The sequence below is a fragment of the Paenibacillus sp. MER TA 81-3 genome, assembly GCF_023713585.1.
Taxonomy (GTDB): Bacteria; Bacillota; Bacilli; order Paenibacillales; family Paenibacillaceae; genus Paenibacillus_B; species Paenibacillus_B profundus.
The window spans coordinates 57,672-115,342 of record NZ_JAMAWB010000021.1 but is presented as its reverse complement, the minus strand read 5'-3'; the positions used below and the strand labels follow the sequence as shown (position 1 = coordinate 115,342).

General features: G+C 44.1%; 51 protein-coding genes, 1 tRNA gene and 2 pseudogenes (1 of these 54 only partly in view). 14 read left to right on the top strand and 40 right to left on the bottom strand.

The features are described 5' to 3' along the window. Positions 1 to 734, bottom strand: partial view of a GNAT family N-acetyltransferase gene (locus M3650_RS24710; RefSeq protein WP_251578694.1) — the 5' portion only. Its footprint begins 295 nt before the window's first position; 734 of the gene's 1,029 nt are visible here — the first part of the coding sequence; its start codon is at positions 732 to 734; the stop codon falls past the left edge of the window. Positions 735 to 1,464: 730 nt separating this feature from the next. Here M3650_RS24710 and M3650_RS24705 point away from each other — a divergent pair. Beyond that, the gene (locus M3650_RS24705; RefSeq protein WP_251578692.1) at positions 1,465 to 1,998 is read left to right on the top strand and encodes an RNA polymerase sigma factor; all 534 of its coding nucleotides are present in this window, start codon (positions 1,465 to 1,467) and stop codon (positions 1,996 to 1,998) included. Beyond that, positions 1,998 to 3,398: a DUF4179 domain-containing protein gene (locus M3650_RS24700; protein ID WP_251578690.1), complete on the top strand. Its 1,401-nt coding sequence runs from the start codon at positions 1,998 to 2,000 to the stop codon at positions 3,396 to 3,398. Before M3650_RS24705 ends, M3650_RS24700 begins: the two co-directional genes overlap by 1 nt. A 103-nt stretch (positions 3,399 to 3,501) precedes the next feature. On the opposite strand, the gene M3650_RS24695 is transcribed toward M3650_RS24700, so the two are convergent. Then, entirely contained in the window at positions 3,502 to 4,365 is an 864-nt protein-coding gene (locus M3650_RS24695; protein WP_251578688.1) for a GNAT family N-acetyltransferase, read from the bottom strand. Positions 4,366 to 4,554: 189 nt separating this feature from the next. Further along, positions 4,555 to 5,322: a DUF1836 domain-containing protein gene (locus tag M3650_RS24690; RefSeq protein WP_233696218.1), complete on the bottom strand. Its 768-nt coding sequence runs from the start codon at positions 5,320 to 5,322 to the stop codon at positions 4,555 to 4,557. Between the two features lie 226 nt (positions 5,323 to 5,548). Here M3650_RS24690 and M3650_RS24685 point away from each other — a divergent pair, with 226 nt between their 5' ends. Beyond that, on the top strand, positions 5,549 to 6,910 hold the full coding sequence (locus tag M3650_RS24685) for a hemolysin family protein (protein WP_251578686.1): 1,362 nt from the start codon (positions 5,549 to 5,551) through the stop codon (positions 6,908 to 6,910). A gap of 91 nt (positions 6,911 to 7,001) precedes the next feature. Here M3650_RS24685 and M3650_RS24680 read toward each other — a convergent pair whose 3' ends face one another. After that, the gene (locus M3650_RS24680; RefSeq protein WP_251578683.1) at positions 7,002 to 7,439 is read right to left on the bottom strand and encodes an erythromycin esterase family protein; all 438 of its coding nucleotides are present in this window, start codon (positions 7,437 to 7,439) and stop codon (positions 7,002 to 7,004) included. Positions 7,440 to 7,686: 247 nt separating this feature from the next. Further along, positions 7,687 to 8,277 carry a TetR/AcrR family transcriptional regulator gene (locus M3650_RS24675; protein ID WP_251578681.1) on the bottom strand — a complete coding sequence of 197 codons (591 nt, stop codon included), beginning with the start codon at positions 8,275 to 8,277 and terminating at the stop codon, positions 7,687 to 7,689. Positions 8,278 to 8,360: 83 nt separating this feature from the next. On the opposite strand from M3650_RS24675, the gene M3650_RS24670 reads away from it, so the two are divergent. Next, a complete protein-coding gene (locus tag M3650_RS24670; protein WP_251578679.1) occupies positions 8,361 to 8,894 on the top strand; it encodes a hypothetical protein in 534 nt (177 codons plus the stop codon). A gap of 62 nt (positions 8,895 to 8,956) precedes the next feature. Then, a complete protein-coding gene (locus M3650_RS24665) occupies positions 8,957 to 10,108 on the top strand; it encodes a DUF418 domain-containing protein (RefSeq protein ID WP_251578677.1) in 1,152 nt (383 codons plus the stop codon). 58 nt (positions 10,109 to 10,166) lie between these two features. Here M3650_RS24665 and M3650_RS24660 read toward each other — a convergent pair whose 3' ends face one another. The 4 genes from M3650_RS24660 to M3650_RS24645 all read right to left on the bottom strand — a co-directional run bounded on the left by M3650_RS24660 (position 10,167) and on the right by M3650_RS24645 (position 13,284). Further along, on the bottom strand, positions 10,167 to 11,177 hold the full coding sequence (locus M3650_RS24660) for a phosphotransferase family protein (protein ID WP_251578675.1): 1,011 nt from the start codon (positions 11,175 to 11,177) through the stop codon (positions 10,167 to 10,169). Between the two features lie 69 nt (positions 11,178 to 11,246). Next, complete coding sequence (locus tag M3650_RS24655; RefSeq protein WP_285848648.1) at positions 11,247 to 11,972, bottom strand: thioesterase II family protein; 726 nt, start codon at positions 11,970 to 11,972, stop codon at positions 11,247 to 11,249. 152 nt (positions 11,973 to 12,124) lie between these two features. Next, positions 12,125 to 12,865, bottom strand: a complete 741-nt coding sequence (locus M3650_RS24650; protein WP_251578671.1) for an SDR family NAD(P)-dependent oxidoreductase — start codon at positions 12,863 to 12,865, stop codon at positions 12,125 to 12,127. Between the two features lie 5 nt (positions 12,866 to 12,870). Beyond that, complete coding sequence (locus M3650_RS24645; RefSeq protein WP_251578668.1) at positions 12,871 to 13,284, bottom strand: tautomerase family protein; 414 nt, start codon at positions 13,282 to 13,284, stop codon at positions 12,871 to 12,873. 115 nt (positions 13,285 to 13,399) lie between these two features. On the opposite strand from M3650_RS24645, the gene M3650_RS24640 reads away from it, so the two are divergent. Then, the gene (locus M3650_RS24640; protein ID WP_251578665.1) at positions 13,400 to 14,314 is read left to right on the top strand and encodes a LysR family transcriptional regulator; all 915 of its coding nucleotides are present in this window, start codon (positions 13,400 to 13,402) and stop codon (positions 14,312 to 14,314) included. Positions 14,315 to 14,416: 102 nt separating this feature from the next. On the opposite strand, the gene M3650_RS24635 is transcribed toward M3650_RS24640, so the two are convergent. Further along, complete coding sequence (locus M3650_RS24635) at positions 14,417 to 15,454, bottom strand: LacI family DNA-binding transcriptional regulator (RefSeq protein WP_019423417.1); 1,038 nt, start codon at positions 15,452 to 15,454, stop codon at positions 14,417 to 14,419. Between the two features lie 235 nt (positions 15,455 to 15,689). Between M3650_RS24635 and M3650_RS24630 the strand changes: the two genes are divergently transcribed. Beyond that, a complete protein-coding gene (locus M3650_RS24630) occupies positions 15,690 to 16,739 on the top strand; it encodes a 2,3-butanediol dehydrogenase (protein WP_251578663.1) in 1,050 nt (349 codons plus the stop codon). Positions 16,740 to 16,943: 204 nt separating this feature from the next. Here M3650_RS24630 and M3650_RS24625 read toward each other — a convergent pair whose 3' ends face one another. The 10 genes from M3650_RS24625 to M3650_RS24580 all read right to left on the bottom strand — a co-directional run bounded on the left by M3650_RS24625 (position 16,944) and on the right by M3650_RS24580 (position 29,257). After that, complete coding sequence (locus tag M3650_RS24625; protein ID WP_251578661.1) at positions 16,944 to 17,780, bottom strand: carbohydrate ABC transporter permease; 837 nt, start codon at positions 17,778 to 17,780, stop codon at positions 16,944 to 16,946. After that, positions 17,780 to 18,655: a carbohydrate ABC transporter permease gene (locus M3650_RS24620; RefSeq protein ID WP_251578659.1), complete on the bottom strand. Its 876-nt coding sequence runs from the start codon at positions 18,653 to 18,655 to the stop codon at positions 17,780 to 17,782. Before M3650_RS24620 ends, M3650_RS24625 begins: the two co-directional genes overlap by 1 nt. 158 nt (positions 18,656 to 18,813) lie before the next feature. Then, entirely contained in the window at positions 18,814 to 20,037 is a 1,224-nt protein-coding gene (locus tag M3650_RS24615; RefSeq protein ID WP_483311786.1) for an ABC transporter substrate-binding protein, read from the bottom strand. Between the two features lie 184 nt (positions 20,038 to 20,221). Further along, positions 20,222 to 21,220 (bottom strand): LacI family DNA-binding transcriptional regulator, encoded by a 999-nt coding sequence (locus tag M3650_RS24610; protein WP_251578655.1) that lies wholly within the window; start codon positions 21,218 to 21,220, stop codon positions 20,222 to 20,224. Between the two features lie 286 nt (positions 21,221 to 21,506). Further along, positions 21,507 to 22,463 carry a metal ABC transporter substrate-binding protein gene (locus tag M3650_RS24605; RefSeq protein ID WP_251578653.1) on the bottom strand — a complete coding sequence of 319 codons (957 nt, stop codon included), beginning with the start codon at positions 22,461 to 22,463 and terminating at the stop codon, positions 21,507 to 21,509. A gap of 66 nt (positions 22,464 to 22,529) precedes the next feature. Further along, positions 22,530 to 23,390: a metal ABC transporter permease gene (locus M3650_RS24600; protein WP_251578651.1), complete on the bottom strand. Its 861-nt coding sequence runs from the start codon at positions 23,388 to 23,390 to the stop codon at positions 22,530 to 22,532. After that, positions 23,387 to 24,133: a metal ABC transporter ATP-binding protein gene (locus tag M3650_RS24595; RefSeq protein WP_019423409.1), complete on the bottom strand. Its 747-nt coding sequence runs from the start codon at positions 24,131 to 24,133 to the stop codon at positions 23,387 to 23,389. Before M3650_RS24595 ends, M3650_RS24600 begins: the two co-directional genes overlap by 4 nt. A gap of 198 nt (positions 24,134 to 24,331) precedes the next feature. After that, positions 24,332 to 25,915 carry a response regulator gene (locus M3650_RS32350; protein ID WP_251578649.1) on the bottom strand — a complete coding sequence of 528 codons (1,584 nt, stop codon included), beginning with the start codon at positions 25,913 to 25,915 and terminating at the stop codon, positions 24,332 to 24,334. A gap of 16 nt (positions 25,916 to 25,931) precedes the next feature. Continuing rightward, positions 25,932 to 27,716 carry a sensor histidine kinase gene (locus tag M3650_RS24585; protein ID WP_251578647.1) on the bottom strand — a complete coding sequence of 595 codons (1,785 nt, stop codon included), beginning with the start codon at positions 27,714 to 27,716 and terminating at the stop codon, positions 25,932 to 25,934. Next, positions 27,713 to 29,257, bottom strand: a complete 1,545-nt coding sequence (locus M3650_RS24580) for an extracellular solute-binding protein (RefSeq protein WP_251578645.1) — start codon at positions 29,255 to 29,257, stop codon at positions 27,713 to 27,715. Before M3650_RS24580 ends, M3650_RS24585 begins: the two co-directional genes overlap by 4 nt. Positions 29,258 to 29,580: 323 nt before the next feature. On the opposite strand from M3650_RS24580, the gene M3650_RS32755 reads away from it, so the two are divergent. Continuing rightward, positions 29,581 to 29,748 (top strand): transposase, encoded by a 168-nt coding sequence (locus M3650_RS32755; protein WP_369011145.1) that lies wholly within the window; start codon positions 29,581 to 29,583, stop codon positions 29,746 to 29,748. A 137-nt stretch (positions 29,749 to 29,885) separates the two neighbouring features. On the opposite strand, the gene M3650_RS24575 is transcribed toward M3650_RS32755, so the two are convergent. The 9 genes from M3650_RS24575 to M3650_RS24535 all read right to left on the bottom strand — a co-directional run bounded on the left by M3650_RS24575 (position 29,886) and on the right by M3650_RS24535 (position 43,217). Next, positions 29,886 to 31,274 (bottom strand): HAMP domain-containing sensor histidine kinase, encoded by a 1,389-nt coding sequence (locus M3650_RS24575; protein WP_251578643.1) that lies wholly within the window; start codon positions 31,272 to 31,274, stop codon positions 29,886 to 29,888. Beyond that, a complete protein-coding gene (locus tag M3650_RS24570) occupies positions 31,258 to 31,953 on the bottom strand; it encodes a response regulator transcription factor (protein WP_233696185.1) in 696 nt (231 codons plus the stop codon). The genes M3650_RS24575 and M3650_RS24570 overlap by 17 nt, the downstream gene beginning before the upstream one ends. Before the next feature lie 80 nt (positions 31,954 to 32,033). Then, on the bottom strand, positions 32,034 to 34,040 hold the full coding sequence (locus M3650_RS24565; protein ID WP_251578641.1) for a serine hydrolase domain-containing protein: 2,007 nt from the start codon (positions 34,038 to 34,040) through the stop codon (positions 32,034 to 32,036). Between the two features lie 238 nt (positions 34,041 to 34,278). Continuing rightward, positions 34,279 to 34,354: transfer RNA gene (locus tag M3650_RS24560), tRNA-Lys, on the bottom strand. A 368-nt stretch (positions 34,355 to 34,722) separates the two neighbouring features. Further along, on the bottom strand, positions 34,723 to 37,212 hold the full coding sequence (locus tag M3650_RS24555; protein WP_251578639.1) for an S-layer homology domain-containing protein: 2,490 nt from the start codon (positions 37,210 to 37,212) through the stop codon (positions 34,723 to 34,725). A 997-nt stretch (positions 37,213 to 38,209) separates the two neighbouring features. Next, on the bottom strand, positions 38,210 to 38,968 hold the full coding sequence (locus M3650_RS24550; RefSeq protein ID WP_251578637.1) for an ABC transporter ATP-binding protein: 759 nt from the start codon (positions 38,966 to 38,968) through the stop codon (positions 38,210 to 38,212). Between the two features lie 4 nt (positions 38,969 to 38,972). Beyond that, positions 38,973 to 41,291: an ABC transporter permease gene (locus tag M3650_RS24545; RefSeq protein ID WP_251578635.1), complete on the bottom strand. Its 2,319-nt coding sequence runs from the start codon at positions 41,289 to 41,291 to the stop codon at positions 38,973 to 38,975. Then, the gene (locus tag M3650_RS24540) at positions 41,276 to 42,574 is read right to left on the bottom strand and encodes an MFS transporter (protein ID WP_251578633.1); all 1,299 of its coding nucleotides are present in this window, start codon (positions 42,572 to 42,574) and stop codon (positions 41,276 to 41,278) included. Before M3650_RS24540 ends, M3650_RS24545 begins: the two co-directional genes overlap by 16 nt. Then, positions 42,567 to 43,217 carry a TetR/AcrR family transcriptional regulator gene (locus M3650_RS24535; protein ID WP_251578631.1) on the bottom strand — a complete coding sequence of 217 codons (651 nt, stop codon included), beginning with the start codon at positions 43,215 to 43,217 and terminating at the stop codon, positions 42,567 to 42,569. The genes M3650_RS24540 and M3650_RS24535 overlap by 8 nt, the downstream gene beginning before the upstream one ends. A 182-nt stretch (positions 43,218 to 43,399) precedes the next feature. Between M3650_RS24535 and M3650_RS24530 the strand changes: the two are divergent. The 3 genes and pseudogenes from M3650_RS24530 to M3650_RS24520 all read left to right on the top strand — a co-directional run bounded on the left by M3650_RS24530 (position 43,400) and on the right by M3650_RS24520 (position 45,286). Continuing rightward, positions 43,400 to 43,689: pseudogene (locus M3650_RS24530) on the top strand (Rrf2 family transcriptional regulator). A 59-nt stretch (positions 43,690 to 43,748) separates the two neighbouring features. Beyond that, entirely contained in the window at positions 43,749 to 44,270 is a 522-nt protein-coding gene (locus M3650_RS24525) for a DsbA family protein (RefSeq protein ID WP_251578629.1), read from the top strand. Between the two features lie 77 nt (positions 44,271 to 44,347). Then, a complete protein-coding gene (locus M3650_RS24520; RefSeq protein WP_311295128.1) occupies positions 44,348 to 45,286 on the top strand; it encodes an MBL fold metallo-hydrolase in 939 nt (312 codons plus the stop codon). Between the two features lie 245 nt (positions 45,287 to 45,531). Here the strand turns inward: M3650_RS24520 and M3650_RS24515 are convergent, their stop codons facing one another. The 3 genes from M3650_RS24515 to M3650_RS24505 form a co-directional block, all read right to left on the bottom strand. Then, positions 45,532 to 46,359, bottom strand: a complete 828-nt coding sequence (locus M3650_RS24515; RefSeq protein WP_251578625.1) for a CPBP family intramembrane glutamic endopeptidase — start codon at positions 46,357 to 46,359, stop codon at positions 45,532 to 45,534. Between the two features lie 109 nt (positions 46,360 to 46,468). Further along, positions 46,469 to 47,263, bottom strand: a complete 795-nt coding sequence (locus M3650_RS24510) for a MerR family transcriptional regulator (RefSeq protein ID WP_251578623.1) — start codon at positions 47,261 to 47,263, stop codon at positions 46,469 to 46,471. Positions 47,264 to 47,404: 141 nt separating this feature from the next. Further along, a complete protein-coding gene (locus tag M3650_RS24505) occupies positions 47,405 to 47,776 on the bottom strand; it encodes an iron chaperone (protein WP_251578621.1) in 372 nt (123 codons plus the stop codon). Between the two features lie 297 nt (positions 47,777 to 48,073). On the opposite strand from M3650_RS24505, the gene M3650_RS24500 reads away from it, so the two are divergent. Continuing rightward, complete coding sequence (locus M3650_RS24500) at positions 48,074 to 48,571, top strand: DinB family protein (protein WP_251578619.1); 498 nt, start codon at positions 48,074 to 48,076, stop codon at positions 48,569 to 48,571. A gap of 336 nt (positions 48,572 to 48,907) precedes the next feature. Here M3650_RS24500 and M3650_RS24495 read toward each other — a convergent pair whose 3' ends face one another. Beyond that, entirely contained in the window at positions 48,908 to 49,465 is a 558-nt protein-coding gene (locus M3650_RS24495) for a DinB family protein (RefSeq protein ID WP_251578617.1), read from the bottom strand. A 290-nt stretch (positions 49,466 to 49,755) separates the two neighbouring features. On the opposite strand from M3650_RS24495, the gene M3650_RS24490 reads away from it, so the two are divergent. Next, positions 49,756 to 49,911, top strand: a complete 156-nt coding sequence (locus M3650_RS24490) for a hypothetical protein (RefSeq protein ID WP_251578615.1) — start codon at positions 49,756 to 49,758, stop codon at positions 49,909 to 49,911. Further along, the gene (locus M3650_RS24485) at positions 49,908 to 50,546 is read left to right on the top strand and encodes a copper amine oxidase N-terminal domain-containing protein (RefSeq protein ID WP_251578613.1); all 639 of its coding nucleotides are present in this window, start codon (positions 49,908 to 49,910) and stop codon (positions 50,544 to 50,546) included. Before M3650_RS24490 ends, M3650_RS24485 begins: the two co-directional genes overlap by 4 nt. Before the next feature lie 51 nt (positions 50,547 to 50,597). Here the strand turns inward: M3650_RS24485 and M3650_RS24480 are convergent, their stop codons facing one another. The 7 genes and pseudogenes from M3650_RS24480 to M3650_RS24450 form a co-directional block, all read right to left on the bottom strand. Continuing rightward, a complete protein-coding gene (locus M3650_RS24480; protein WP_251578611.1) occupies positions 50,598 to 50,783 on the bottom strand; it encodes a hypothetical protein in 186 nt (61 codons plus the stop codon). 416 nt (positions 50,784 to 51,199) lie between these two features. After that, positions 51,200 to 52,465, bottom strand: coding sequence for an L-lactate MFS transporter (locus M3650_RS24475; RefSeq protein ID WP_251578609.1), 1,266 nt, complete (start codon positions 52,463 to 52,465; stop codon positions 51,200 to 51,202). A gap of 161 nt (positions 52,466 to 52,626) precedes the next feature. Beyond that, the gene (locus tag M3650_RS24470; protein ID WP_251578607.1) at positions 52,627 to 53,373 is read right to left on the bottom strand and encodes a LytR/AlgR family response regulator transcription factor; all 747 of its coding nucleotides are present in this window, start codon (positions 53,371 to 53,373) and stop codon (positions 52,627 to 52,629) included. After that, a complete protein-coding gene (locus M3650_RS24465) occupies positions 53,370 to 55,013 on the bottom strand; it encodes a LytS/YhcK type 5TM receptor domain-containing protein (protein ID WP_285848647.1) in 1,644 nt (547 codons plus the stop codon). The genes M3650_RS24470 and M3650_RS24465 overlap by 4 nt, the downstream gene beginning before the upstream one ends. A gap of 326 nt (positions 55,014 to 55,339) precedes the next feature. After that, positions 55,340 to 55,501 (bottom strand): annotated as a pseudogene (locus M3650_RS24460) (ATP-binding protein); the annotation flags it as partial. 626 nt (positions 55,502 to 56,127) lie between these two features. Further along, a complete protein-coding gene (locus M3650_RS24455; protein ID WP_251578605.1) occupies positions 56,128 to 56,973 on the bottom strand; it encodes a DUF2785 domain-containing protein in 846 nt (281 codons plus the stop codon). A gap of 16 nt (positions 56,974 to 56,989) precedes the next feature. Continuing rightward, a complete protein-coding gene (locus tag M3650_RS24450) occupies positions 56,990 to 57,616 on the bottom strand; it encodes a DNA methyltransferase (RefSeq protein WP_251578604.1) in 627 nt (208 codons plus the stop codon). Positions 57,617 to 57,671: the final 55 nt, after the last annotated feature.

Below are 57,671 nucleotides of genomic sequence, written 5' to 3'. Positions count from 1 at the left end.
ATGACAACAATTCCTGCCGCCGCCCCCGCTTCATCCTGATAACCATAGAACTTGGCGCCCCGGCGAAAATGCGTGCTAATCCGTCTCCGCAGCCACTGCTCGTGCTCTAGATTGCTTCGGTTCAAGTTCACATGCTCCACCTCGGCGAGAATGTCCAAGTAGGGCTCAATATCTTCTTCCCGTATGTCTCTAATCATATGAGTATCGCCCCTCTGAAGGATGAAATAGTTATAGTCGGAATTATCAGATAGCCTTATAAGCTTTTGATGTTCGAAGCCTGACTTTTCAAGCACCCTTCTTGAGGCCGCATTGAACGGCTTGACGATGGCCACGATTTCTGGAAGGGTCGAGTGATGAAACACATATGAAATCATTCCTTGAACCGCTTCTGTCGTATACCCCTTGCTTCGATAATCCTTCGATATCGCATAAGCGACTTCCCGCTCCGCTTGAGGCAGCATGTCGTTCGGAAATACCCCGCACCAGCCGATTAATTTCCGGTCTTGCCTGTGCTCGATGGCCAACAGAACTCTGACATTATCCGGATTATAGGTGTCATAAGAGGAGATGACGAAATCCAGGAATCCTCTTATCTCCTCTTCGGACATGTTCCAGTCCGGGAGTATGTCCGTAATTTCCGTTTGACGGGTCAGTGAATATAAAGCGGGAATATCAGCCCTTGTGAACTCTCTCAATCGTAACGATTCCGTGGCAAAACCAAGCTGTTGTCTCATTTATAAAACACCTCTCAAAGTGAATGAAATTTCTGTATCCGCATTTGTCCAACAAAAAACGGAGTGCCCCAAATAGGCACTCCGCAAGTATATGCAATACTTTCGCTGAGTCCTTGCAATGGGTCAAAAGGGCACACTTCTCCCGTTGTTCAAACACGAGATTTTTGTGCTATTTGGCAACCATTACAAAGAAACTGGCATGAAGTATAAATTCCCCTTTCTAATATCCAACTCCAAATCTATCATAAATATAAAATAGCTGTAAACAAAATTTTCATATTGCGTGAACCTCCCCGCCCACAACCGACTCTAATGTATTAGATGCAATTTAACGAGGAGGAACTAAATATGAAACCTTATAAAATATTAATTGCCGCAACGATTGCTGCCGGTCTATTTATGACGAGCCTATCCGCTCTGCCGGTGCACAACATTGCTTACGGAGCGTAACAACAGAAGCAGGGGAGAAGATCAATAAAATAACTTTAGCCGATCTTGACCCGAAAGTGCTGGACGACGCCAAGCAAGCGTTAACAATACTTCAATTTGGACTTGAAAGGTTATGAGGTATCCGTAGAATATGATGAATATACGTTTGCCAAAAAAGGAAAGCCGACCGTCAAAGGTACGATCAATAATAAAGGTTAATTCTGGAAGATTATCGTTTCCCCGGCCGCATCCTGAACAGCGAACGGCAATTTTGCAGTAAGTCACAAAGGAGATTATAACATTGCAGCAGCTAGAGCATGAAGTAGAGCGGGTCCGCCAAGGCGACAAGGATGCGTTCGGAACGCTCATTCGGGCTCATGAAGCCTCCCTTTACAGAATAGCCAAATCCATTGTATCTTCGGACGAGGATTGTGCGGATGCAATTCAAGAAGCGGTGCTGAAAGCGTATCGCTCTATTCATACATTGCGGGAACCGCGGTATTTCAAAACTTGGCTCGTTCGGATATTGGTGAACGAATGCCGATCGATTTTGCGTAAGCGGAAACAGACCGTTCCGTTCATCGAGCTTCAGCATGCGCGTGCGCATGAAGACGATTACGTGCATATTGAGACCCAAGAGATTGTCGATTCGCTGGACGAAGACTTGCGCATTGTCGTCACTTTATTTTACATTGAAGATTTGCCTCTGAAAGAAGTGGCCGACATGCTGGATCAGCCTATCGGCACGGTCAAATCGCGCCTCTACCGAGCGCGTCAAAAACTGGCTGAACTATTGAATGTCACTAACGGCAGCGGAAAGGAGCTGACAACCTGATGGAGTCCAAAGTGGATGAAGAAATTCGTCAGCGGTTAACGGCAGGATGTGCCTCGGAGCTTCCCGAGCTGGTGAAGACGCGGCTGGAAGAGACGCTTCAATCCCTCGACGCTGTGCCTGTGCGAAGAAAAACGTCTAACCGCAAGCCATGGTTGGTTGCTGCCGCCGTCATCCTTATCATTGGCGGCACGCTGGCGTCCGGCTTCGTGTCCCCCGTAATGGCGGAGACGCTGAAAAAAATGCCGTTTATCGGCCAAATTTTTGAAACGCTCGGTGATGAAGGCCTCCAAAATGCGAACCGGAAAGGATTGTCCGTACCGGCTCATTTAAGTGCCGCCGATCAGGGCATTACCCTTACCATTACAGAGGTATTGTACGACGGCGTCCAGGTCGTGCTCGGAATTCAGGAGGAATCGGATAATGCATTACCTGCGCTTGACAACAGCTGGGACAGATATGAGATTGAATTACGTGACTATTATGCTGATGTGAGCGACATATGGACGCATAAAGCGACATGGATGATTTCAAAAACGCCAGCGCAAAATATTGGAATTTTGAAGTTCGAATCTGTCTATGGCTTGGAAGCGGAGCGTGACACCAAGCTGCCCGACGAGTTCACCGTTCCATTTTCAATCAAGCAGGTGGGAGAGGTAAGCGGGAACTGGGAGTTCAACGTCCCTGTCAAATTCAATGATTCACAAACCCTAAAAATAGTTCCGATGGAAACGAAGCAAATAAAGAATGGAAAGGGCTCTATCACCCTTCAATCCGTAATCTCGACGCCACTCGGAACAGAAGTGAGATTCAAGATTGCAGAGGATACCTCGCCGGATAAACATAAGAAAAACTGGAGTGGATGGAATAGTTCCTATATCTTAACGGATGAGAGCGGATTTATTATTCCATCGATGGGCGGTAAAGGAGGAGCGAGTGTTCAAACCGATAATAACACGGTGACCATGGAATTTGTATTTGATTACGCCCCATTGCCCGAGCATGCCAAAAAGCTCATATTCAAGCCCTATTATTCCGGAAAACGCTATGGAGACAACGCCGTTGTACTGGATCCGAATGCTTTGCCGGTAACCGTACAGCAAGGAGAAATCGGTTCGATTACGATACGAAGCATTGCGTTCAACCCGGATAAGACGGTGCTGCACTATGATGTTGAGGGCAACTCTCCGGAAGATCAAACAAACGCCATATTGCTTTTACAAGACGGTGAGCGCGTCTGGTATAGAAGCAAGTTATTGAAAGTAGAAAATGGGATATATTCGTACGTTATGGAATTTGATGATCAGCCACTGCAAAAAGACAAAGAAATCAAATTCTATACAAGCAAAATGCGGAAGGCCACCTTCTTCAAGGAACTCGAATTTGAAATCCCATTACGGTAACAGCATCGCGTCATGGAAGATGTCTGGGCCACAGATGAAAGACCCCCCCTAGAATGGACATTGAGCATATCTCAGTGTCTCTAGGGGGTGTGTCGTGTTATGGCTATAATAGCGCTTCCTTGTAGTAATCAATGACATTCGTCCGGCGAAAGCCGCACGACTCATACAATCCAAGCGCGCGCTCGTTGCTGACGGCTACCTCCAGCTCGAAGCACGCGATGTTCAACTCGCGCCGCAGCCGCTCGATCGTCCCGGCAAGAGCGGCCCGTCCTAATCCATGGCCCCGCTCCTCCGGGCGCATACAGAAGCCATAGATGAACGCCGTATCTCCCTCAAGCAGCACGCCAAGCTTGCCGACGGCTCTGCCGCCGCTCTCGATGATGTACGTCAGCTCCCGCGTCGATAGCGCCGCCGTCGCCAAGTCATCCGCTTCCTGCTCCGGCAGGCCGAAGCCGACCCGGTTCAGCTCAGCCAACATGGTCACATCATCAGACCCAGCTTCGCGCAAATGAATCTCCCGCTGCTGCCCGCTTGGCAGCGGCGCATTATCAGCATCTTTCCGCTCCATCACGTATTCGGAGAACGCATATGGCAACCCGCGCCGCTGCAGAAATGCAACGCCGGAAGCGGAATCCCGCGGGCAGATGTAAATGACTTCCTTCGGCCCCCGTCGAGATAACTGCTCAAGCGCTTCTTCCACCATTCGCATAAACATCCCTTGCCGGCGATAATCGGGATGCACCATTCCGCTCAGCTCTGCTTCCGCCGGAATAATGATATAGATGCCAAGGAACGCCACCAGCTTGCCATCCTTGTAATAAAGCACATCATTCATTTGATCCGCGGGCCGTGCCTGCAGCATATCCCAATTCAGCTTCAATCGGATGCCGTCATGCTCTTCACACGCTTCAGCCAGTTCACGAATCTCCGCCTGTTCTTGTTCGTCCAGTCCTTGCTTCCATATCAATCCTTGCCGCAACCTACCACACCTTTCATCATAAGTAAAAACAATCTATTGGCTCATACTTGATTAATATATTAGACAAGTTTCCATATTAATCCTCCAAAATGTTCTTCACATATCCGAAGGACTTGATAATTTCTTTATGAAAGCGAGCTCGTCTCCCATCGGTTCAAAAAAGATGACCAAAGGTCATCAATCGAAATCAAGAAATACCGTCGCATTGTAATAACGTTTCGCTACCGCTTGCAAATAGGAGGTTTGAACGGAAAGGGCCGAGATGACAAGAATATTGCTTACCCCTTTTTGCTGGGCCTTGGATATGCCCGTCATCGACTGGGCGACTCGATCGGCGTATGCCTTCACCATATTATCTAATAGCGTATCCTGGGAATTCGCGGTCGAAGTATGCCCGACAATATCGAACATCTGGTCATTATTCGCATCCAATTCTTCGAACATGGTAGAATATGCATAATAGAACTGAACAGGCTCAATAAATTCAGTAATGTCCTTTTCCCTGCCAAAAAACAAAGTATGGAACAGTCTGCGGATAGAAAGAAAATCCAAATTACTTTTCAAATCATCAATAATAAACAATAAAGCGGCTTGATTAATGGAATATTTTCTTCCTTCCTTAATGACAAATAACTCTTTAAAGTCACGTTTGACCCAATTCTGTATGGATGTAATCGAAACATTCGAATACTCGATCAGACTCCCAAGATCTGCAATCTCTTGCAAAGAAAAACCGTTGAATTGGATACCCTGGATGACCTTCTCAATGACAGGACGCATCTCCGTCGTCAAAAAAGCAGGGAGCGAAGCGCCTTTCTGACAGGCTTGCTGGTGATTTTTAGACCACGCCGTTTGTAGAATAGTTAGTGGCGACTGTTCGTGGTTTCCTTGCAGCGAAAGCAATAAGGATGACATCTCTTTTCTCGTAAGCGTCATTGACTCCATCATGCTTCCCTCCTCACAGCATATTACAAGTTCATGTGAACCAATCATAGCACCATTAGAAATCGCTTGTAAAGAACAGTAAAACTAAGAAAATGAATGCGTTGACTCTATTTAACGGAATTAACGTGCTGGTTTAGCCTTCAATGTTTGAAGCGGTAATTTGTATATCTATTTATAAGTTCGTATAATTAGTTCAAATGAACTCCAAAATCTAATATAAAAAGGGATGAGACAAAGTAATATGGGCATAGGATTTAATCTATTCATAGTTGCCATACTCATTGTGTTGACCGCCTTTTTCGTCGCTACGGAGTTTGCTATTGTAAAGCTCCGTTCCAGTCGTGTGGATCAACTCGTGCTGGAAGGACGCAAAAATGCATTGGCCGTTCAACGCGTAACTAGCAACTTGGATGGATATTTGTCGGCATGTCAGCTGGGTATCACCATTACAGCCTTGGGACTAGGTTGGTTAGGAGAGCCTACAGTAGAAGCCATGCTGCGCCCCTTCTTTGACAAATGGCACATTCAAAGCGATATCAGCCATGTCATGTCATTCTTAATTGCGTTTATTTCGGTTACATTCCTGCATGTCGTTATCGGCGAGCTTGCTCCCAAGACAGTGGCGATTCAGAAGGCTGAAGCTATCAGCTTACTAACAGCTAAACCGATTATATATTTCTATAAAATAATGTATCCTTTCATTTGGATCCTCAACGGTTCCGCCAACCTGCTAGTCCGTCTGTTCGGATTGAAGCCGGTCAAGGAGCATGAAGAAGCACATTCTCAAGAGGAAATTCAAATCATCTTGTCCGAAAGCTATCAAAGCGGAAAAATCAACAACACCGAATTTGGTTATGTGAACCGAATTTTCGCTTTTGATGAGTTGCTGGCCAAAGAAATTATGGTGCCACGCACAGACATGATCTGTTTATATACAAATCGTTCCCTGCAAGAGAATATGACCATTATTCGCAAAGAACAGTATACCCGTTTTCCGGTCGCAATCAACAGTAAAGACCATATTGTAGGTATGATCAACACGAAGCAGCTCTTCTTAGAATACGACAACAATCCGGACTTTGACTTCAAGAAGCTGGTGCATCCGATTCTCACTGTGCCCGAAGTTATTCCAATCAAATCGTTGCTAAAGCAAATGCAGCAAAAACGGGTTCATATTGCGTTGCTTGTAGATGAGTTCGGAGGAACATCTGGCTTGATTACGATCGAAGATATCCTCGAGGAGATTGTCGGAGAAATACGAGACGAATTTGACACTAATGAACGAAGAGATATCGAGAAGTTGGATGAGAACTGCTACTTGATCGATGGCAAGGTGAATCTGCACGAATTCAGCAATCTTACCGGAATTATTATCGAAAATAAAGAGGTAGACACTATCGGAGGCTGGGTATTCAGCGAGTTCCCCGATATTCAGCCGGGCACCGAAATCCAATATGAACATGTCAAAATGATTATTCGGGACATAAGCAAAAACCGGATCCGCAAAATTGAAGCGATCATTGAAGAAAATAAACCTGCGCCAGATAGCGAAGATGCTCCAGTGGAACAAAACTGCTCTATTCATTAATGCACAACCTTCGAAACCAAGTATGTGCTTGTTGTCAAGAACTTATTGCAATGAAAGGGTATCCGAACACCGGATGCCCTCATTTTGTGCTCTAGCTGTTAAGCTGAGAGGCGGTCACTTTTTGAATATGAATGAGGATGTCAAACGCCTGACTTAACGAAGTGTCCACATAGCTAGGTTTACTAGGATCGGCACTTGCAAATCCAATTGCAAAAGGACGATGTTCGTTCAACCATTCTTTCGTTACCCCGCTTGCCTTGCGCACATCGACAAAGTATTGGTCCGCATTGACTTCTCCAAGAGTATAATTAAAGCTGCTTAGATCGTCCGCTTGTATTTGATTGGCAACAACCTCATTATTCGAGTTTAAAGCATTAAACTGGCCTTCATACAAGGAGGTTCCGATAGATACATAGTGTTCACCGTAATACTCTGCCAAATGCTGCCCAGCAAATTTAGGGTATATTTGCGGCAGCATATTTGTTTTTGCAATGTGTCCATTGTGAGCCCATATAATCCTTTTTCCCATGTGTTCCTGGGTCCACAATTCCTTGCGACACAAGTGCAGTGAAACCTTTGCTTCGTCAAGAGGCTAGCGCGTTACTTGATAAAGCTTTTGGTTACCATGTATTACCGATAAAATCGAAGTGAATGACCCCGTTTGTCACTTAAAGGAGAAGTCAGCCCAATGCTGATATACGCATTAGGGCTGACTTCTGTCTTGTGCTTCCCCACTTTGTTATCGCCTAAACGACTCCCCGAACAAAGCGATCGGATCATTGGCAAAGAGCCTCTAAATGATGCAAGACAACAGATTTAAGCACGTCAGGAGTAGCGCAGCCAGGCTGCATGACAGCGTGCATGGCCAAGCCGTCAACAAGCGCATACAAACGCTCCGATTCGATCTCCCGGTTAAGATCGGGACGCGCCAATCCAGAATCAATAAGGAAGTCTATGCAGTGCGCAATGGTCGCTCTCAGCTCATCGTACACTTCATTGCTTAAAGATTGAAGAGCCGGATCTACGAGTGCCTTTGCCGTAAAGCTGAGCCACACCTCCATTTCTGCACTTTGCTCTTCATTTACGGGCAATATCTCATATATGATCCGCTGGATATCTTCAAGGGGGTTCCCCGAAAATTCGCTGCTTCTGATGCGGGATTTCACCCGATCGGATACCAGTTTCATTGAAAAGGCCAACAGTTCAGATTGGGTGGAAAAATAATGGCGCATCGAGCCCGCCGAAATTCCGGCTTCCATCGCAATGGTGCGTACAGATGCGCGCTCCATTCCTTCCCGGCGGATAACCCGCCAGGTGGCCTCCGCAAGTTTCTCTTTTCGTTCTTCATGATCCACAATTTTAGGCATGAGCTCAGTATAACAGATATTGCCTTTTTAATACAACCGTGCTAAATTAAATAACACAGTTGTATTAAATAAGGAGTGGGAGCATGATCGGATGGTTGATTTTAGCTTGTGAAATTGGTTTTTGGCTGTTTATCCTATTGGGGTTGTTCGCAAGATACCGGCTGCGTCAGCGAACATTGGGATCTGTGCTGCTGTTTTGCACTCCGCTGATCGATATATTGCTCATCGTATTTACCATTATCGATCTGAAGAACGGAGCAGCCGCCACTACCTTTCACGGCTTGGCGGCCGTATATGTCGGCGTGTCCATCGCATTCGGGAAGCGAATGATCCAATGGGCTGACGATCGATTCGCGCATTTGTTCGCAGGCGCCCCCCGCCCCCTGTCTTCTTCCGTCAAGCATGGCGCACAACACGCCAAACAGGAACGCGCCGGCTGGTATCGGCATGTTCTCGCATGGGCGATCGGCCTCTTACTATTGTTTGGCATCATATATAACGTGGGAAATGCAAACCAAACAAAAAGCTTGTTGAAAACGGCGCAGTTGTGGACGGCCATTTTAATCATCGACTTTATTTGGAGCTTCAGCTATACGCTGTGGCCGCGCCGAAGCTAGAAATGGCAAGCTCAGGACTGTCGCTCCGGCAGGTTCAATGCAAATAAGAAAGGATGCGCACAATGAACCGAATTCAATTGCTCGACATATTGAGAGGGTTCGCCATTATCGGCACGCTCGGCACGAACATATGGCTGTTCGCCCATCTCGGTAATTTGGAAGCCATCTTCCCCGATCCATCCCTGCATTGGTGGTCGTCACTGGACAGCATCATTTCAACTATCGTCATGTTTCTCGTTAACGGCAAATTTCTCGGCATGCTGACAATTATGTTCGGTGTAGGTTTGGAAATGAAGCGGAGGAAGGCAGAACGGCTCGGAACAGCTTGGCCTGGCATATATTTATGGACATCATTCTTGCTGCTTGTGGACGGCTTGCTGCATTATTTCCTTGTCATGCAGTTCGATATTTTGATGAGCTACGCTGTTACAGCCATCATCGTGTCATTCGTTGTGAATCGAACCCGGAAGACGATTATTCGTGTCATGCTGTTCACCGGAATCGTGCATTCGTTCATGGTAATCTCCGCTTTTTCGTTAATTACCTTGGCAAATGCCTCTGTGTCCACGGGGGACGCGTTCAAGAGTGTCATAGCGCTATTCCAAACAGGCACATGGTTCGAACAAATCGGTTATCGGTTTGAAACATTTTGGATGTACCGGTTCGAGTCGATCGCGATACTGCCTATGAATGTATTTCTCTTCTTGTGTGGCGTCCTATTGTTCCGTTCCGGCGCGTTCGCTGCGGACACGAACGGGCAAGCCATCCGCCGCAAGATGCTGGGTTGGGGGTTAGGGTTGGGAATTCCGCTGAACATGCTCATATTTGTTCCGGGGCTCTCGTTTGATATTCCGGTTCGCTATTTATTTGCGCCTGTGCTGTCACTCGGTTATATAGCGATTATTGCGAAAGTGATGGAGCTGAGTCGATGTGGCTGGTTGTTATCCAGCTTGGAGGAAGTCGGGAAGACGGCGCTATCCTGCTATATGCTGCAAAACATTCTCGCTTCCGTTATTTTCTATGGCTGGGGATTCGGTGTCGGAGCAACCTCTGGTTCGTCGTTATTTACCTTTTTCATATGGGGACTTATATCGGCTCTAATGATGGTATCCGCTCATCTATGGCTTCGTAAATTCACCGTCGGTCCGATGGAATGGGCTTGGCGGCGGCTGTCCGATCTGCCTGCTGACCGGAAACGCTCTCTTACCGGTTAGATGGCCGCGCTGCAGCCCCTTTCTTAAAAAGATGACTCCTGAGAATTCAGGAGTCATCTTATAACAGGAGGCGCGCAGCTGATTCCATGAATCCTTCGGCCCAACGTGAAAAAGAGAGGTCTTTATCCCAAGTCACCTGATTCGTCGCTTTGGCACATCCCCAGACTAATATCCGGCGATGAAGCATATGGACTTTGAATCGTTCCATGAAGGCCTCTTTGGTATCAGAGCCATCAAAATAAACGGTGAGGAACTGCCTTGCCAGCTCTTCTTCTCCGTTCTCTACATACATTTCGGTCATTCGGGGCAAGTCCGCCACTCCATCACCAAAATAGGAGGTGGTAAAGTCAAACACGCCGCTTACCTTCCATCCATCCGTATTTTGCTGCAACAGGAAGTTCTCTGGTTTAAAATCGCCCATAACGAAACATGGAGAGTGCAATTCATCAAATGCAGCAGCCGAGCTTGCCAATACATTTTCAACCCATTCCATGTCTTCACCAGTAATTACTGAATACTTCTTAGCATCATCGAGCCAATATCGAACGGTGTTGTACAACCATGTTTTGTAGGAGCCTTCAAAGGGGCGCACCAGGTGATTATCGGGATTGAACTCCCCGTATTGTTCCACTTTCCAGCTATGTAACTCGACTAAGGTTGCGGCCAGCAATTGCGCTATTTCTTTTTTGTCTTCTGCGTGAAGGCTTGCTTGCAATTGCGGCGCGTTCAGATGCGTCCCGGGCAGACGAGACATCAAGGAATAGCTCCAGCCGAAAATATCATCCGATTCATCGATCAAATAGGGAGCAGGAACAGCCACATTCGTCCGTTTGTCCAAGTGCTCTACGAAGAATTTTTCCTCTTTGAATTGCCCCTGAAAAATGGGATTCCCTTTAAAAACAAACTCACCCGCAGAGGATGTGACAAACATGGTTTGGCCCATCACGCCGTGTGCTGTTTTTTCCGAAGAAATAAGCTTCCCGAGATGAAATCGGTCAAGCATGAGCTGTAATTGATGGTCCTCGATATCTCCCAATTTATTAGAGGAAAAATATATTTTCGTAGTCAATTTATTGTCTCCCCGTCTGTATATGATGCCTTATGATGCCTACGAATGCCCATGAGTCCACCCATATGCTCACTTCTTTATGGCGTGCGCAATTTCATAAGGCACCAAGGTGTTGTTGACTTCATTTGCAATTGCTTGAACATGATCAAAGAGAAAAAAGTGTCCTCCTTGAAACTCATGGAGTCTGCACGATTTGGAAGTATGGGTTCCCCATCCCTGCACTTCATTGACAAAGGATTCGCCGCTCCCATACCAAATGCTCATATCCGTGTGCAACTTGTCCGCCTTCTCTTCATATTCGTACTGCTCAATAATCATGAAGTCGTGCCGCAAAATAGGCAAAAACAAATTAATTAGTTCTTTGTTCTGGAAAAACTCTTGCGGCGTTCCTTCCAGCTCTTCAATTTCTTTCAGAAATTGTTCTTCCGGCAGGTCGTGAATCGGCTTATCCTTCTTCCTCAGGTGGGGAGCGGTGCTGCCTGAGCAGAATAAATGAACAGGCAGCGGATGTCCCTGCTGCCGCATATAATGGCACAGCTCATACACAATAACTGCCCCCATGCTGTGCCCCCACAGAGCATATGAACCGTTATCGACATGTGGAATAATCTGTTCTGCAATATCTTCGACGGCATCACGAATCGACTTATAGAAGGGGCCGCCAAAACGTTTGCCCCTGCCCGCCAATTCCAACGGTATAAGCTCTATGGCATCACCCATGACATTTTTCCATGGGTTGTATATCATTGCGGAGCCTCCTGCATATGGAACGCAAAATAGTTTTACTTTACTCATGACACACTCCTATCGATACCGATATGATATTTGCCGTAGCTGCACGGCTTCTTGTTCCGGTTCGCCTGTATCCTAAATCATACTAAATATAGGATGTCGAAGTAAGGTGGAATTTGTAGATTTACAAACATTTATGCGCCCCGCGATTTTGATTACAGGGTTTGCCCGCTGTCCACTGTAATGATTTGACCTGTCATCGATTCTTGTTCCAGCACCGAACAGATGAGATGGGCGATATCCTCTGGTGTCGAAATGCGCTGCAGCAGCAGATTGCTGCTCAATCGGTTCATCTTCTCTTCCCGTCCTGCCCACCATCTTGTCGCGACGGCTCCCGGCGCCACGCTGCACACTGTGATTTCCGGCGCCAAAGCGCGTGCCAGCGATTTTGTCAGCCCATGCACCGCCGCCTTGGATACGGCATATGGAAGCGAGGAGCCTGCCCCGGCCAATCCCGCAATGCTGCCCACGTTGACAATGGCACCGCGTTTATTTTCCTTCATGAAGGGAGCAACGGCCCTTGCGCAGTAAAACATGCCTTTAACATTAACCGCGTACAACTCATCCCATACTTCTTCTGTCGCCGCTTCCAGATCGTCCAGCGGAATGTGCCGGGTAATACTGGCATTGTTGACGAGTAAATCGACAGTTCCGAATTGATGGACAATTAGCTCGATCATGCTCCGCACTTCCCCGTCACGGGACACATCGGCTTGTATGGCTATAGCGCGTCCACCTTCGTTTTCAATCATTTGCGCCGTCTCCTCCGCCTCTGCTTTTGATCGCGAATAATTCACGGCTACAATTGCTCCCCGCCGAGCCAATTCGATGCACGCAGCCTTGCCGATCCCTGTTCCGCCGCCGGTAACGAGAACCACTTTGTTTTTTAAATCCATCTCATTCACTCCTTTTCCATTGTTGCGCCAATTTCCCCATGTGGCGCGAGTTGGGCAATACCGTTCCCGAACGACCAATTCTCTACGTCAGTCTCCGTTACAATAATCATGACATCCTGCATCCGAATTCCTGCGGCTGCATGCAGCCGTTCGGCGATGCGCGCATATAAAGCCCGCTTCTTCGCAAGCGTTCGGCCTTTCATCGTTATTTGAATATAGATCATGTCTGCCGTGCGGTTCATATTCAAGTAGTTCGGGTCATAAAAAAATTCATTTTCTCCATGCTGGGTAATCACTTGAAAGTAATCATCTTCAGGCACGTCGATGGTCTCGATCATGGCGCGATGTATGTTCCGGCTTATATTGCGGAGTTCTGCCTCCGATCTTCCCGTGCGCAGGTCAATTCGAACAAACGGCATATGCGTTTCCCCCTCTGCAGTATTCTTGTAACGATATTGTATATCTCTCTAATCGTTTTGTATAATTGAATTAATTGAATCGATAATTCAATATTATTGAACAACGGAGGTTGAAATGGATCTGAAAGCATTAAAGACCTTTCATAGGATCGTGTCACTCGGGGGCTTTAACCGAGCGGCCGAGGAACTGAATTATGCCCAGTCCACCGTGACGATGCAAATTAAAAAGCTCGAAGCGGAGTTGGGTATTCTATTGATCGAACGGGGTAAGCAATTTCAGCTCACCGAAGCTGGCCGATTGTTCCATCAACAAAGTACGCATATTGTAAAGGATATAGAACATCTGGAAGCCACAATGTCCGATATGTTAGTGGGAGAGGCAGGAAATATTCGTGTAGGGGCGGTAGAACCTATCGCCAGCTGCCAGTTGCCCGGCATATTAGACAGATTCTTATCCAAATATCCGAAGATTCGCATCTCGGTGGACATTGCTAATACAGCCGCCTTAAGCGAGCGGCTTCTAAAAGGAGAGCTTGACTTGGCTCTCTGTTCGAGACAGGACATCGGAACCGCTCTTTACTTCGAACCGTTATTTTCAGAGGATCTTGTATTTCTAGTTCCAGAGCGGCACCCGCTCGCAAGCAACCCGGCGCTCTCTTTCGAGGATATTAAACATCATCGCATGCTTCTTACATCCAAAAATTGTTTATATCGCAAAAAAATCGAAATCGCGCTGCAAGAACGATGCGAAAATCAAGTGGAAACGATGGAAATCAGCAGTATGGCTGCCATGAAACACTATGTAGAGGGCGGGCTCGGCATCGCGCTAGTTCCCAAAAGTATCGCATCCCCGCAGCTATCGGGTACTGTCGCTCGCAAAATAAATGGTACCCAGATCAGCATCACTTTTGGCATGCTCTGCAAAGCTGCCGATTATCCATTGAAGCTGGCTTGTGCAAAGCTTTATCAATATCTCAAGCAAGAACTGGCCGGTCCCGGAGATACGTTGGATGATGACTCCTCTCGTTGACATCCCCGTGGTGTGCCGTGATCTCATCCACTAGAGCCATGACAGCATCTTGTTCAACATTCCAAGAAGAATCCGCCGGGCAACGCAGCATCCAATCCTGAATCAATCCAGCTGCTGAGAAGTGCGAGTCATCGATACACTTGACTCTCTCACGATGAGGCGAGGTTCGAATTGAACCCGCTCGTAAACTCCCTTTTTTTGCTCTATAATCCGATTCAACAACAGTTCCGTTGCCACTCTTGCCACTTCAGCCCCCATAATCGAGACGGAGCTGAGTTTCGGAGTCGTAATCGTACCCCACAGTATATTATCGATGCCAACGACAGCGATATCTTCAGGCACGCGGATACCTAATTCTTTGAACCGATTAACCAAACCGATTGCGATCATATCGTTTCCCGCATAGATAGCGTCAGGCATATTCGTAAGCCCAGTAAAGTAATCGGCTGCCTTCATTCCTGTCTGCAACGAGAAATCATCACCGAAATAGACCAATGATATATCGACATGATGCAAGGCATCTTCATAAGCGAAAAATCTCTCCTCGATAATATCTTTTGGGGCGCCTGCATAAGCGATTCTAGTTCTGCCAATGTTAAGCAAATGCTCCATGACTAGTCTGCCTTCCTGAGCGGACATACTTACGATATCCGCCTTGACATCTGAGTCTAATTTTTTTCCGTAATTGATGATGGATATAGGAATACTGGATTTATTAATCCAGTCTTTTAGTGTTTTCGGATAGGCAAGCGGCAATAAAAGGAGTCCATCAACATGAAGCTTCTTTACTTCCTTTAAAATTTCTAGCTCTGCTCTTGCATTTCCTAACGTATTGATTTGAACGACGCGATAGCCATAGTGTTTGGCAGCTTGTTCGACAGCATATGCAATTTCCGGAACAAATGCGTTGCGAATATCAGGAACGGCTAGCGCAATTTGCTTGGTTTGACGCACTTTTAAGCTCTGGGCAAAGGCGTTAGGTATAAATCCAAGCTCTTCTATGGCTTCCATGACTTTAGCTTTTGTTTTTGGACTAATCCCATCCGCATTATTAATAGCTCTGGATACAGTCGCGATGCCGACACCCGCTTTTTCAGCTACATCTTCAATCGTAACCTTTTTATTAACCACTTCGAACATCCCTCCTGCCAATGATGGAATTGCTTCCAATTTACGTTTAGAACAAATGAAACACATCATTCCTTAGTATATACATTATTCATTATAATTTCCCGCGGATGTTTATCATATTTGACACCATGGCGATAGTGTGACATATTTAATATCGGAAACGTTTCCGATATGCTCTATCTATTTCCATGATTTTATGATATCCTTACAACATTTTTTCTACACTTCTGGGGGGATGATAGTAATGAAAGCATTGAGATGGCATGGTGTAAAGGATTTACGCTTGGAAAACATTGAAGAACCGGCAGCTCTAAAAGGAAAAGTGAAAATTAAAGTCGAATGGTGCGGGATTTGCGGCAGCGACTTACATGAATATACAGCAGGACCTATCTTTATTCCAGAAGGCAGCCCTCACCCCATAACGGGAGAGATGGCTCCCATTGTCATGGGACATGAATTTTCCGGGCAAGTCATAGAAGTTGGTGAAGGTGTAACGAAGGTTCGACCAGGCGATCGGGTTGTGGTGGAGCCGATCTACGCTTGCGGTGAATGTGAAGCCTGCAACCAAGGAAAATATAATCTTTGCAGCACAATGGGCTTCCTGGGCCTTGCTGGCGGCGGCGGTGGATTTTCTGAGTTCGTGGCTGCAGAAGAATATATGGTGCACAAAATCCCTGAGCGTGTGTCTTATGAGCAAGGCGCTCTAGTGGAGCCCTCTGCGGTTGCCCTTCATGCAGTCCGTCAGAGCAAGCTGAAAGTCGGGGATCGAGCAGTCGTGTTCGGTACCGGCCCTATCGGCCTGCTAGTGATTGAGGCATTAAAAGCATCTGGCGCAGCGGAAATCTATGCCGTCGAGCTATCCGAACAACGCAAACAAAAAGCAGAAGAGCTGGGCGCCATTGTACTAGATCCTTCCAAGCTTGATGTTGTGAAAGAACTTCATGAACGGACAAATGGCGGAGTAGACGTCGCTTATGAAGTCACTGGTGTTCCCCGTGTATTAACGGACGCCATTGATTCCACAAGAATTGGCGGCGAAGTTATGATTGTAAGTATTTTCGAAAGAGAGGCTGCTATTAAGCCCAACACAATTGTAACAAAGGAACGCACAATTAAAGGAATTATCGGTTACCGTGATGTATTCCCTGCAGTTATCAGCTTGATGGAAAAGGGGTATTTCCCCGCCGATAAGCTCGTTACGAAACGAATCAAGCTTGATGAGGTTGTGGAAGAAGGCTTTGAAACCCTCTTAAAAGAAAAAAATCAAGTCAAAATTCTTGTCAAAGCAGAATAAGAAGGTAAAGTCGGATTTCTGTAAGAGCGGAAATCCGACTTTCCTTATCTCGCAAGTTCCATATTGATCGAGACAACTAGCCGCAGGCTTTCCTTATTAAAAGTACATTCGTGCGTTAGATAGAACGGCGTCTCCACATACCGGATCGTGAGCACAAGCGAGCGTATTCGTTTCACGCCATGCTCTGATCCCTCTCTTTCGTTCTTATTTGACTGCGCCTGACGCAATGCCTTTGATAATGTATTTTTGTGCTAACATGTAAAAAATAACAACTGGAATGATTGTTAACGTTAATCCCGCCATCGCCTGATTCCATACAATGGTGAACTCTCCAAAGAAATAGAAGGTCGACAATGGAATCGTGCGCAGACCTTTGTCTGCTAATGTTAATGACGGAAGGAGGTAGTCATTCCAGAGCGAGATCACATTCAATATGGCAACCGTAATCGTAATGTTTGTCAGCATTGGAAATACGATTCGCCAAAAGACGCCGAATTTGCTGCAGCCGTCGATCGTCGCCGCCTCCTCCAAATCAATCGGAATCGATTTGATAAAGCCGTGATACAGGAAAACGGCCATACCCGAAGCAAATCCCACGTTCATATAGATCAAGCCTTCATGCGTATTCAGCATCGGAAGATGCAGATTGGTGCGAATCCAGTCCATCACCTGCATCAAAGGCATCATCAAGGTTTGGAAAGGAATCAGCATCGTCGCAACCAACGTCATAAAGATGATTTTACTTAGTTTATTGTCGGTTCTTACGAGCATCCATGCCGTCATCGAAGCCAATACGATAACGATCAGGACAGAAACAATCGTTACATATAAAGAGTTGCCAATAGCAGTGAAGAAGTTCATCTTTTGCATAGCTTCTTTATAGAATTGAAAGCTGAAGGAAGTAGGGAATGCCAGTGCATTCTCATATAATTCCGCACGGTTTTTGAAAGAGTTGACCACCATCATATATATCGGCGACAAGAATATAACGGCAAGGACGAGAAGCAATATTTCGAGTAATAGCATGCTTGTTTTCCTCATTAATATTGCACCTCTCTCTTCTTCGTCATAACAACTTGAGTCAAGGTGAATACAGCTACCACGAGAAAGAATATAACGGCCTTAGCTTGACCCAGCCCGTAATTGCCATAGGCGAATATTTCATTGTAAATATTCATTGCAAACATTTCTGTAGCGTTATTAGGTCCCCCTCTAGTCATAGACAAGTTGACGTCGTAAATTTTGAATGCACCAGACAGCGTCAAAAAGAGACAAATGGTGAAAGCAGGCATAAGCAGCGGTAAGGTAATCTTGGTCAATCTATGCCACACATTCGCTCCATCCACCTTGGCCGCTTCAACAAGCTCGTCTGGAATCCCTTGGAGGCCAGCAATATATATAATCATCGTGTATCCAGCCACCTGCCAGGTAAAGACGATTACGATTGCATATAAGGCATACTGAGGATCAAGCAGCCAGTTGAAGAATATGCCGTCAAACCCTGTTGATTGCCCTAAATAACCAAACACATCGGTAAAAATAAATTGCCATATATATCCAAGTATTAAGCCGCCGATAAGGTTAGGCATAAAGAACAACGTTCTCGCCACATTTCTTACACGCAGCTTGGTGGTCACGAACAGCGAAAATGCAAGTCCCAGCACATTGACGGATATCACGGCCAGCACGGTAAATTTTACGGTGTGCCATGCGGATGAGAGAAATCGTTCGTCTTTAAACAACTGAATAAAGTTGTCAAGACCAACAAACACTTTCGGATTAGCAGGAATGCCATCCCATTTCACGAAGGAATATACAATACCGAATATAAACGGTATGATGACAACCGTTGTGAAAATAAAGAGCAAGGGGAACGTAAATAATACGAACCAAAGCTTATCCTTTCTCTTCTTCATACCCATCCCCTTCTTTCCAGTAAGGTTCATGTAACCACAATGAACCTTTGATTTCACCTGAAAACGATTACGTTCAAGAGAAAAACAAAAAGCCTAGCGCTCTAATGCATGCAACCTCAAAGGTTAGGCTTTTGTTTTTTTACTTAGAAAGATATATTTTATTTTGACGCTTTTGCCCACACTTCGTCGAGCTTCTGCAGGAACTGTTCACCCGTCATGTCCTTGCTCAGGAAGTACTCTTGTGCAGCAGGAGCCAAATCGTTCATAATGATGCCAGCTGGGAAATAGTTGTTAGCTGTTGGAAGTGTTTTGCCGCTCTTTGTTGCTTCATACACCGCTTTAGACAATGGGTCGAGATCACCTGCTTCGATATTTGTCATCGCCGGAATGAATTGGAAGTCGTTAACAATTGTGCTTTTACCTGTTTCACTGTTGAACAGCCAGTCTAGGAAGGCATTAGCCGCTTTGATTTCATCTGCATCCGCTGTTCCATTAATCACCCAGTTGCTTGCTACACCGACTGTGAGCTTATCGTTGCCTGCCAACGGGAACGGCATCAGGCCGATTCTCGAACCAAAATCCCCGTAATCCTTCAGCATGGAGTAGCTCCAGTTTCCTTGATGAACCATCGCTGTTTTACCTGTAGCAAAATCCCCCATCTGGGTATCATATTTGATTTCCAGCGGATTTTTCACATACGATTTGATGGCATCCATAAATTTCGCGAACTCCTGGAACTCTTTTGTCTCCGACATCTTCACTTCGCCGTTGTTCAATTTCTCAATATAGTCTTGATAATCTGGCTGTAATGCAAAAGGAGTATTGATAATATGTCCAATTAAGAAGTACCCCTCTTGTGATAGAGCAAGACCATTTATACCTTCAGCTTTGAACTTCTCAAGTGTCTTGCTGAAAGAGTCAAGGTCTTTCACTTCTGATGGATCAACCATCTCCTTGCTATAGACCAAACCATATCCCTCTACACCGTAAGGAACGCCTACAATTTTTCCGTTGATCTCCAGCGCCATATTAGGAGCAATGTTCTTCACATATTCCTCATTGCTCATATCATAAAAGTAGGATTTAAACTTTTCTGCTTCCGTACCCGTTCCGATGCTGAAAATAGATGGTCCTTGATTGCTGGTAAGCTTCATTTGCAATTGAGTCCCGTAGTTGTCTCCAGCAGCTCCCCATACTTCAGCTTCATTACCGGTTTCCTCCGTATATTTCTTCACTACATTTTCCAACTTCTCCGTGATTTCAACCTTCGATTGGAAGATAGTAATTTTCTTTAATTTTTCTTGACCTGCTGAATCGGTAGAAGAACTGGAACTGCTGCTTTCAGAACTGCCACAGCCGATCAAGGTTGCGATCAGAGCCATCACAGTCAATAGACTTAACACATGTTTACCTTTTTTACCTTTTCTCAATTTTCACGCCTCCCCAATAAGAATATTCATTTATATAGTAAAGCGCTTTCAAAGCTATCTTATTGGGTTTTTATTCACATGTCAACAAAAATTGAATGCGTTTTCATAAATTATTGATAAAAAACATCATAAAATTTCACTTGTTTTTTAATAAAAATTCGTATTTTTTTACTTGCTTCACGGATTTTCTCCACTGAATAGTTGCGCTTAGCTTAACTGGTTCCCTGCTCGTTGCACCCTTTATCATGGCCAACAGCTCTTTGGCCGCCAGATACCCGCTTTCATAGCGAGGGATCGAAATGGTGGTTAATCCCGCCATTACCGCTGCATCCGAATTGTCGAACCCTGTAACCGAAATATCTTCCGGCACTCTGATTTTGTTTTCCTCAAATGCTTTAATCGCCCCAATGGCCATATTATCATTCGCACACACCAGCACCTCAGGCATCACATTGCTTAAGATTATAATCTTGGCTGCCTGATAGCCGCTGTTCTCACTATAATCACCGTGGAAATAGTTCCTTCTGTCAAATGTTATGTCATTCTTTGCCAAGGTATCCACAAAGCCGGCAAAGCGTTCTTTATGATCCAAGGTAAATTCCACACCACCAATGAATCCAAACTGTTTATATCCATTGTCAACCAAAGCCTGTACCATCTCACACATTACGGGATAGTTATCAACGATTACGCTTTTGGTATTGGCGTATTCTTCTTCAATCATTCTGTCCATCAGGACAATAGGAAACTGAGGCGTTGCAAAAGAAATTAAATCATCATCGGTCATATTGCGATCTAAGCTGATGATTCCGCTCGCAATATTGCTTCGTATCAAATTAGCGCTGGACTTATTCGTGCATATTACTAAATCATATCCATTCTCTGAAAGACAATGGTTAATCCCTTTTATGATTTGCAAATAGTAGTCACGGTCAAAGTCACTGAATATAAACATGATCGTATTGCTTTTACTTGCTTTGTTCGATGAATTTGGATAGTACCCCTTTTCACTGCAAATCTTCAAGACTCGTTCCCTTGTCGCTTGTCCTACATTTTTGCGACCGTTTAGTACATTGGACACGGTTGAAACCGAGACATCTGCGAGCTTAGCTATTTCCTTTAACCCACTGATCATGTCGATCCTCCTTCAGTGATGGATATAATCTTAATATAGCATGAAAAATAAAAAGTCTATATTATATCCGTATGTGATTGTTGGAAATGGGGTCAGGACAATGTTAATTAACTAGATTGAACGACGTGGCTCATATGGTCAAAGGTATCGTTGCAATCAGTGGTGGTGCTCACGTTGAAGTTGTCCCAAGACACGCGTTCAATCAATTTCTGAATGACCAGCAAATCCCGCAAAAAAACCGGAGGAACAGTCTGTTCCATCCGGTCTATTCTGAAAGACGATCGATCTATTTACTTTTTAGTCCGTTGTAGATAACATCAGCATTCCATTCAACCATCTTAATGTATGTGTCCCCATCTTCGCCTGGTTTGCCAAGCGAGTCCGTGAATATCGTGCCGGCAATCGAAACGCCCGTTTCTGCAGAAACGGTCTCCATACTTCTCGAGTCGACGCTCGTCTCGACGAACAATGCTTTGACATCATGACTGCGAATGATTTCAATGATCGACTTTAATTGTTCCGGAGTTCCTTCATCGTGGGAATTGATCTCCCAAATATAATAAGCATCGAAGCCGTAAGCGTTGGAAAAATATTTAAAGGCCCCTTCGCTGCTTACCAGAATTCGCTTTTCTTTAGGCAGTTCATTCATTTTTTGCTGCACAGAATCATGTAATTTTTTTAATTGTTCGATATAAGCATTTGCATTTTTTTCATAGGTTTCCTTATGTTCGGGATCGACTTGAATCAACGCTTTCTTTACATTTTCGGTATAGATGATGCCATTCTCTACATCCAGCCACGCGTGAGGATCTTCCTCGCCTTCGTGTCCACCCGATTTCAAGTACATCGGTTTGACTCCTTCGCTTACTTTGAAGACCGGGGCGTTTTCTCCCGTTTTGCCGGCCGTCTCAATCATTTTCTCAAACCAGCCGTCCCCCGTTTCTAGGTTCAGCCCATTATAGAATACAATATCGGCATCCGTCGTCTTCTTCACATCATCAGGCAGCGGATCGTATTGGTGGGGGTCAGATCCGATAGGTGCCAGACTATGAACGTCCAATCGGTCTCCACCTACATTTTTGACGATGTCATATATAACAGAATAAGTCGTAATAACTTGCAGCTTCTCTTTATCCTTCGATTGCGAAGCCTCGCCAGCTGCAGGCTCTTTTCCACCGCATGCGGCAAGCGCAAGCATCGAAATTGCCATAATCACAGTAATAAGTAAATTTCTTTTTTTCATCATCTTTACGCGCAGATCGCTCTCTCAATTTGCTGATCTGCGCTCCCTCCTTCTCCTAATACATGATTAATAGTTGACTGCGGACTTTTGTTTCCGGCTTTTTAACGAGCGCCATACCACGCCTTGTTTCGGTGAAAACATGAATGCCGTAATAAACAGAACCGTTGCGACCAGGACGATCGTTGCTCCAGAAGCCAAGTTGTACCGGAAGCTGATATACAATCCAAGTACTGCGGATAGCGCGCCACAGCCTGCAGCGATAAACAACATTTTCCACAGCCGGTCCGATAATAAATAAGCGGTGGACGCCGGTGTTATCAGCATGGCCACAACGAGCACAATCCCGACCGTTTGCAATGAAGCTACCGTCACCATGGTCAGCAGCGTCATTAAGAAATAATGAATCAGCTTGTTGGGCAGGCCATATGATTGGGACATTGTCGGGTCAAAGGAACTGACGAGCAGTTCTTTATAAAAAATATATACAGCTGCCAACACAAGAATTCCGATGCCAAAAGTCATCCACATATCCGAAGGCCTTACGGCCAGCACATTACCGAACAAAATGTCGTATAAGTCAGTGCTGCTCTTGAGAATTGTTATCAATATAATACCTAAAGCAAACGCCGACGTGAACATAATGCCAATGGAAGAGTCATTCTTGATTTTACTGTTCTGACTAATATAGCCGATACCAATCGCTGTCAAGATGCCGGTCAGCACCGCGCCGAAAAAAAAGTTGACGCCAAAAAGGTATGATAAAGCGACGCCCGGAAGAACGGCATGAGAAATGGCATCCCCCATGAGCGCCATGCCTCGCAAAATAATAAAGCAACCGATGACGCCACAGATGACGCCGACCATAATCGATGTAACTAACGCCTTTTGTAAGAAGCCATACTGCATAACTGCCTCGACGAAATTCATGCGCCCGTCACCACCATATCTTTTAAAAATGAAAGCTGTCCTCCGTAAGCCTGAGCGATCATCTTCGGATTCATTACTTCTTCTACCGTACCGTAACGAACAAGCTCTTTATTCAACAGCACCAATTCATCAAAATACTCGTCCGACTTGCTCAAATCATGATGCACCACGAGTACGGTTTTACCGCTATCACGCAGTTCTTTCAGAATCTGAATAATGGTTTCTTCGCTGGATATATCAATCCCGACGAATGGCTCATCGAGAAAAAAGATTTCCGTTTCCTGAGCAAGCGCTCGAGCCAAGAAAACACGCTGCTGCTGTCCGCCGGAGAGCTCACCAATTTGCCGCTCTGCAAAAGGTTCCATCCCGACTTTCTCTAAGCACTCATGAGCCCACATTCTTTCCCTTTTTTTCGGCCGATGGAAGACTCCAAGCTTAGGATAAGTGCCCAGCAGCACCGTTTCCAATACCGAAATGGGGAAGTCCCAATCAATATTGCTTCGCTGCGGCACATAAGCAATCTGCTTGCGAACCTGTTCCACTTCTTTGCCTAAAATTGTTACTTCTCCTTTGTCGCGCGGAATCAATTTCAATAATGATTTTAAAAGAGTAGATTTTCCCGCTCCATTCGGCCCGATAATGCCGACAAGGCTCTGCTTCTCAATAGAAAAGCTAATATCTCTTAACGCTTCATTGCCATAGTAAGACACATAAAGATCATTCACTGTTAAAGCACAAGTCATGTCTGTTTCTCCTTCCTCCTAATCCGTTACCTACATTTTACCTAAGGAAAATATTTTTATCAAGATAAATTTTGTTGCATTAGGGAAAAACAAAATGAAGAGCTGAACTTTTTTAGCACAAAACAAGCTGACTCCTGTTGAGTACAGGAAATCAGCTTGCTAATTTTTGTTAGCTATAAAGAAAGTGGATGGTTGAATTTATTTCTTGATGCTGCCCGGTGTTACCCCCCAATATCTGCGGAACATTTTAGTGAAATAGCTGATATCCCGGTACCCTATCATAGAGGCCGCATCATACACTCTAGCCCCGTTCATCAAAGCGGCCTTCGCCCGCTCCATCTTCCGTTCCAGCACATACGAGGTAAAGGACATGCCTGTTTCTTGCTTGAATAAACGGCTTAAATAAGAAGCGTTCACGTAAAAGCGATCGGCAAGTGTATGCAAGGTGAATTCTTGTTCCACTTCCGTCTCCAACAGCTCTAAAATGGCTTCTACGGTTTTGTGAGTCACTTTTCTGTCGTGACAATGAGAGTAGGACACAATGCTTTTTACGGCGCTACGCAAAACATCATACATGCGGTCTGGGATTGTGAGCGATTGCAAATTATAAAGATAAGCAAAATCCGTACCGGTGACTTCTTGAATGGACCATCCGCGTTTACGTATAAAAAGCGCCAGCACACCCGTAATATATAACATTTGCTCCATGATTGACTCGTAGGAAGCAGAGTTGTTCTTCGAAGCCTCCCACATATTTGTAATCATAAGCATGGCAAGCTCTTCGTCTGCTGTTTCCAAAGCCATCTCGAGCTGCTTGTCATCATGTGCATGATGAGTATGAACCATGCCATCGATCTGATCCGGCTCGTGATAAGGGATTGCGATTCCTCCGCCGTAGACTGCGCGATTTTGCAGCGCTTTTTTCGCTTGAACATATAACGGATGCAATTCATGGAGCCTGCCAGCATCCCCGCTGATTCCTGCACTTACAGATATATCGAGGCATTGTTTGATATTTCTAAGCAGCTTTTCCAGCGTGGTGTGAATGGCAAACAACTCTTGGCGGACCTCTTCCTTACCCGGGATCCTTCCTATGACAATGGTCGAGCCATTCTCGTCCTTACATAGATAATAATCGGAGTCAGACAGTAATTCACGAATCAATTGGATTAGCTTGTTCGAATCCAACCTGCCTTCAGCAATGCGGCTAGCATGTTCGTCTACATCTATAATGATTAAGGCATAGCTGGAATGCAAGTCAATATCTAGCTTTAACGACTTCATGTAATGTTCAATCTCTTCAAGCCGGTAATGTCCATGCACTACATTCTTATAAAAATGTTGATGAAGGATAGGCAGGTAATGTGTCCATTGTTCCTGAAGCATGACACGGTTGCTCCGCTCGATGAACTCCGCATGTATGCATTGTGCCGCGTCACGCACGGACTGAAGGATGAGGCTTTCGCCGGCTGGCTTGAGCAAATATTTATATACTCCCAGTTCAATCGCCGCCTGAGCATATTTAAAATTATCATGACCGCTCAAAATAATGATCTTGATATGCGGATGTTCACGGGTAACTTCTCGCGCCAAGGTGAGTCCATCCATTTCAGGCATTTGGATATCCATCAGCAAGATGTCTGGTTGCTTTTGCTTAATTTGTATTAAAGCCTCCGTTCCATTACACGCCGTTCCCACCATTTCAATAGCATGCTTGTCCCAGGGCATATGTGATAAATTTTCCAGCAATCTGGTTTCGTCTTCCGCAATAAGAAGATTCACATCGCTCTCCCCTTATTCAATTGTTTTGGTTCGTGCAATTCTCAATAGGCAATAGAAGCGTCACCGTTGTTCCGACGCCCAATTCACTTTTGAATATAACCTCCGCAAGATTGCCATAGAACATCTTGACCCGGGAGAAGACGTTGCTTAAGCCATATAATCCTTTATCTGTCGTTTCCAAAAAAGACAGGGGTGCTGTTTTGTTGGCGATTTCGCTCAGGACTTGATAAATAGATTGAACTCGTTCTTCGCTTATGCCTGCTCCGTTATCTTGTACAGAAAGAATTAACTTCCCTGACTCAATAAAACTCGAAATGGTTAACACTCCCCCGCGTCGTTTTTGTTCCAGCCCATGAATAACTGCATTTTCCACTAACGGTTGCAAGAGCAGCTTGAGCACGGGAATTGATTTGGATTCTTCTTGTACCTCATATATAACTTGGAAGCTGTTCAAGAACCGAATCTGCTGGATACGAATGTAGTAATCCAGATGTGTCATCGTTTCATCTACCGTGAATGTATCCTGACCTTTATGAAGACTTAGCCGGAAGAAGTGGGATAGATTCAATACCATCTCGCTTATCTCCTCAGCCTCGTAGTTCTGGGCCGTCCAATATATTGAATCCAATGTATTGTACAGGAAATGCGGGTTAATTTGAGATTGAAGAAAGGTAAGCTCCGTTCGCGCAATACGAAGCTGTTGTTCATAGTGATTTTGAATCAGATGCTTTTGATGTTTGACCATTTGATTGTAAGCGTTCATGAGATATCCGAATTCGTCTTTTCTTCCGGTGTCCAACTGAATGTTGTAATTTCCTCCGATAAGTCCTTTCATTGCATCTTTTAATTGCCCTAAAGGCGATGCGATCCGATTGTAAATTCCCCACGAGATAAATAAGGCAAGCATAAAGCTGCTCGCTATAATTAAATAAGTATATTGACGCATCGTCTTCGTTTCCGCATAAATCTCATCAATTGGCAGAAAGAAATCTAGCGTCCATGGATACCGGGCAGATTCTACACTCACTCCCAGCCTGTCAGCCTCCTTAATAGATACACTTTGAATACGGTCTGAGGGTGATAGAATTGTCTGACCATCCCTGCCCCGCAACACAACGCTAGTGTGATTAGAAGCTAATAAAGGTTTCAGAATAGCTGTGAGTTTGTTTTTATTTAAAGTCACAATCAATAAATTTGGTTTCCTCTCGCTGTTGTACAGATCCATGGTCCGTGTGAACGAGATCGTATCGCTATCAATCAGCTGCCCAAATGAATGGTTTTCCCCTGTTTTTTGCTCGGGCATCATTAGCTCAGTACCGTTATCTAAATGAGCTGCCAAACTTGCAAGCCATTTCCGTTCCTCTGCTCCCCCGATGCGACGACCCCCGAACTTCGTGGATAGCATCGTATGGGTCCCTGCATGGTAAATGGATATTTGGGAGACCATCTGGCTGACCGCTGTAACGTTCCATAGCTCCTCAAGCAATTCACTATACTGTACGATGGTTTGCGGAGACAATTCATTTTCGTTTACTTCCAATCTTTCGATTATCTTTTTATTCGTTGCGATCAGGTTGGTTAGCACTTCACTATTATGCAAGGTCAATTCAAGATTATTCATTACGGACTCCAGCTTTTGCCGGGTCTGCTCTGTTGCTTGTTTCACAATAATTTGATTCGCCCGGTTGTTCACGTATAAAGTAACGATAACTAGAGGAAGAAGCACGATGAAGAAATAGGTGGTTAGGCGAATATGCGAGCTTTGCAGGAACTTATTGTATAAGCGTATGAACAATTTCATTGTTCGCCCTCATGCGGATGGGCTTTGTACCATTCATTCACTTCTTTTGTAACCTGGCTCCCTCCATTTTGTTTCCATTGCTGCGCATAGGCATCAAATGATTCTATAGGAGCTACACCGAGTACGATTTTTACAAACAATTCTCGTGACCCGGCAAGTTCACCCCATTTTTTCAGCATCGTAGGCGTAGGCGAACCCAAAAATGCGTCGTGTATAGCATGCCTTTCAACCCTTTGGATGTTGTCATACAAACGATACTGCTTTCCATAGGAGTCGACGCGGGCTCGAAGCATCTTCCGATCGTCCACATTCACTAACGCAGAATAGATCCCTCTATATAAATGCTTATCATGCTCGGCAAAATCACTAATGATTTCTCCGCCTTTTCGCTTCCAGACCTGCTGCTCGAATCCAAAGACTAAGGATGTCAGTCCCTTGCCTGCGATAAAATTCAAAAAGCGAATCACATCACCGGCATGAAGGCTTTCCTTGGGAACCACCTGATATCCGTAAATAGTCCTTCCGTTCACTCCCTGCTCACCATTTTTTCCAATTGGATTTTCCAGAGGAATCCATTTGGCTTTCGGGTCTTTTTTCATATTTTGGGCTATCGCGCCGCGCGTATCATACCAAGCGGCGGAGAACAGGCCGACTTTCCCCTCCACGATTTTCTCTAACATGGTCTGTCTAGTTGTGTGGAGCGGGAAATCTGGATCGATCCATTTCTGTTTATATAATTCCGCCAAAAAGGACAACGCTTCTTTCGTTTCCGGCAAAATGTCTGCATAGACGAGCTCTCCCCGACGCTCGGTCCATTGATTCAATTGAACTCCATGTGCGCCAAAGAAAGGAGAAGAATGCTCAAGATTTGCCATCATCGTAAAGCCAAAGGTGTCGTTCTTGCCGTTGCCATCCGGATCGCGCTCTGTAAACGCTTGAATCACCTTCTTGTAATCTTCAAGCGTTACTGGCTGCGGCAGCTTCAAATTGTCCAACCAATCTTTTCGGATGTACATAAGTTCGTTTCCATGAACTAAATTAACACTCGGGATCGCATAAATATGTCCGCCGATTGTTACTTGATCCCATACCTCTTTAGGTATGACGCGCTTTAAGCCAGATCCATATTTTTCAATCCAACCCTCAAGCGGCATTAACTTATTCTGATCGACATAGCGAAAGAACTGAATTTTAGAATAAATACTGAGCATATCTGGGAGGTTCGTATCAGAAGAGAGGATATTGTGCACCGTATTTTCATAACTTGTTACGGGTGGTATGTACACGTCTACATTTAAACCGTTCTGTTTTTCTATGTAGGTTAAGTAAGGATTATGATTTTCGTCCAAGCCGTCCGGAAAAGGAAAACTCAAATCATTGATAACGATGGAAATCGTATTCTTCTCTTGTGAACTCGCTTCTTTGGAATTTCCGGTAATGTTGGAGGCAGTCTCAGGAACCAACAAGAAACTCAAGAACATAAAAGCAAGAATGTAAATAACAAAGAATAGTGTATTTAAGATTTTACTGATCCATAACATAGTAAGGATCGCCCTTTCAATTTTTATGTTCCCTCCGACACCCATTCGACATGTGTAATACAGATATAAATGAGCGTGTTAGACGTGAAAATGACACATATTGGCGAGAGGCTCCCCGACTTGTTTCGATACCAGATGACATCTCAAAGTATAATATACGTTCTCAATCGCTTACAATACTATTTAATCAATTTGTTGAAATATAGGGTATTATAGTCTTTTTTTCAATTCTATATATTCCTAGATTAATCCGTCCCCTAGGCTAGGATAGTCGTCATAGTCCTCTAGTAAAAGTATAGTTAGTTAAGAGGCAGTAGAGAGGAATGGTACTATGGCAATACAGCGAAGAATTTAAATACTCAATCGTAAGAAGAATGATGCCACCCCAGAATGAGTCCGTAAATACAATAGCTAGAGAAACAGGATTATCAGAGGCAACCTTATATCAATGGAAAATTACAGAGGGAATAATACAGCGGGTATACAACTAGAAATGCAAATGTTCTTGTGCGTCGTATAGGATAGGAACTAGGGAGAACGGATGGTATGAAAACAAAAAAACGGCATTTCTGCCGTTTCCCGTTTCTTGTGAATCCTATTTTCAAAACAAGATTCTCTCTTGTTTCCTTTATTTATTTTTATCCGAATTAGGCAAGCTGATTCGAAACAAGGTGGAATACCGCTGATCCTTTTCCAGTTCAATTGTGCCTTCATGCAGCGTAATAATTTTTTTGCAAATGGCGAGACCTAAGCCCGTACTGTCTTTAATTGGATCATCACCACGTATGAATTCTTCAAAAATATGTTCCCTGATTGGTTCCTGAACGCCAATTCCGTCGTCTCCAATCAACAGAATAACGTTTCCTTCTTTTCGTTCACATGACACATAGAGAACAGTTTCCGCTGGATTATATCGCAGTGTATTGCTAATCAAGTTGGTGATGACGCGGCTCATATGTACTTTGTCCATCTTGACAAGGAGTGGTTCTTCCGGGATATGAGCTTCAAGCCCGAACCCCTTCTCTTCAATTTCTGGATAAAATTCCACCACAAGCTGCTGAAACCACTTCGTTATGTTCACTTTCTCTTTATTCAATTCCGTATGCTTGTCATCCAGCTTCGCTAGTTCGAATAAGTCTTTAATCAAGTTAGCCATATAAGATGATTTATCGTAAATGTATTGAATATATTTGCGGGTATCCTTATCTTCTAATGCCTGATTGTCCAACAGAAGCTGCGAATATCCATAAATCGAGGTAATGGGTGTTTTCAAGTCATGCGACAGATGCAGCAGCATGTTTCTTTTGTTGTTCTCAGCTGCCTCTTTCTCTGCAGATGTGCGTTGCAAGCGTTCTGCCATGCCGTTAAAGGCGTCCTGTATTTCCGCGAATTCCTGTTCGGCAGAATAATGAAGCCGCTTCGTATAATTGAAGTGTTCCATCTCTTTGATGCCTTCAACGATTTGCCTTAGTGGCTTTTTAACTTGTCTGACAGAATAACGGGCATAAAAGTAAAGCAAGATGAACAAAAAAACAGCAAACAATGCAGCGAAGATAGATGTCGCAGTAGATAATTTCAACAATCGTTCAGGAATTTTCCACAGTAATACATAGGATTCGCCGTGCGGCCCCTCTGCATGATAGGCATGATAGGAAATCGAATCATCGTTTCTTTCTACATCCATTTTGGCATACATTTGACCATCTTGGTAACGGACGATATCATCTTCTTTATTTCCTTTGACATAAATGATCTCGCCCAACTCATTCACAATTTCAAACCAACCGCCGTACTTGTCTAGCAAATGCCCGCTGATGTTATCAAAAGGGTATTGGTAAATATCCGCGCCATTAATTTGAGTGACATCCAGCTCATCTATATACCTCTTCATAAACAGGTTTGTGCTAAGGAGCGATACGACTATAACCGCTATCATCAGGGCGCTGATCACTGCATAATTTCGAAAAAACAGCCTTTTCAATGGGCGTCTGCCGGAGGGGCTATTTGCTTTTTTCAAACCGGTAGCCTAACCCCCTAATCGTAATGAGATGAACAGGCTTTCTTGGGTTATCCTCAATTTTCTCACGGATTTTGCTTATGTACACCATAATCAAGTTTTCATCTCCGATGTATTCCTCGCCCCACACCTGCTCGTAAATATGTGCTTTTGTCAACACCCTGCCTGCCTGACCCATCAGCAATTCCAGAATCCTAAATTCGTACGATGTCATTTCTTTTTCTATTCCCGACTTGTAAAGTTGGCAGCTCTTCAAATCCAGCTTAACATCTCCGATTTCAATACACTCCTGCTCCTGCTTATCTGGCTTCGCAAAGGCATCAATTCGTCTGAACAGTGCTTGAACTCGGCTGATGACTTCAAGCGGGTTGAAGGGCTTGCCTACGTAATCATCTGCCCCAAGCTGCAAGCCATAAATTTTGTCCATATCGTCAGACTTCGCGGAAATAAAGAGGAAAGGAATCTGTGAGCTCTGTCGCATTTTCTTGAGTAATTCCAATCCATCCATCTGGGGCATCATAATATCGGCAATAATCAGATCGATGGACTCCTCTTGCAATATTGCTAGAGCTTCAACTCCGTTTCCGGCTGCAACCGTAGCATAGCCATGGTTGGTTAAATAGATGGTCAGCAGCTCTTGAATTTCGGCTTCATCATCTATGATAAGTATGGTCTTCATTTGTCTCTGCCCCCGATTGCGCAAGAACAACTCCCAATTGACTTGCAGCTTAGCGCAAGCAACGGGGAGTTGTTTCTGCATTAGAATAAATTGTCGGCGAACCGTGATAGCATTGCGGCTGCTTCTTGCTTCAGCATCGGCTGTTTCGAGTTATAATTGAACGTTCCGTCATTACCTTTGACAACTTCAGGCCCATATAATTGTTTCGCGATTACGAAGCGAACGCCTTCCAGCGCCCAAGCATCGGTGTGACCGCTAAGCGCGGCTTTCTTCGGTGCGGCGCCTAAGTAATTGAATGCCATACGCCATATAATAGTTGCCGCTTCCTGCCGCGTCAACAGTTGACGTGGATGAAATTTACCACTCGCGGGGGCTTGAATTAATCCAAGCTCATAAGCTGCTTGTATTTCCTTGGCGTAAGCACTGTCAGAAATGTCATTGAAAACCGATTTATTCTTGGATGGTGCTACCCCAGCCCACCGGATAAACCATCCGATAAACTGTTCCCGCGTAATTGCTTGTTCAGGCTCAAAGCGGTTGTCGCCGCTGCCCTCATCGATGACCTTCAATTGGCGCATGTGATAGATCGATGGAGCATAAGGATGGTTTATACTAACATCCTGATAATGCTGCGGCTTCGGCATTCTTTCGGTCCAGCTATCTGACTTCAGCTCATAATAAAATGCCTGCACATCGCCGCTGCCATTCAGTTTGAAAGCAGCTCTTGCGCCTTGATCATCTTGAAAGAGCAGTGGTTCAATTTCATACAGTACGTGCTCTCCAAGCGGATCTTTCACGATAAGCTTGCCGTCCTCTGAACGAATGTGAGAGGTCCACATCCGATTCCGTAAGTCGCTGTATGTGCCTTCGAGATTTGCCAAGGAGTGTTTCGAGCGCTCAAGAGTAGCTTGTGATCCGTCTTTACTCGGGTAATAATGATTCATAAATGCTTCCAACAATTGCTTGCGAAACTCAATATCTTTATTTACGGTAACGAAAAAGCCGACTTTTTCATCAGGAATCAACCACATGTTGCTATGATACCCGGCCATGTCCCCAGCTTTCTCAATCATATAATGTCCGTTGTAGTGCTGCTGATTGGCGTATTCGAAGCCATAGGCCATGTTCGGCAGCTTCTCATGTACGGCTAGCTGAGGCTTATGCATTTCCGCCGCCGTTTCTTTTTTTAGGATCGTTGCGTCTCCCAGCTTACCGCCGCCCAGATGGGCCATCATGAATTTTGCCATATCAGAACCCGTAGAGAGCATTCCACCGCCCGGAAGCTCTGTTGGAACAGTTGCGTACGTGGAAATAGCTTCGCCCATCAGGTTATAAGGCACAGCGAGCTCTTTCGTTATTTCCGGGGTTAAACGAAAATCACTGTTTACCATACCTAGAGGTTTAAAAATATGATCCTGTACATATGTGCCGAATGGCTTTCCAGTCACTTGCTCCATGACATAACCTTGAATCGTAAATCCTAAGTTATCATATCTGTAATACTCGCCAGGCTTGCGGATCACCGTAGGCGTATTGTCCGACACGTATTGCTTTATGGATACTTCCCGAGATAAGTCGCCTGTTTCTAATTCTGATCCATCCCCATATTCAAATCCAGTTGAATTTGTCAATAAATGTTTCATGGTTAGGGGAGAGTCCATCCGATTCGGGATTCGAACGTCCCCCAGGTAAGCTGATAGATCTTTGTTTAAATCGATTTTTCCTTGCTCCGCTAATTGCATCACGGCTGTGGCGGTGATCACCTTGGAAATGGAGGCGACACGGAACACCGTTCGATTTGGATCGACTGGCCGCTTCTTTTCAACATCCGCATAGCCGTAACCTTTATTTAATAGCACCTTGTCGCCTTTGACGACGACAAACGCAACGCCAGCCATACTGTCCTTAATATCCGGACGGTTAAAAAATTCATCGGCAAATTGTTCTACTTCTTTTGGATCTTGCGGACCTACCTTCACGGGCGTCGCCGCCGATACTTTCGATAGTGAACCAGTACCGCTTAGGAAGCCAGTTACTATGGTGAAGGTCAGTGCAATGGCCGTCACACGCTTTGAAAACATGTTCATTCTCTGTTCTCTCCTCTGTATCATTTCCCTACATTATCAGAGTACATGAGCAAACTTAATCTAGATTCTATGTAATCTTAATGTAATGTGAAATTTTCGAAGAATAACAGATACTTCATAGGGCAGGGGACACTGGGAACATGAGATTCTGATTAGGCAGGATCAATATAATTGATTAGCGGGGAACTGAAAAGAATATAGCAAAAAAACGGCATCTCTGCCGTTTTGATTACATAACTGGTGGGTTCTGAGGGGTTCGAACCCTCGACCTGATGATTAAGAGTCAACTGCTCTACCAACTGAGCTAAGAACCCATATTCAATACTGGGTTCAAGGGGGATCGCTACATCCCGATTGAACGAAGCTATTATGGTGAGTGGCACCACTAAGTGATAATCTCCGTAACTGGCCACTTCTTTATTCTAGACCTTTTCAGCGGATTTGTAAACTTATTTATACTGACTAATTCTTGGTGAGTTTTCCTATTTTGGAACCTCAGATGGGCACAATTTTAGGGTGTAATATATGCAGATATAAGAAAAACCCGTGTGTATCAAGGGTTTTGGATGCTTTTTATGTAGTGGGAGACCTCATCACTATCATAGACGAAATCTCCCACTATGGGGATTAAAGTACCTAATGCATGAAATTAATAGAACAAATAACCATAACTTCGATTCCTTTATTCTTGAATCATTATTTTGACATTCGTATGAGTAGCAGCTGGAGTGTTGGCTGTAAAGAGTACCCTCATATCACTTGTAGCTACGTTCCATCCTGTAATCGTATTTCCAAATGCTTCTGCAATTTTCGTTGCTACATTAGCTGCTGACTCTGTACCCGTGAGTGTCACATTTACAGAGATAGGTTCCGACCCATCCGTAAACGTTACATGAAGTTTTCCTGCTGCTCTAGCACCATTAGTAATCGTTAATGTTGCAACTTTCGTGCCACCTACAGTCGTTGCAGCCCCTGCAGTGGTAATCGTACTACTCGGCGTTCCTACTCCTGTTAACATTTCTTCTACCGTTACGGCAACATTATCATTATTCGCCGCTGGTGCTTGGGCTGTGAACTTCACATTCGCACCGCTTGCTGTTACATCCCATCCGCTAATCGATGTGCCAAACGCCAAAGCGATAGCGTTGGCTACCTCCTCAGCCGTTTCTGTTCCTACTATAGGTACATTTTCAGAAACGGGAGTTGTACCGTCGGTATAATTCACATAAAGCGATCCTGGGGCTGTTGCTCCGTTGAGCACCGCTAATGTTACAACTTGCTCAATACCCGTACTAGTAGCTGTAGCATCACCTAAGGTAGTAATCGTACTATCTGGCATTCCTATTCCTATGAAATCTCCCGATAGTCTTGCTACAGCCTTCGTATTATTAGCAGCGGGAGCATTGGCTGTAAATAGTACTCTCGAACTGTTTGTAGATACGTTCCAACCCGGAATAGAGCTGCCGAATGCGGCAGCAATTGTATCCGCTAGCTGAGCCCCTGTTTCTGTGTCCAGCGTCATTATATTTACAGTTACAGATGCTACACCGTCCGTAAATTTAACGCCAACAGGTCCTCCGCGTGCTATAGATCCGGGAAGCGTCAATGTTACAACCTGTGATGTGTTTGAGCCTAAGTCACCAGGAGCAGTTATTGTGCTTCTTGGTGCGCCTACTCCCGACGCCTCAAAGACAATTACTGAAACATTTTCATTATTCGTCGCTGGTGTTTGGGCTGTGAACTGGACATCTGAACCGCTCGTCGTCACCTTCCAGCCCGGAATAGAGCTGCCGAATGCGGCAGCGATTTTCTCGGCTACCTCCTCAGCCGTTTCTGTTCCTGCTAAGTCGATTTTTACACGAACAGGGGGTGTGCCGTCCGTGAACTCCGCATAGAACGAATCTTTCACTTTTGCACCGTTAGTTATCGATAATGTTGCGACTTGCGCAGTGCCTGCAATTGCCGCAACGCCTGAGGTAGTAATCGCACTACTTAACGTACCCACTCCTGTTGCGATATCCTCTATTGTAGCTTTCACATTCTCATTATTCGCTGCAGGGGCGTCAGCTGTAAAGAGTACATTTTCACCATTTGCAGTTACATTCCACCCCTTAATAGTGGAACCAAATGCCGTAGCAATTTCTGTTGCTACATTAGCCGTAGTCTCTGCACCGGTCAGTGTTACATTTACAGACACAGGTGTCATTCCATCCGTGAACGTTGCACGAAGTGTTCCCGCTGTTACTGCATCATTCATTATCGTTAGTGTTGCAACTTGAGCGACACCCGTAGTCGATGAATTTTCTATGGTAGTCGTATATGTCACACCGGTAACAGTTGGTAACGCTGGTTCTGGTTCTGGTTCTGGTTCTGGTTCTGGCTTTGATTCTGGCTTTGATTCAGATTCAGATTCGGACTTAGATTCAGATATATATACTATTTCAATTTCAGTTTTAGTTTTAGATTCAGATTTAGTTTCTAGTTCAGTTTTAGAATTAACTTCTGGTTTTGTTTCTGGTGTAGGAGTCTTGCCGTTATTGTTTGTAGGTGTCTCTGGAGTTGAGCTCTTCGCTCTATCCAGCATCACAACGGCCTCTGCTCGAGTAATGTATACTTTCGCTTTAAAAGTATGGTCTGAATACCCTATAATAATGTTTTTGGATGCTGTAGCACCAACTGCGCCTTTGCTCCAAGACGCTATCGACGAAGCATCTTTAAATACATGTGCTGTCTGTTCCTCGTTAGGCATATTCAACAAATTTGCTACAATAACTGCCGCTTCTTGGCGGCTTAGGAATTTGGAACTGCGTATAGACTTATCTTTATAGCCTTGTATGTAGCCTTCCTTTACTGCTTTCTGAACTTCTGTGTATTCCCAATTTGATTCTTTCATATCAGTGAAGCTTATGTTAGTAGTTTGATTGAATTGAAACAAACGATTAACTAGAGCCATGAATTCTCCACGCGTAATGGTGTTGTTCGGTTTGAGAGAACCGTCGGGGTATCCCTTGATCAGACCTTGAGCAATCCAGTTTCTTAATTGGTTTTCCGCCCAATGTCCTTCAATATCCGAATAAATCGTTTGACCGAACGCAACTCCGATTGAGGCAAACATTAAACTTATCATTAGAACGATGGTCAAAACTTTACGGGCAATTTTTCTAGCGATCATTTGAAACCTCCACTTTAACTATATTTTTCTATGGTGCTAAAACAGGAGTTAACCAGCCCCTTCTGGATTCACGCTTGGAATCGTATTTGGGTAATAAGTAGTGATTGAGTATACGCCAATCTGTAATGATAACCACTCCTTAGGACCTAGATTTTATTACTTTCATTTTATCGGCTTTCCATAACCTTTTTATTAGAAAAAGGATCCGTTTTCTTGTAATGTTATATAAAACCAAAATAATTTTTCCCGCAAAAAAAGGTAGTTAGATTAATTGTGCACAAGAGCCGGGTAATAAGTTGTGATGCGAATATATCCAATGCACCAGAAGAAAATTTTAGGAGAGAGTAATGGAATCCATACAAGTAGGTTTATTAACAAGCAGACGGACCTTAAGCAAATATGTGCTGAATAACTAAAAAAGCAACCCGTTAAAGGATGCGAGTTAGTTAACGAGCCTAAAAAACTCTTAGATCCATAAGTTTGTCTGCCAACTGGTTATTCACAACTACCCGGTAAATCACATCCGAATTTTTGGTGCCTAGCGATGCACTCTTTTAGTTTTTTCGTATCGCTAAACAATGCAACCAGTTTTTGTTCAGAATCCAAAACGAATCCATTTTTGAAGTGCTTTGTCTGATCTGCAATATTGCCGTTGTCCTTGTATGTGATTACAAAGCAGTTGTTGATTTGGAATAAAGTTTGATTAAAATCAATTAAAAAGCATGTTATAATCACAACTCGTTTTTATTAGCATTTCTTTCAAAGCTACCATTATTAGGTGAATAGTGTGCTCAGAAAACAATGAAAGTGTATTTCTACTTTACTTGAAGGTATATAGGGAAAAACTCACGGAATAGAATAAAATCCACAAACTCCGGCATGATCGGATGGTCAGAGCCCTATAGGCTTCTTATCAAGCTGTTCTTCTCCTACTATATGCCCTTATTTTGAATGCTGTTTCATACATCAGTAAAAATGGTGATGGTGAAATAACAAATTATATTCCTATTTCCCGCATTTTCACCGTAACTTTTTCCATCCTGTCGTCAATATCTGTGCCGCTGAATTTCTGAAGTCGCATTTCGCTCACGATTTTTCCGTCGCGCATAAACATAATACGCTCTGTCCGCGCCGCAATCTTTGCGTCGTGAGTTACAAGCATAACCGCAGTACCTTCCGCGTTGATTTCGGAAAAGATGTCCATGATCTCCTGCGCAGATTTTGAGTTAAGCGCGCCAGTCGGCTCGTCACCGAAAATAATTTTCGGATTGCTCATAAGTGCACGGCATATTCCCGCACGCTGAAGCTGACCTCCCGACACCTGTGTAATGTTGCGCTTTTCAAGCTCCTCAATGCCTGTCCTTTTCATAAGTGCTTTTGCCTTCTCCGTAATTTTTGCGGCGTTTTTTCTGTTGCCGCGCATGGACGGAAGAATGATGTTGTCGAGGATATTCAGATTTTTCAGCATAGTCGGCTGCTGAAAAACAAATCCCATTTTTGTTCTGCGTATATCTGCAAGCTCATTCTCCCCGACCGCCGATAGATCCCTGCCGTCAAAAACGACCTTTCCGCCATTAACGCCATCCGTTCCGCTCAGCGCAAACATCAGCGTCGATTTTCCCGAGCCCGAAGGTCCCATAATCGCAACGAACTCCCCCTCGCTTATTTCAACGGACACACCGTCGAGAACATTGCGCTTCTCATCGCCCTCGCCGAAAGATTTTACGATATGGTCACCGATAATAATCTTCTTCATATGCCTACTCCTTTATACTTTCGGAAATTTTAATTTGTCCTGCGCCCGATGTGCCGATCATTGTTGCGATAAGTACCGAGCCTATCATCATCAGCGGACTAAGCAGATACGCCGAAAGCGGATTGACCGCAAAATGAAACGTCGACGCTCCAAACGTGGAGATGACCGCGCCAGCAAGCATCTCTCCGAGAGTGTTCGCCAGAAGCGTGCCGAGAACAATTCCGACAATCAGAACGAATACCGAACGCGATACATACTGCGCCGTAATATCCGAGTTAGTAAAACCGAACGCTTTCATTACGGCAATGGAATATCTGTCTTTTGCGACAAGCATTTTCATAAACAACAGTGCAACCAGCACCGTTATAATCAGCGCAACGGCAATTGCGGCATTGGAGGCCTTTTTGACGGAGCTTATTGTCGAGCCGTATGTCTGAGTAATAAATTCATCAATGTCCGAAATCCTGGCAAAAACAAATCTGTCCGCATATTCCGAAGTTTTTTCGTCGACAAGAGATTGATCCGTAAGCTCCGCGCAGATAACGAACCACATAATGTCGTTCGAATTGTCGGTGAAAACAGCCTTTGCGGTTTTGCCGCCATTGGTAATGTCGGAATAAATTCCGCTTACCGTGAGATTTTTCTCCTTCCCCTCAATTACCAGAGTGATGACTTCGCCGACCTTTTTGCTCAACTCATCGGCGTTCAAAGCCGAAAGCGCAATTTCGCCTTCTGCGGCGGGTGCTCTGCCCTGGGAGTATTCTATAGGGAATATCGAATGGTCACCGAGCTCAATTTTTATATTTTCTTCCGATCCGTCCTCCATTTTTGCTTTGAATGTTTTTGTTGTAAGCACGGCATACTTTGAAATGGTACTGTCGCTGTTCATAGTCTTTAAAATTTCAGCGGCTTTTTCAGAGATATTGTCGATCTGCTGAATGTCAATGCGCATATCGTAGTTTCCAATCCCCATATATTTGATGAAGCTTTTTGAGGAAATCGTGTTGTACAGGTTCTGCGGAACAATAATGATAAATGCCGAAATCACCAGCACCGCAAGCATTGTGGCGTAAAGTCTTTTCCTTGCCAGAACATCTTTGATACCGAGAAAAATATTCGTGTTAAACAGCCTGTTTCCGTTCAGGCAAAAACGATTTGCGCCCGCGTTTTTTTCCTGTGAAGTGCCAAAGCGTATTGCTTCCGCAGCGGATATTTTCCGAAAACGTTTCAGCACTCCGCTTACATAGGCAATAATTGCAAGGAATACAAGCAGTATGCCGATTGTTCCTAAAACTACGGCAAAAGAAGAATTTGCGCTTTCCCCCATATAAAGCCGGATATTTTCAAGAAGCATGCCTTTGAACGCAAAAGAAAGTGCAAAACCGAGAATACATCCTGCCGCCGCAATCGCCGCGTACTTCGCAAGATAAATCTTCTTTATGTCGGAAACACGCAGCCCTATTGCCTTCATAACGCCAATTTCGCGGTAGTCGTCTTCGATTTTCGCAAGAAGCGTAAAGCGTATGCACATAAATGCGATTGCAACGACAAGCACGCTTACAAGAAGGATAACCCCAATCATCATCCCATCGGAAAGTGCGTTAATCGTTTTAAAAAGCGGATATGTAATCGTTGGTCCGTTCGCTTCAAGTTCTGCGGAGGCATAAGCAGCTTCAAATGCGCCGAGCGCCGACAAATCCTTTAATCTGAACTCAATCAGATACTCCATACTTCCAAGGTTTTTTATTTCCGCGTAATCTTTTTCACTGACTAGAAATCTCTTTGAGGAGGAGAGCGTGGAATTCATCTGCGAATCGCGGAGAAATCCCGCAACGGTAAATTCCTTTCCGCTTATTACTGCCTTGTCACCGACCTTTGTAGTGTTGTCCCTCATATAACTTATTGGAACATAAAGCTCGCCGTCGGATACGTTTATGATGTTTCCGGCAAGTTCAAGAAGATAATCGAATTTTTTGCTCTGTATGCTGAAACCGTTATCCTGAACATTATTCGCAAGCGAACTATCGTCCAAAATAATCTGAGCGCCGTCCATGTTGAGAAATTCAAGCACCTGAAATTCATCGACATTGCTATTTTCCCCCGCAAAAGATGTAAGCCGAACAGTATCAATTTCACCCGAATGCATCTGCATAAAATGCGGAGTTTTAGCTTGTGTCATAAGCGTATCCAGCGCGCCCGAAAGATTGACGACGAGTATCGCCGCAAGCGAAACAAGCATAGCCGCGGCAGCGACAAATATTATGGTTGTCAGCGTAATTGCTTTGCTCTTTAAAATGTCATTGCGGATTATCCTGTAATACATAAGCCACCTCTGTTTTCAAGCTTTTTAACCGGTTTCAAGTTGTACAGAATGACTGAAGTAACACATAACAAAATCCCAGCGATAATAATGAGTAATCCCGTTCCTCTGCCACTGCCCGTGCCAATGATCTTTCCCACACTATCAGCAAGTACTCCGCCGTCAACTAACAAAGGAGTGAACACATAATCCGCAAGCACACCCGAAAGCGCATAAGCGGCAACAAATCCAAGCTGTGAAATTAACCCTATAAGTGACCATGCTCTGCCCTGAACGGAATTATCAATGTTGGTACGAACAAGAAAATCCAGAGTTGTGTTTGCAAATGGCATCATTGCAAAAAAGAGAAATCCCGAAATACAGAGAAGTACAATATTTTCGCGAAGTCCGAATACCGCCATAAATATTCCTTCGCAAAACAGCGCAATCGAAAGAATTTTTACATAATCTTTTTTTATTGGAAGAAACCCTATTATCACACTTGATACAAGCATTCCAGTAGCCACAATTGTTGCAAGTGTTCCTACTGCGGAACTATCCGAAAAAGCAAGTATCATCGGCGTGGAAAGTGTTTCTATGAAGCCAAGGAAAAAAGTCATTACCGATGACATAATCACAAGAACAAGCACGCCCCTGTTGTCAGAAATGGCATCCCAGCCGTCTTTGAATTCCCGGGTAAACGATTTTGCCTGTTCGCATTTCTTTGAAGCAAGACCTTTACGTACAGCAAGAGTTGAAGCAACCGTTACAAAAAATGTACAGATATCGATTACAAGCAGCAGCTTTATATCCGAAACGGTGAGCAGAAATCCCGAAATGATAGGAGAAATCAGATATTTTGCCATGCCTGCAACCTGAACAAAACCACCTGCCCTTGTGTACTCCTCCTCGGTAAGCAAATCCGTAACCGTAGCCTTGTATGCAGGAGCAAGCAGCGATGAAAACACCGAGCTTATTGTAACTCCCACGCAAATCTGCCATAGCTGCGCTTCTCCGCTAAGCATACAAATCAGAATAAATACAAGTCCCAATGCAGAAAGACCATCGCCCAGAACCATTAAAAGCCTGCGGTCATAACGATCCGCAAGCACTCCCGCAAAGGCGCTTAAGAGAAGCGACGGCATAAATGCAAGCAAGGTTACAAGCGCCATTGCCGATGCCTTTCCCGTCTGCTGGAAAACATAAATCCCAAGTCCGAACGACGTAAGCCCGCTTCCTATTGCTGAAATAAGCTGTCCCGACCACAATAGAAGAAATTTTCTGAAGGATTTTCCCGATTTATTCATAGCTGCTTCCATCTCCTCTACCAAACATCTGCATAGCGTCCATAAGACTTCCGCTTTCTGCACCGAGCAGCCTTTCTACGTTGCAAACAAAGGCCAGTATTCGTGAACCGCGCTCCTCGTTCGTCATTGTAACCATATCATCATCAAAAACGGTATTCGCATATATCACAATCATTTCCATGCATTCATACGGAAACGGTGTGCTGAATAGTCCCTGCTCAATGCCCTCGCGGATTATTTCCGTCAGTATCGGCGTAACGCCGTTGATTATGACCCTTTGTATTTTCTGATGCATAAGCGCGTTCTGCGGCTTGTGAATGTGCTCCATAATTTCCTTGCTGCTGCTTTCACCGCTTATGTTCAGTGCCATAACAACACGGATAATGCGCTCAACTACGGGTATGCTCTTGTCTGCGGCAATTTCCTGTGCCGCACCTAAAAGAAGGACATTATACCGCTCAATCAGCGCGTCCATAATATCCTCCTTCGACTTGAAGTGATGATACAATGTTCCCCGCGCAATTCCGACCCTTTCGAGAATATCGTTTGTACTTGTGCCGTCAAAGCCCTTCTGTCCGAAAAGCTCATCCGCCGCGTCAAGTATTTCGTTCCTGCGTTCATCCGCCTTTTTTACAACTCTCATTTTTATACCTCCTTTGTAACCGACCGACTGTCTGTCGGTAAAATAATAACATACTATTTAGAGTTGTCAAGAGAGTGTGCAACATCTCGTCAAAAACCGATTTTGAAATTACTTCATCAAAAGACCTCTTGACACTTATTATGTGTTGTAACTATAATGGTTACATCTCGAGGGTGTCAGTAATGAAAATAAGCAGCAGATTTTCCATAGCGGTTCACATTCTTTCATTGCTTGCTCCAGCCAAGGATGCGCACTGCACGTCGGAATGGATCGCTGGTAGCGTCGGAACGAATCCGGTTATCATTCGGAAAATACTCGGGCAGCTAAAGAAAGCAGGATTGGCGGGCCTTCGAGCGTCGTTCTGGAACTGATCGTAAGACGGGCCCAAAATGCCATGGAAGCGATCCTGTCTGACATAACGATGCATGAGTTACTTTCCGAACTTGCCGAACATATCAACATGAAAAAGTGAACCCATTTTTTTTGGAATGGTTGTAATGAAGTTGGTTACAACACCGAATCTCGAAATACATGGAAAGGAGAGACGTGGATTACGACGTGCATAACATGCTGGTCGCCAAGTACGGTATGAGCCGGGATCAAGCGATTGCGATAAACGAAAATCTTAGCGGTAAAGCGAAGGAAATCGGGCTTACACTCCAATTTGCCACCTTGATTCTGACGAACACATTCGATGCCCATAGGTTGGCGAAGTACGCATTCAATCAAGGTAAAATGAACCCGAATGCACAGGAACTGTTCCGGGCATACTTTACCTACTTCTGGAATTTGGGCGACCACGAAACGCTGGTGGAATTAGTGGTGAAGGTCGCGTTGGATCGCGATGAAGCGCTCAAGGTGCTTGCTGGCGGAAGTGCGCGGCGAGGAAGAAGCAAGCCGGCTTGGCGTCAGCGGAGTGCCGTTCTTCGTCATCGACCGCAAATACGCCGTATCGGTGGCGCAGTCAACCGACGTATTTCTCAACGCTTTGCAGACGGCTTGGAAGGAATCGCAGTCGTTGAATCTGTTGGACGATGCCGGGAGCGAATCTGAGTGAGCAGTTTGTGCTGACAGCGTTACGTTACTGTTTCAATAATCGTTATCAATATAAGGAAGAGGGAGATTTGACAATGTTTAGTAAGTTTAGTAAGAAATCATCGATAGGAGTTATTTTGTTGCTTTGTTTCACGTTATTGCTGAGCGCATGCTCCGGCAAGGCGAATACGACGAATACCGCGAGCGAAGGAACTAAGACGCCAGCGGCGGACCTCAAGATCACGCCGTTCAACCCTGGAGAAAACGGCCTCTTCTCCGTCTCCTCGAGCCTGATCGAAGGACCGAACGAGGTACTGCTCGTCGATGCTCAGTTCGAAAAGAGCAACGCCGAACACCTGGTCAAGATGATCCGCGACACTGGAAAGAAGCTGACTACGGTGTATATCAGCCACAAGGATCCGGATTTCTACTTTGGCCTGTCGGCGATCCGCGAGGCATTTCCTGACGTAAAAATCGTTGCCACCCCGGCCACTGTAGAAGGGATTAAGGCAACTATCCAGCTCAAGAGCGATTTCTGGAGTCCGATCCTGAAAGAAAACGCCCCGACTGCGCTGATCGTCCCTGATGTCCTTGACGGGGATAAACTGACGGTCGATGGCCAAACGGTGCAGGTGATCGGTCTCGACGGTTCGGATCCGTCTCATACCGTCCTTTGGGTTCCGTCGCAAAAGACCATCCTGGGCGGTGTGCCAATCTACGAGAACCTGCATGTCTGGATGGCAGACAACCAGACTCCGGAGAGCCGTGACCACTGGCGGGAGATTCTGGATCGGATTCTTGACCTGAAGCCGGAACGGGTTCTCCCGGGCCATTACCTGGGCAAGAGCACCGAAAATATATCCAGCGTCACCTTTACTCGTGACTACATTGCAGAATTTGAAGCTGCGGCTAAGCAGGCCAAGAATTCCGCTGAGCTGATTGCAGCGATGCAGAAGGCCTATCCGAACTTCAAGAACACAAGTGATCTGGAAATGGGCGCTCAGGTGATCAAGGGTGAGCGTTCCTGGCCATGATATAACGCATGACGCCACGCGTTAGATGCGGAGATGGTTAAGCCATAATGGTGACACTTTCACCTGCTTCGACCTCTCCTTCCGCTACGATTTTCACTCGGTCGTCATAGTAATAGCGGGTCGTCACGCCGCCTTTGGGCGGTAGTGACGGCCTTTCCCTTTTCGGTCGTAACCTGCGTGAGGCGGTTGCGGCTATCTAACGCTCCCGATAGTTGAAATGTATAGCTGTACAAACTATCACTAAATCATGTGATGCTTCCATTAATAATCTTTACATCTTCCTTTCCATACAATACTTTCTTTGGATTTATAACGATGATTAAAACTGCTACAACTAAATAAAAAATCGCGTTATACATGATTAAATCGATTAAGTTTTCGTTTATTAAGCCAATAAAAAAATTAAAGAATTGGTGGATGATGATTGGGATAATTAAATTCTGATTTAAGTTATAAAATGCTGTCATGACGATTTTAGTGGATATGAGTGAAATCATAAAGAATAGAATATATTTGATTAAATCAATGCCCACAAACCCTGTAGTAAACCATGTGGGTAGATGCCACATCCCCCACCAAAATCCTATGATTATCGAAGCTTTTAATGGCGAATGCTTCTTTTGGAGCTCAATTTGAGCGAAACCTCTCCACCCTATTTCTTCTCCTAGTGGCCCTGCAAGAAGGTTTTTAAAAAAGAAATAGATCAGCATTCCCCATGATGATATCGTAAAAATAGAGTCTACTTCTCTATTATTAAATACGAGAAACAAAGTCATCACAAATATGAAGGCTTGAATCATACTCACAGTAAGAATCACAGAAAATTTAAGTTTATTTTTGAATTTATCTTTTACAAATTGTATAAAACTCTGCCCAGGATAGATTTTTTTAAATAGCGCCGCAAAAGCAAAGGTTGAGGACCAAGATGATATACAGAACATTACATCAAAGACCCATGCAGGAAATCCTAACATGCTTATGGCTCCTACAAGTAAAAAAAGCGGCAAAAAAATGATATTGGTTAGTAGAATAAAACTTGCTACTGGTTTTTTTAGTTTCATTTCTCTATTCATGCATAATCCCCGCTTCAAACTAAGTATTTCGTAAATATAATAACGCTCATATTTACTAATATCTTCAGCTTAAACCTAGGGGTTACTCACAGGTCAATACATGTCTGCATTATTTTATAGGTGCATAAATTTCTAAAAATATACGTTCAAGTCCCTCTTCATAAGTGGTAAGTAATAGATTTATATAAACTAGCCCCAAAAGCTCATACCCTTTTTCTATTGCTACTTTTCTTAAATTAGCTTCCACGTTATGATCAATACTTTTCCCACCAGTTGACCATCTTCCATCTTCAATAACGGTATACATACATTTTGGATGAGATAGAATTTCACCTTCTATTTTTTTATCAAAGTCTTCTACTTTTCTTACAATGATAAACTTATCTTCTATAATACCTTCTTCATTGAAACTGATGACTCTTCTTAAAGAGGTTAGAGTAACTGCTTTTTTTAAGCTGTCTGTGTTCTCTTTTAGAGTTTCATATTCATCATACGCTGTAAAATGTTCTATTTCTCCTTTTATTTCTAAAGGCTTCATTTCTTTTACTGTGTATTCTCCTAAAAATTGTTTAATTTTTTCGCAATCTTCTTTTACTATCTGAAGCTTTTTTAATAGAAGCTTTTTATATTCTATTTCCTCTAAAACATTTTGTTCTTTCTCTTCTAATAATGATTTTATTCCCTCTATACTCTTGCTTTTTCTTAATTCCTGGATTTTTTTAATTTCAATATCAATTTCTCTATAGAAATTTACTGTTGTTATATCATATATATCAAAATGATTATATTTTCTATACCCATTCTCCATATTTTGCTTAGGCTTTACTAATTCCTTTTCTTCATAAAATTTCAAGGTATCTCTAGATACACCTAAAAATTTAGCTACTTGTCCAATTGTGTACATGATGCTCTCCTTTATCATTACTACATATTCTTTATGGTATTTCATATTTTGAGTACGCAGAAAATTAATGATATAAGTTTTCAGTTTCAAATGTTCTTTTTCTTTTGGACATAAAAAACTCCTTTAGACAATCCGATTTTTTTATTTCCGCCAAAAAGTTGAACAGTCCGCCTTGTCCAAAATATTAAACTCGATCATTTTCTCAAGTAATGAGAAATCAACCGGATGATCCCACCGTATTCGTACCAACTGCTGGGTGTGCTCATATCCAGCCTGTACAATTTCATCGGAAAAATGAACAATCCCTGCCCTTTCAGGGCCAACGGCCAAATGATTTTTGGATACGCTAAAGCCAATGATAAATGTGCCGTGATCGGTAAACATAGGCTGATTCCACGCAATTTTCGGCATTAAAGTTGGAAATGTCTTGGTTACCCAAGCCAAAACTTCTTCCGTTCGCTCCCGATGTACCGGGTTATCGATTTTCGCTAAGAACTCTGCAAATACTTCCATGTCATTCTCTCCTAAAATAAAATTATTATTTTTTAATAACATTATTGTCACTGCACAACAATTCCTATTCCTCGGCCTTCTTTAATCCATTATACGGCATCGGTTATACAACGGACGCGATCGGCCGACCGCTGTCGGAGCCGTCGGCCGTTTACGGGGACGGCTAAGCCCACGGATGCGGAGAACGGACATATGTTTGTCCCGCAAGTCGAACCGTCATCCGATGCCGAACGACCGAGACAAGCCTTTCCGCTCGACCGGGTTTATAGTATGCTAACCATACAAGGGAGGTAATATATGGTGAAACAACTGATTATCGGAGACGCCATGCATGAGCTGGCCAATACGCGCCGCATCCTGGAGCGCTTGCCCGAGGAGCATATGACGTGGAAGCCGCACGTGAAATCGATGACGTTGGGCGGGCTGGCCACTCACCTGATCAACCTGTTGAATTGGCAAGTCGCGATTTTTCTTTACCCGGAATTCGATCTTTCGACCGTGCCGCTGCGTCGGGAACCTTTGGAAAGACGCGAAGACGTGCTGAAGGAATTCGACGCGAACGTTATCAAGCTTGAAAAGCTGTTAGCCGAATGCGACGAGAAAACGTTCGGCGAGGAATGGGTCTTGCGGAACGGCGACCATATCATCCTGCGCCAACCGCGGGCGATCGCGCTACGCACCTTCGGATTAAGCCACATGGTTCACCACCGGGCGCAGCTCGGGGTTTATTTGCGGCTCCTCGATATTCCGGTGCCGGGCCTCTACGGTCCCTCGGCCGACGAGGAAGGCAAATGAACGAAGACGCGCCGAAAAGTCGCAGGGCATCGGCATGACCGCCGGTACTCTGCGACTTTTGTCGGGATGAAAGCTTTTTTCCGCCGGTCATAGCCCAAATGACTTGCTTTTCCGCTAAGCGGCAATCCGCTCTAAATCTGTTTTTTCATATATAGTCTTTACCGGTACTGACCTCTACCTTCTTTGATGTAACGTTCAATCTTCGCTGTTGTCATGTTTTGCGTTTAGCTAAGCCATATGGCACAGAAGAAAGAAGCTGAGGTGTAGAGCGGGTTCGCGTCTTTATTGTACGCCTTGGCCTATTCGACTTCGGCAAGCGTCCCTAACACCGATGTGTCACGATTGCCTATGTATGAAAGCGTCCAGCCGCTCCTTCTGAAGAAGATGGTGGCGGTAATGCATCTCCACCATCGCGAACCATTCGACCGCGTTTAACGCGCCGAAGGCTACGGCCGGATGAACCGCCTTCCGCTCCAGCCGCTCTGGATCTATGCTCTGCAGCGACGCCCCAATCTCATGCATGCGGCACCTTGCTTCCTCCAGCTTGGCGACAAGCTGCTCCTTGCTCTCCGGCTGCGGAGGCGTATACTGCAAGCCTGCAGGTACCTTAATGCGAACTGGCGGGAAGCTCCCTTGCTCGAACACGGCATGGCCGGCCTCCGTCTTCCCGCCGCCCCCCTCGCCACCGGGATCCATGCACTGCTCCGCAAGACGGAGCTGCAAGTTCAGCGTGGAATGGGGCAGATGCAGGTACATTTGCCCAAGCGACCATTCGTTCTCGCTCGGCTTGCGCCACAGTTCCGCCAGACTATACTTGTCCAGTTCCCGCACATAATGCTTCGTAATCTCGTCGAACCGCACCAAAATATCCGTAATCCTCATGTTCTTGTTCATCAAGATCATCTCCTCGAATACTGAAGTACTCTCATTATATGAAAGGGTCACCAATAACGGAACAACATCATAAAGCTAAGTATTTAACAGGAATATGGTCCTATTTCAGTATTTTTTCATTCCTTTTTTTGGTCATTCTTTTACTATCAATAAAAAAATATGTATGTTTTTATCTGATTGTTAAGTGTTAAAATTATTGTGCGTTTTCTGAATTGACATAATAACTATTCCTGCATCGAACCATTTATTACCTTCTATTAGTCATTAATAAAAGATGGGGGAGATACAAAATGAAGAAAATTATATCAGGATTAATACTGACGTTAAGCATTGGTTTTTTGAATAATTCACATGCAATCGCAGGACCACTAGTTAAATCAGAAGAGGATGTTAGACCAATAGAAGTTGTTGCTAATGGTGAATTTATAAAGATGGAGATTACTTGAAAATAAGTGCAAATAGCAGAACTGCCTATAAAAACGAGAAAGTTATACAAATGGATATACCTGCTCAAAATAGAAATGGCCGTATTCTTGTTCCTATACGATTTGTCTCTGAATCCTTGGGGTACAACGTTCAATTTGAATCGATTCGCAAATTTGTTTTCGTTAACTCCAAAGACTATTCGTTTGATTCGAAATTACTGTATCAAGATGACCTTCAAGCAGCACGTAAAGCCGCTATCGCATTACCAATCAACGCGGATTTCAAAACACTTGGTACATTAGATGGTTATCGTTTACACCACTATACGTTCCCTGCAGGAAGAGCAGACACTTACTATTTTGAAGATGGAATTTATACATTTGTACAAGTCAAAGACGGCAAAGCAAATGCAATTGGACAGTTATTTCGGGAACGAAGAGTGCCATCTCAAGCAGCAGGGAATGTTTCACCCGAAATGAGTTTAGATACAGACCCGATCATGGAGGCTTATGATCATCGTAGTGTAATTTTTTTTGAGAACAATGATGGTACGGCTACCACAGGTTACAACGATAATAAAAATAAACCGGTAAATATTAAAACAAAAATCAATCTATATTCTGATATCATACAGAAACTTCCTGACCGCAGATAAAGTGGCTGATCTAAATTTGAAATAGGCAGGGAATAAACCATGCCTATCTCCTTAAGCATGAATACCAGCTTTCTTTAATGAAGCAGTCAAGTTACCGTTTGAGGTTACATAAGTAAATGTTTGCGAAGTGGTTTGATGAGTATAACCTTGTGACCAGAAAACTTCATTTACTTTACCCGTCGGATCAAATAGTGTCCAAGCGCCTCCTCGCGTGGTCTGATATGCGATATTCTTCATTACAATTTGGTTAGTAAATGCCCCTCATGCGATAAGGGCCTGGGATTTTACTGTCAGTAATAATCCTGATCACATGCTCCAATTACAACCCGAGCGTTAATAATGCCATCACTAGTAGTGAAAGAACCTTCATTAAATGTTTGATAGCTGTCCTCACCTTATCATGACAATATTTGTCCTCCAGTTCGTTATATACAAAGGAAAATCAACAAGAACTATATCGTAAATCGCCATATGTGGACTTAGAATAAAGAATTGTTGGTTTGAAATTATCGTCGCGAACACTCGTTCCAATAGATATCCTTATATAACAAAAACAGGCGTCTTTTGCACAGCTTATATGTGCGAAAGACGCCTGTTTGATTTTCTGACACTCTTTCAGTGGCCTTTCTTATCGATAGGAGGTTCCACTGCGATTATCCCACATTGTAATGCGGTTTTAGCACAACTTCTTGTTTCACTTCTTGGTTCTTGTTCGACTGATTACGTTGGCTAGGTACTGAGATAAAGATCGCGAACAAGAAAGAGAGCATACACAAGACCGCGATAACTGTAAAGGTAATATGGAAACCACCGAACAAAGCACTAAGGAACGAACCACCTAAGGCACCTAAACCGAATCCTTGATAAATGATTCCATAGTTCTTGCTCTGGTTCTTCAAGCCGAAATAGTCAGCCACAATCGCTGGGAAGACTGTGATATTACCGCCAAAACAGAATGCGATCACCGCGACACATGTGAAGAAGATGCCTAGGTTCAAAGGTATGAAGCTTAAAGTCATGACGGACAATGCCGTTGCGAAAAGCGCTCCAGCTACAACTTTCATACGTCCTACTTTATCGGACAATGCACCGAGAATGATCCGGCCGGCCGTATTGAAAATCGCCACCATAGCTACAGCATTCGCTGCTGTGCTGATATCAAGACCGGCAAGCTGCACACCGATGTCTTTGACGATACCAATCAGATACAATCCACTCATACAAGCTGTGAATAAAATAATGAAGAGCATATACGCTTCTTTCGTACGCAGCATTTCTTTGACTGTATAGTTCCGCCCACTGTGCGATTGGGTATTTGCGTTCGCAGGTGTTTCCGTAATTACGGCTTCTTTGATTAAGATCGAACCGGTAATCACCATCACCATCACGATCAATCCCCAGACCAGAAATGCATAGGAGACTCCCATGGTATTGATAAAATTCGCATTGATATATTTAAAAACCAAGCTGCCTGTCCCAAAAGCGCCCACCGAGATCCCCGATATTAAACCTTTGCGTTCAGGAAACCATTTCATTAAATTCGATAGTGATGTGATATATGCTGTACCATCCGCAAAACCAACAACCACACCAGCAAGCAAGTACAACATCCACAACGATGAAACCTGTGAGCTAGCGACTAGCCCCGCACCGAGAACAGCACCTGCAATTATCGTCAAACGCCGAATTCCAATACGATCCTGAATTTTACCGGCGAACAGTGTCGCAAAAGCCAGTGCAAAACTGGTGATGGAAAACGTAATCGATACGGAGCTAAGCTCCCATCCAAATTTGTCAGCTAACGGCTGATTAAATAAACTCCACGTATATATGGTTCCTAATCCCATTTGTACAATGATTGTTCCAAGGACGATCATCCATCGATTTACCTGCGATTGGGTTGCTTGATGCGTTCTCATGATAGATCCCCTCTTTTCATTCTGCTATGACCAAGATGTGTGCGTTATCTGTAGGGAAGAAAGCCTCTTACGCCTTGCTTTCACACCCTTATCTTACAAGATAAAACGCTTTCTTGAGCCAAGAGCGACATGAAATGACAGGATTACGGAATGAACTGCATTTATATATGCATCAACTGCCTAAATTCTTTGACTTTACTTCGACTGACGGGCACTTTGGCATCCATATCACGTAGACGCAGCAGGTAGGTATTGTTGAACCATGGAACGATTTCATGAATTTGGGACAAATTGACGGTATAGGAACGATGACAACGATAGAATCGATCTTGAGGCAGCATGGCATGAAAGTCCGAAATACTCATCGGCATCGTATAGATACCGCTCTTCGTGAATACGTTCGTCACCTTCTCTTGTGCTTCCGCATAGTAGATGTCATCGCTATCCGTTACAATATATTTATCATTTTTCAGCAGATTAATGCGTTTCTCCTCAGATCTTTGCCTGCTGTCCACAGGATTTGAACTTCCTCCTTGCTGCAGATCCCGTTCGAAGGCGGTCTCCAGCTTACGTAACATCGCGGCAATCCGGTTCTCGTCATAGGGCTTCAAGATATAATCAAAAGCTTCCAGTTCAAAAGCTTGGGCAGCATGTTCCTTATAAGCTGTTGTAAAAATAACATACGGTTTCTGCGCGAACTTACTGATATTAGTCGCTAGCAGCATCCCGTCCAGGGATGGAATGTTGATATCGAGAAAAATCGCATCGACTTCCTTCTCCTGCAGAAATTTAAGCACATCAAGGCCATCCTCGAATCGCTCCACGATTTCAATGCGGCTATGTTTTGTAATCAGATATTCCAGCTCTTCACTGGCTAATACTTCATCTTCCACAATTATCGCTCTCATTGTGTCTCCTTCTGTATGTCAAAAAAGATATTCGTTCCTTGATCTAGTCGCTCCACTGTAACACCATGCCCGAAAATGAGCTTCACACGCTTATGCACATTGAAAAGACCAATATGGTTCGGTGGAACACGTTCCTCCATCACCTGTTTAATGATATCTTCACGGATACCCACGCCAGTATCCTGCACACCAATCCGAATGTAATCTTCTGTATCTTTGATATAGATGGTTACCGTTCCGGGTCCTTTCTCCTTCAATATACCGTGGACAATCGCATTCTCCACTAACGGTTGAATGATGAGACTGGGAATCTTCACGGAGACTTCATCCACATCATAAACAACATGTAACCGATTACCAAAGCGTGCTTTTTCAATTTCTACGTAATTCCGAACCTGCTCCAGCTCCTTATGGATATCGATCAATTCATCCGTTAGCTCCAAATTATAACGTAAATATCCTGATAAATTAACGATCAGCTCCCTCGCTTGATCCGGTCTATTCCGGATCGAGGACCCAATCGCGTTCAACGCATTGAACAAAAAGTGAGGCTGAATGGTTGTCTGCAGCGCTTTGAGCTCAGCTTTATTCGCCATCTCCTTAATCTCTTCCACACGGGACACTTCCATTAATGTCGAAATGATCTGGGATAAACCGACGGCCATAGTCTGCAGCGGATAGGTAATTTTATGCGCTTTCCGATAATAAATCTTCAAGGTCCCAGTAACTTCTTCTCGCTCTTTCAGCGGAATAATGAGTAAGGATTGAATGCCGGGCAGCGCATCGTCCAGCGCATGGTTGCTTATCATGAACTCCCCGCTCCGTATCGTCTGTTTGGTCATATCACTTATGATCTCATGCCGGAATTGATAGCGGTCTTCCCCAAAACCGACGTAAGCGAGCACGTTCGAGGCATCCGTAATCGCCACTGCATCGGCTTGAATATCTTCTTTAATAATGGAACAGATCTTGTGCAATGATTCGGTATTGATGGAGCGGAAATAGGGTAATGTCTTATTCGCAATGTCCAAAGCTAACTTCGCTTGCTGCGCAGCGATTCCTTCCCGCTCACTTTCTACATTCTGAATTAACAAAATGATCAATCCCACATTCAATTGCCCTAGAATCATCGGTGTTGCAATTTTGGATACAATCTCGATACCTAATGTTGCAGGCTGCGCCATGAATATGATCAACAGCATCGTTAATGCCTCGCAAGCCATCCCGGCAACAATCCCGATAAACCAACGTTTCGCTTTAGGTGTTCGAAGATGAATATAGCCAGATACCAGCCCCGCAATAATACTCGTGATGAGACATGGAATCGAGGTCACCCCGCCGATATCGATCAAATAACGATGGATTCCGGACACCACACCCACGACAAGACCGACCCAAGGCCCGAATAAGATGCCTCCTGCCATAATCACGATGATCCGTACGTTGACGAGCGAGCCTTCCACATCGATGCCTGAGTAGGTACCGAATAGTGCAAAGGTACAGAACAGAATCGTAACGACGGCGAACTCCTTCGTTGTCAGCGATTCTTTTTGCAGAATCTGCTTAAAGCTTGGAATACGAGTTATGAAAAACAAAATAATTAGCAATAATGCTGCCCGCTCAAAGAGCTGAAGCAGCATCGTGAAATCTGCGTCTATGGAAACTACCTCCGTTATCACAAGCTGTTGTTTTTATATTTTATCAAAGTTTGCTCTGTTTTCACGTTCCAAATCCATACAAAATATTCAACATACACTTCATATAGAAATCTATAAAACTTGCAGGAAAAGTCAAACGGGTGGTAGATCTATGCTTCCTGGTATGGAGCGTTCGTGGCAGCCGCAAAAACTCGATCATTTTCTCAAGTAATGAGAATGTAGCTTTAAAATAAAGATTAATCAAAAAGTATTCCTATCCTTAACGAGCGAGAGTTTCCGTTTGAAGCAAGCAATGGATAGAGTCAAGCAGCGTGGTACACTAGTCTATCCACGAGAGCAGCGATGAGCTTATTATCGCAAAACACAGAAGTCCATTGTCCAAACTCTAGATTCGAAGTCGCTATCACGCTCTGCCGCTCATAACAATCTGCTGTCACATTGAAAAGCAACTCAGATATAGCTTTAGAATAAAGATTGATCAAATTAATACTAATAGCCTTGATAAACAAGCAAAAAGAAAAAGCGTGTTTTGAAAAAAGATTAATCAAAGCACGCTCTTAATATATTTTATTGAATCATTCTTTTATAAAAAAGTTTGATCATTTCTATGATATTTCCTCCATTAAAGCGCCCTTTAATAGAGGAACATGCCAGAATTATGTTTGATATTACTAGGCTTGCCGTGGCACATGATAAGATCGCAAAAAAGAAAGTGTGAAACCACTAAAAATTACCATGTAAAGAATGTTGGAAACCGCTATTATATAATACCGAAACTTAAAGAAATATCTTCTATTTATGTAAGACTCGTTGGCCTTCCCCATTTAATTAAATACGATTCAAGCTTAGCAAAGTCAGTTTTACCGTATATTAATTTGCTGTTTTTAATTGGTTCAATCTCTACTGTCTGGTAATCAATGATGTTCAAACCCTCACCGGAATTTTTGTGAATCTGGAATACTTCCCCTTCCTTTTGGGCGTGGTGGATGGTACTTCCATTTTACCAAAGGATGGTTTCTTTTTGTTTTTCTTGACATAAAAAGGGGCAATCCCTCAGCCAATTTTCTATGGCTTTTGGGACAGCCCCTCTAATCCTTTAACTGATAGAAAACCTGTTCAATTTTGCCTCAGTACCAAGTATGACAGTGTTAAGCTCATTCCCTCGGCTATCTTGTCCCCTTCTGAAATAGAGACTGCGTAAAAAATTCTTGCTGTTCACGCGAGCAATCACCTGACTGCGACTTCTCGGCAAATTGCAGCATTGCGCTAATCCGCTAATCCAATCAGCGATTTCTTGATGTGGAAGTAACTCTTTGTCAATCATCGTATCCACGATGTTGACCAACCGCTCATCATCCTCATCGCTAAAAATGTGTCTACCATTATGAAGCATACCAGAAATAGCGACAAGAACCTCACGCAGCATTGTGACGCTGCTCTCCTCGCACTGCACCAGCTCGACAAAAACATCCGCACCGTGAGACGCGCTGTGAGCCCAGCCTCCTACTGAAAGGTAACCTCGCAGATCCTTCTCCTCTTTATAATAACGGAGCATTGCATGCATTAATTGCTCAATTTCCGCTTGATTGAAAAATGGATTCTGTCTGTGGCGTTGCACAATCAAAGCGATAGGCAAGGCAGAGAACGTCCTTGTAAAAACTGACTGATCATCCTCGCTGCCAATATTATAGAACAAATGGTTCTCATCAGTCAGAACAGTTAAGAGGCTACGCAACTCCTCTCCACTGAACCTATTCTCTTCCTTAATCCACATATAAAACATCGGATAAATCAGGTTATCCCGTAATTCCGGCTGAGGATCGCCAATATATTGAAGTAACAATGGTAAGAAATCTTGATGCTGCTCACCTTCGCGTAACTGATACTCATCCTTGTCAATTCTTTGCAAATCCAGCATCAATTTGGTCCTTGTATCGCTCATTTTCCCATCCCTCTCATCATTCGTTCACTCGCCCATCATCTAATTTCTTTTCCACATATGTTGAGCCCCAACCCTCTAACCACCTTTTCATTGATTCTTTAGGGTTTGTCCATGACCTAGAACCTGGATAGTGTAGTGCCCCTGTCGCATCACTACTTCTCCAGAGTCCCTCTGAGTCATTATCAGGATTTTTATACTTCGAGTTAGTAGAATCTCCTCGTGGTAATAACCCTGTCTTAGCAATAGATTTATCTTTAGCATATACCAATACGTACTCTGCAGCCGTTGACACATGCTTACTATCATTTTTAGGAGAATAAGACTTTTGCCAATTAATAATCCCTATTCTTTTTTCCTCACCAAATGCTTCATTCATCATCATTCCTAAGTGAAATAGTTCATTATCATCAATACATATGGCTATTACACCAGTTGGTTTAAGCATTTTCCACATCATATGAAGACGTGGCATCATTGCTTTCATCCACTTTGTATGTTTAGAACCATCATCTTCAGAAACTAGAGCCCCAAGGCCTGGGTCATTTGGATCGCTACCCCACTCATCATTATACCGGAAATAATGCCTAGTATTGTACGGTGGAGCTGTCAAAATTAAATCTACTTGTTCTCTATATTTATGCAAGGTGACCATCCCCTGAAGATTTTCGCCCTCAAGAATTATATTTCTAGACTGCTGT

What these genes read in the sequence shown, in the direction of transcription:
- M3650_RS24700 (WP_251578690.1), top strand. Translation starts at nt 1,998, where the DNA reads ATGGAGTCCAAAGTGGATGAAGAAATTCGTCAGCGGTTAACGGCAGGA.
- M3650_RS24690 (WP_233696218.1), bottom strand. Translation starts at nt 5,322, where the DNA reads ATGGAGTCAATGACGCTTACGAGAAAAGAGATGTCATCCTTATTGCTT.
- M3650_RS24685 (WP_251578686.1), top strand. Translation starts at nt 5,549, where the DNA reads ATGAGACAAAGTAATATGGGCATAGGATTTAATCTATTCATAGTTGCC.
- M3650_RS24680 (WP_251578683.1), bottom strand. Translation starts at nt 7,439, where the DNA reads ATGGGAAAAAGGATTATATGGGCTCACAATGGACACATTGCAAAAACA.
- M3650_RS24675 (WP_251578681.1), bottom strand. Translation starts at nt 8,277, where the DNA reads ATGCCTAAAATTGTGGATCATGAAGAACGAAAAGAGAAACTTGCGGAG.
- M3650_RS24670 (WP_251578679.1), top strand. Translation starts at nt 8,361, where the DNA reads ATGATCGGATGGTTGATTTTAGCTTGTGAAATTGGTTTTTGGCTGTTT.
- M3650_RS24665 (WP_251578677.1), top strand. Translation starts at nt 8,957, where the DNA reads ATGAACCGAATTCAATTGCTCGACATATTGAGAGGGTTCGCCATTATC.
- M3650_RS24655 (WP_285848648.1), bottom strand. Translation starts at nt 11,972, where the DNA reads ATGAGTAAAGTAAAACTATTTTGCGTTCCATATGCAGGAGGCTCCGCA.
- M3650_RS24650 (WP_251578671.1), bottom strand. Translation starts at nt 12,865, where the DNA reads ATGGATTTAAAAAACAAAGTGGTTCTCGTTACCGGCGGCGGAACAGGG.
- M3650_RS24645 (WP_251578668.1), bottom strand. Translation starts at nt 13,284, where the DNA reads ATGCCGTTTGTTCGAATTGACCTGCGCACGGGAAGATCGGAGGCAGAA.
- M3650_RS24640 (WP_251578665.1), top strand. Translation starts at nt 13,400, where the DNA reads ATGGATCTGAAAGCATTAAAGACCTTTCATAGGATCGTGTCACTCGGG.
- M3650_RS24635 (WP_019423417.1), bottom strand. Translation starts at nt 15,454, where the DNA reads ATGTTCGAAGTGGTTAATAAAAAGGTTACGATTGAAGATGTAGCTGAA.
- M3650_RS24630 (WP_251578663.1), top strand. Translation starts at nt 15,690, where the DNA reads ATGAAAGCATTGAGATGGCATGGTGTAAAGGATTTACGCTTGGAAAAC.
- M3650_RS24625 (WP_251578661.1), bottom strand. Translation starts at nt 17,780, where the DNA reads ATGAGGAAAACAAGCATGCTATTACTCGAAATATTGCTTCTCGTCCTT.
- M3650_RS24620 (WP_251578659.1), bottom strand. Translation starts at nt 18,655, where the DNA reads ATGAAGAAGAGAAAGGATAAGCTTTGGTTCGTATTATTTACGTTCCCC.
- M3650_RS24615 (WP_483311786.1), bottom strand. Translation starts at nt 20,037, where the DNA reads ATGGCTCTGATCGCAACCTTGATCGGCTGTGGCAGTTCTGAAAGCAGC.
- M3650_RS24610 (WP_251578655.1), bottom strand. Translation starts at nt 21,220, where the DNA reads ATGATCAGTGGGTTAAAGGAAATAGCTAAGCTCGCAGATGTCTCGGTT.
- M3650_RS24605 (WP_251578653.1), bottom strand. Translation starts at nt 22,463, where the DNA reads ATGAAAAAAAGAAATTTACTTATTACTGTGATTATGGCAATTTCGATG.
- M3650_RS24600 (WP_251578651.1), bottom strand. Translation starts at nt 23,390, where the DNA reads ATGAATTTCGTCGAGGCAGTTATGCAGTATGGCTTCTTACAAAAGGCG.
- M3650_RS24595 (WP_019423409.1), bottom strand. Translation starts at nt 24,133, where the DNA reads ATGACTTGTGCTTTAACAGTGAATGATCTTTATGTGTCTTACTATGGC.
- M3650_RS24585 (WP_251578647.1), bottom strand. Translation starts at nt 27,716, where the DNA reads ATGAAATTGTTCATACGCTTATACAATAAGTTCCTGCAAAGCTCGCAT.
- M3650_RS24580 (WP_251578645.1), bottom strand. Translation starts at nt 29,257, where the DNA reads ATGTTATGGATCAGTAAAATCTTAAATACACTATTCTTTGTTATTTAC.
- M3650_RS32755 (WP_369011145.1), top strand. Translation starts at nt 29,581, where the DNA reads ATGGTACTATGGCAATACAGCGAAGAATTTAAATACTCAATCGTAAGA.
- M3650_RS24570 (WP_233696185.1), bottom strand. Translation starts at nt 31,953, where the DNA reads ATGAAGACCATACTTATCATAGATGATGAAGCCGAAATTCAAGAGCTG.
- M3650_RS24565 (WP_251578641.1), bottom strand. Translation starts at nt 34,040, where the DNA reads ATGAACATGTTTTCAAAGCGTGTGACGGCCATTGCACTGACCTTCACC.
- M3650_RS24555 (WP_251578639.1), bottom strand. Translation starts at nt 37,212, where the DNA reads ATGATCGCTAGAAAAATTGCCCGTAAAGTTTTGACCATCGTTCTAATG.
- M3650_RS24550 (WP_251578637.1), bottom strand. Translation starts at nt 38,968, where the DNA reads ATGAAGAAGATTATTATCGGTGACCATATCGTAAAATCTTTCGGCGAG.
- M3650_RS24545 (WP_251578635.1), bottom strand. Translation starts at nt 41,291, where the DNA reads ATGTATTACAGGATAATCCGCAATGACATTTTAAAGAGCAAAGCAATT.
- M3650_RS24540 (WP_251578633.1), bottom strand. Translation starts at nt 42,574, where the DNA reads ATGAATAAATCGGGAAAATCCTTCAGAAAATTTCTTCTATTGTGGTCG.
- M3650_RS24535 (WP_251578631.1), bottom strand. Translation starts at nt 43,217, where the DNA reads ATGAGAGTTGTAAAAAAGGCGGATGAACGCAGGAACGAAATACTTGAC.
- M3650_RS24525 (WP_251578629.1), top strand. Translation starts at nt 43,749, where the DNA reads ATGGAAAGGAGAGACGTGGATTACGACGTGCATAACATGCTGGTCGCC.
- M3650_RS24520 (WP_311295128.1), top strand. Translation starts at nt 44,348, where the DNA reads ATGTTTAGTAAGTTTAGTAAGAAATCATCGATAGGAGTTATTTTGTTG.
- M3650_RS24515 (WP_251578625.1), bottom strand. Translation starts at nt 46,359, where the DNA reads ATGAATAGAGAAATGAAACTAAAAAAACCAGTAGCAAGTTTTATTCTA.
- M3650_RS24510 (WP_251578623.1), bottom strand. Translation starts at nt 47,263, where the DNA reads ATGTACACAATTGGACAAGTAGCTAAATTTTTAGGTGTATCTAGAGAT.
- M3650_RS24505 (WP_251578621.1), bottom strand. Translation starts at nt 47,776, where the DNA reads ATGGAAGTATTTGCAGAGTTCTTAGCGAAAATCGATAACCCGGTACAT.
- M3650_RS24500 (WP_251578619.1), top strand. Translation starts at nt 48,074, where the DNA reads ATGGTGAAACAACTGATTATCGGAGACGCCATGCATGAGCTGGCCAAT.
- M3650_RS24495 (WP_251578617.1), bottom strand. Translation starts at nt 49,465, where the DNA reads ATGAACAAGAACATGAGGATTACGGATATTTTGGTGCGGTTCGACGAG.
- M3650_RS24490 (WP_251578615.1), top strand. Translation starts at nt 49,756, where the DNA reads ATGAAGAAAATTATATCAGGATTAATACTGACGTTAAGCATTGGTTTT.
- M3650_RS24480 (WP_251578611.1), bottom strand. Translation starts at nt 50,783, where the DNA reads ATGAAGAATATCGCATATCAGACCACGCGAGGAGGCGCTTGGACACTA.
- M3650_RS24475 (WP_251578609.1), bottom strand. Translation starts at nt 52,465, where the DNA reads ATGAGAACGCATCAAGCAACCCAATCGCAGGTAAATCGATGGATGATC.
- M3650_RS24470 (WP_251578607.1), bottom strand. Translation starts at nt 53,373, where the DNA reads ATGAGAGCGATAATTGTGGAAGATGAAGTATTAGCCAGTGAAGAGCTG.
- M3650_RS24465 (WP_285848647.1), bottom strand. Translation starts at nt 55,013, where the DNA reads ATGCTGCTTCAGCTCTTTGAGCGGGCAGCATTATTGCTAATTATTTTG.
- M3650_RS24455 (WP_251578605.1), bottom strand. Translation starts at nt 56,973, where the DNA reads ATGAGCGATACAAGGACCAAATTGATGCTGGATTTGCAAAGAATTGAC.